Below are 57,671 nucleotides of genomic sequence, written 5' to 3' on the forward strand. Positions count from 1 at the left end.
ATTAAGCCAGGAATGAAAGAATATGAAACAGAAGCTTATTATGAGTTTGAATGCAGAAGAAATGGCGTAAAAGATTATGCTTTTAAAACAATAGCAGCAGCTGGAGTTAATGCAACAACTCTTCATTATGTAGATAATAATGATACATTAAAAGATGGAGATTTAATTCTTTTTGATCTAGGTGCACAATGGAATTACTATAATGGTGATATTTCAAGAACAATTCCTATAAACGGAAAGTTTAGTAAAAGACAAAAAGAAGTTTACGAAGCAGTTTTAAGCGTAAATGAAAGAGTTATAGAAGCTATGAAGCCAGGAGTAAACTTTATTGATTTAAATAATAAAGCAACTGAATGGATAGCAGAAGAATGTATAAAACTTGGTTTAATGGAAGACAAAAAAGATGTAAGAAAATATTATTTCCATAGTATAGGACATAGCTTAGGATTAGATACACATGATATAGACAATCCAAGAAGAAACACTATACTAGAGCCAGGTATGGTTTATACAGTAGAACCAGGAATATATATTCCAGAAGAAGGAATTGGAATAAGAATAGAAGATGATGTATTAATAACTGAAGAAGGTCATGATGTATTAACAAAAGATATGATTAAATCAGTTAAAGATATAGAAAATTTTATGAAAAAATAGTAGGGAGCTATCTTTAAGGTAGCTTCCTTATTTTTCTTTGATAAATTATAAATAAATTATGTATTTTATGTTGCTAAATTGTAAATAATGGTATATACTAATTTTAACTTATAAGAAATATGAGGAGATAGAGGTTGCAAGGCTTAAGAGTATCTTAGTTTTTAAAAGCAAATTGAAGCTAGGAAAAAGGAGGTTTTGCCGAAGAATTTAAGAGATTGCTTTAATCTTAGATTCTGGGTTTATGTAGAATATGCATAAGACTGTCACGAGAAATTGTGTTGAGCTGTCATTTTAGGATTTTACGGATTTAGTAGAGCCTTGAGTGTTATCTCAAGGCTCTTTTTAATTTTAAAAAGAGGTTTAGGGTATGGTTTAATTGTGGTCTATGGATTTGTATTAAAAATTTAATAGGGGGAGAGGAATTATGAGAAAAAGAGGATTTATTTTTTTAACAGTATTATTATTAGTTTGTTCTATTTCGATGCCAGCTTTTGCATCAGAAGTAGACTTAGGAGCAGTGAACGCAGCAAAATTTGAAGTATGGACAATAATACCTCCACTTGTTGCAATTGTTTTGGCATTTGTAACTAAAAATGTTGTTGTATCACTATTTGTAGGAACCTTAGCTGGATGTTTTATGCTTCAGCTTGGAGGGGGAAATATTTTCGGGGGAATGGTACAAGCTTTTTTGGATTTAGTACAAAGAATATTAAATTCATTAGCAGATCCATGGAATGCAGGGATTATTCTTCAAGTTTTAGCTATTGGAGGAGTTATAAGCCTTGTTAGTAAAATGGGTGGTGCAAGAGCTATTGCAGAGGCACTTGCAAAGAGAGCAAAAACTCCAAGAAGTGCACAGCTTACAACATGGTTTTTAGGACTTTTAGTATTTTTTGATGATTATGCTAATGCCTTAATTGTTGGACCTATAATGAGACCAGTTGCAGATAAGCTTAAAATATCAAGAGAAAGATTAGCATTTATAATAGATGCAACAGCAGCACCAATTGCAGGGCTTGCAATAATTTCAACTTGGATAGGGCTTGAAGTTGGACTTATAAAAGATTCATTTACTCAAATAGGAATGGATGTAGATGCATTTGGAGTATTTTTAGAAACAATACCTTTTAGATTTTATAATATATTAATTCTTGCATTTGTAGTTATAACATCAATTATGTTAAGAGATTTTGGACCTATGAGAAAAGCAGAAGTAAATGCAAGAAAAGGCTTAAATAAAGTTGTAGAAAGAGAAATGAAAGAAGAAGAAACTATGGTGAAAAAGGGAGTTAAGTTAAGTGTTTGGAATGCAATAATTCCAATAGGAACTCTTATAGTTTCAGCACTTGCAAGTTTTTATTATAGTGGATATCAAGGAATAATGGGGGGAGAAGAAACTGCTCTTATAGAAATTTTGAATAATTCACCATTTTCATTTGAAGCAATACAACAAACATTTTCAGCAGCTGATGCTTCAACTGCACTTTTCCAATCAGCTATTTTAGCTTCAATTGTGGCTATTGCTATGGCAGTTTGGAAAAAAATAATGACCGTATCAGAAGCTATTGACACATGGATTGATGGAATGAAAGGACTTTTAATTACAGGGGTAATATTACTTTTAGCTTGGTCATTAAGTTCGGTTATAAAGGATTTAGGAACTGCTAGATATTTAGTAACTCTTTTATCAGATGCAATTCCAAGCTTTTTATTACCAAGTATTATTTTTGTTTTAGGGGCAATAATGTCTTTTGCAACAGGAACAGCTTATGGAACTATGGGAATACTAATGCCACTTGCAATTCCTTTAGGATATTCAGTTTCACCTGAAATGGGGTACGTAGTAATTTGTACAAGCGCTGTTTTAACAGGAGCAATTTTTGGAGATCATTGTTCTCCAATATCAGATACAACTATTCTTTCATCAATGGGGGCAGGGTGTGATCATATAGATCATGTTAGAACTCAAATGTGGTATGCATTATTTGTTGGAGCTGTAACTATAATATGTGGGTATATTCCAGCAGGACTTGGCGTTCCGGTGTATATTATATTACCAGTTGGAATTTTAATTTTAATTTTAGCAGTTAGAATTTTTGGAAAGCCAATTTTAGAAGAAAAAGTAGATAGTAAAGTAGAAGAAAATGAAAAAATAACTATATAAATTAGTAGCAAATCTCCTTAGAATTAATATCTTATTTAATAAGAGAAATTCTAGGGAGATTGTTTTATGGATAGGAAAAAAGAAGTGGGACTTATGAAAAATATTTATTTAGATGTTTTAAATGAAAATCTAAATGAAATAGATTTTTGCAATGTATTTAACAATGATTTTAAGAGAACTAATATTGAAATGAACATAAAAAATGAAGAGGACAGATACTTAATAGAAGGTACATTTCCAGGAATGCAAAGGAAGGATATTAAAGTGGATTATAAAGATGAGTGTGTCTATGTAAGAGCACAAAAGAAGCAATTTTTTTCAAATGATGATAGTACTGCAATGATTATTATTAGGGATTCAAGAGATTTTGTTAAGAATTTTCATGTACCAAATAGTGATGCATCAAAAATAAAAGCATCTTTTAAAGATTGTAAATTGATTTTAGAAATTCCTAAAATATATTATGAGTATGAAACAAGATTTGGTGAAATAATTGATGTAGATGTTTATGAGGAAGAATAAAAAGGTTAGTATTAGCTAACCTTTTTTATCTTGTATGTACTTCTTTTTAGAGTTATACCATTTAGGTGGATCAAAATATTTATTTACAAGAATTGCAACAATGATTCCAATTGCAGTATCAATACTTCTGCTTAATGCGTAAGCATAAGATTGTGGTCCATTATAATTAACCATAATAACAAGAAAAACTATACATGATATAGTAACTGAGCCTGGTTTATTAAAAAGGTTACAAGTGTATATGGCAAGAACAATACCTACACCACTAACAAAAGGAATATAATTATCTAATATAGTAATATGAATTAAAATCCATATAAAAATAGTACCAAAAATTGCACCAATTATAGTTCCTATAAGTCTGTCTTTTCCCATTTTAAAACTATTAGGAACATTGTCTTTCATACAGATTACAGCTGCAATACAAGCATAAAAAGGATTTTCATCTCCAATAACTTTGAAAATAATCATACATATAACTACAGCTAAAGCAGTTTTTATATTTCTAAGTCCAATTTTGTGAAAGTTAAGCTTCATTAAATTACCTCCAAATAATGTGTATATATTATAACATATACTAAAAAAAAGATTCTGCGGCAATAATTGATATATATATAAATGCAAATTGTTGACAGAAAAAATTATTTAGAATATTATATAGTTAAAATAAAAATGCTATGAAGAGAAGAGTAGTTTTAATGATTATCTATAAGAGAGTGGGAGAAGGTGAAAGCCCATGATAAAAGTTAAGATGAAGATGGCCTCTGAGCATAAGTTCTGAGCTTTGAAGTTAGGGATTTACGGCTTGCAACCGTTATATTGCAAGGTAAAGTATTTTACTTATCGAGTTTCTTATTGTAAGATAAGAAAAAAATAGAGTGGTAACACGGTAATTCGTCTCTATGCTAATTTTAGCATAGGGCTTTTTTATTGCAAAAGATTAGAAAATTAAAATTAGGAGGGATATTTTATGTGTAAAAAACCGTATTATATTACAACGCCAATATATTATCCATCAACAAAATTGCATATAGGAAATACTTATACAACAGTAGCTGCTGATGCAATATCAAGATTTAAGAGATTAACAGGGTTTGATGTAATGTTCTTAACAGGAACAGATGAGCATGGGCAAAAAATTCAAACTATTGCTGAAGAAAAAGGAATAACTCCAAAGGAGCATGTAGATGAAATAGTTGCAGGAATTAAAAGCCTTTGGGAAATGATGGACATAAGCTATGATAAATTCATAAGAACTACTGATGATTATCATATAAAAGCAGTTCAAGATATATTCAAAAGATTATATGACCAAGGTGATATATATAAAAGTTCATATGAAGGTTCATACTGTACTCCATGTGAATCATTCTGGACAGAAACTCAATTAGTTGATGGAAACTGTCCTGATTGTGGAAGACCAGTACATGAAGCTAAGGAAGAAGCATACTTCTTTAAAATGAGCAAATATGCAGATAGATTAATTAATTATATTGAAGAGCATCCAGAGTTTATACAACCTGAATCAAGAAAAAATGAAATGTTAAATAACTTTCTAAAACCGGGGCTTCAAGATCTTTGTGTTTCAAGAACAAGTTTTAACTGGGGAGTTCCAGTAACTTTTGATATAGACCATGTAGTATATGTTTGGATAGATGCATTATCAAACTATATAACTGCTTTAGGTTATGGAAGTGATAATGATGAATTATTCAAAAAGTTCTGGCCTGCAGACGTACACTTAATAGGAAAAGATATATTAAGATTCCATACAATCTACTGGCCAATTATGTTAATGGCATTAGATTTACCATTACCAAAACAAATATTTGGGCATGGATGGCTACTTGTTGATGGTGGTAAAATGTCAAAATCAAAAGGAAATGTAGTAGATCCAGTAGCTTTAGTTGAAGGGTTCGGAGTAGACGCTGTAAGATATTACTTATTAAAAGAAATTCCTTTTGGTTCAGATGGATTATTTAATAATGAAATATTTATAAAGAAAATAAATTCAGACCTTTGTAATGACCTTGGAAACTTACTTTCAAGAACAGTTGCAATGGTAGAAAAATATTTTGATGGTGTAGTACCAGCTCCACTTGCAGCAGGTGATGTTGATAATGAGTTAATGACTTTAGCTTTAGAAACACCTAAAAAAGTAGAAGTTTTTATTGATGAATTAAGAATACCAGAAGCATTAGAAGCTATATTTGTATTAATAAGAAGAGCTAATAAATATATTGATGAAACAACTCCTTGGATATTAGCTAAGGATGAGGAGCAAAAAGACAGATTAGGAACTGTTTTATACAACCTAGCTGAAACTTTAAGATTCTCATCAGTATTATTATCACCATTTTTACCTACAACAGCAGAGAAGATTAATGAGCAACTTGCAGTAACTGCTAAAGACTGGGCATCTCTTGAAGGATTTGATGGAACGGCACCAGGAACAACAGTTAAAAAAGGTGAGGCATTATTTCCAAGAATAGATGTAGATAAAAAGCTTGCAGAACTTGAAGCTTTAAGAGAAGCTCAATTAGAAGAAGCTAAGAAGAAGGAAGCTTTAGAAAAACCACAAGAAATGAAGCCTATAAAAGAAGAAATAACTATTGAAGATTTTGAAAAAATAGATTTAAGAGTAGTTAAAGTTCTTGCATGTGAGCAGATTAAGAAAGCTAAGAAACTTCTTAAATTAAAGGTTGATTTAGGTGGAGAAGAAAGACAGGTAGTTTCAGGAATAGCTATGCACTACAAGCCAGAAGATTTAGTTGGAAAGTATGTAGTACTTGTAGCAAACTTAAAGCCAGTAACTTTAAGAGGAGAGCTATCACAGGGTATGATACTTGCAGCATCAGATAATGATGATACAATATTAAACTTAGTAAATCCAGGACAATTACCAACAGGTAGTGAAGTAAGATAATTTAAAAATAGAGACTGTATCAAAAGATAACTTTTAAATAGGCTAATTGATACAGTCTATTTTTATACAAAAAGGGGAGTGATATTTTTGAAAGTAGTTATAGGAAATGCATGGCCATACACAAATAGTAAGTTGCATTTAGGAAGAGTAGTAGTTTTTATACCAGGAGATATTTTAGCAAGATATCATAGAAAAAAAGGTGATGAGGTTTTATTTATATCAGGAAGTGATACTCATGGACATCTTATACCTTTAAAAGCAAAAGAAGAAGGAATTACACCATTAGAAGTAATAGATAAATATCATAATGAGTTTATACGAGAATTTAAGGGGTTAGATTTTTCTTTTGATTTATTTTCAAACACTGAAAAAGAAAGCCATAAAGTTTGGGCAAAAAAAAGTATCTTAGAGTTTTATGAAAAGGGATATATTTATGAAAAAGATGGAGACTTGTATTTTAAGCTTTCAGAACTAGAAGAAAAGGTTAAGAATATTTTTGAAAGAGGAAAGCTTAACTGGAGAGAAAATGCAAAGGAAATTACTGAGAAGTATATAAGTGAAGGTCTTAGGGATAGAGCAGTTACTAAAGATATAGATTTTGGTATAGATGTACCATTAGAGGGCTTTGAAGATAAGAAGATATTTGTGTGGATTGAAGCTCTTATGGGATATTTAACAGCTACATCAGAGTGCGTAGGTGAAGATAAATTAAAAGAATATATTAGTGGAAGTGATAGTAGAGTATATTTAGTTCATGGAAAGGATAATATTCCATTCCATACAATAATATTTACAGGATTATTATCAGCACTTGGACATGAAGATATAAATTTAAGAGTATTTTCAAGTAATCATTTAAAGCTTGAAGGTAAAAACTTTTCCACAAATAAGAATTGGGCTTTGTGGATAGATGATATGCTTCAAAGATATTCTGTGGATATAATTAGATATTTCTTGATTTTGAACTCACCTGAAGCTGGAGATACTGATTTTAGATGGAAAAACTTTATAAATATAAATAATAATGACTTAGTAAATGAGTTACAAAGATTTTGTGCTAATACTATAAACTTCTATGGAAGAGGAAAGTGTGAGATTTATAAAAACAAGTATGAAAAGAAAAGGTTAGAAAATTTGTATTTGGAAGTTGGAGAAAAAATAGAATCTGGAAAGTTTAAGGATGCTTTGAAAGAAGTAATTAGTTTCATTGTAGATACAAATAGAGATAGGACATATTCTTTAATAAAGCTTGTGAATGTAATAAATATATTAGAGATATTTATGCCAAGCTTTAGTATAAATATATTAGATACATTAGATATTAAAGAAAATGTGTGGGAATTTATTCATTTAGAAGATGTTCCTAGAGATATAACTTATACTGAGAGTTTTAAGGAGTTAGATAAAAATATATTTTTAGATGAAATAAATAGATTAAAAAGAAAAAAGACAAAATAAAAAACCTAGAATATCTACAATAGGGGGACGAGATATTCTAGGTAACCATTCAATTAAGATGGTTATAAGGGGTAAATAATAATGCTTTAACTACTTTACAAGATTTATTATAAGTCAAAAATATGGCAGTTTCGTGTCAAAAAGTATAAAAAAGAATTACAGAAGCTAAAAATAAAATAATTTATCTTTATTAAGGATGGTAATTGTTTTTCTATCATAGGAAATAATACCATCTTTTTTCATGTTTATAAGTTCTCTTGAAAGAGAAGGACGTCTAACACCAAAGGATTTTGCAAGCTCTTCTTTGGTAGAGTTTAAGTGTATAGTTGAACTTTTTTGTATCTTCATCTCTGATAAAAGATATGAAGATATACGCTCACGTAAAGATTTAGTATTTAATTGTCGTATTTTATTACTTAAGACTAAAGACTTATTTGAAAGATCTTTTAAAAAGTTTATTAGGAAATTTTCGTTTGACATAAGGAGTTTAGTCATCACAGTTATATTTATATGCAAAACAGTAGAATCTGTAAATGAAACTACATCTACAGGATATGTCTTTTTATTAGAGAAAATTATATTTTCAGCAAAAAGATTTTTAGGGAAAAGTTTTGCAATAGTTAGAGTGTTTCCTAATGCATTATTTTGCTCTATATGTACTTCGCCACTTATTATTACACTTACAGAAGTGCATGTATCGCCTTCAAAAAAGATAGTTTCTTCTTTTGAGTAATTTTTAAGAAAAACAGAAGGATTTTTAAGTAAACTTTCTAACTCTTCAGTTGTAAAGTGTGAAAATAAAGGTGTTTCTTTTAATATGTTTAATGTTGAATCCATAAATATATACCTACCTTTCTTTTAAATAATTATAGTAATATTATATAATACTGTATAAGGAAGAATAAAGTAATGAAAGGAAGTAATTAAACAATGGAATATAAAATATTTGATACACATGCCCATTATGATTCAGAAGATTATAATGAGGATAGAAAAGAATTAATAAGTGAGATGAACAATAATGGGGTCATAGGAATATTAAACTGTGCTTCATCATATGATAGTGTAAGAGACGTAGATAATTTAACAAAAGAATATAAGTTAATTTATGGTGCACTTGGAATACATCCAGAAAATGCAGATGAGTTAACATCTGAAAGATTACAAGAAATTAAAGAGTTGATAGGGAAAAACAAAAAAGTTCTTGCAGTAGGAGAAATAGGACTAGATTATTATTGGGAAGAAAACCCTCCAAGAGAGGTACAAAAAAATGCCTTCAGAGAGCAGATGGCTTTAGCTAAAGAGTTTGGGTTACCAGTAGTTATACATGATAGAGATGCACATAAAGACACATTAGATATTATGAAAGAGTTTCCAGAAGTTATAGGAACAGTTCATTGTTTTTCAGGAAGTGTAGAATTTGCAAGAGAGTGTATAAATCTAGGATACTATATTGGATTTACAGGAGTAGTAACTTTTAAAAATGCTAAAAAGTTAGTAGAAGTAGCAAAAGATATCCCATTAGATAGAATGCTTGTAGAGACTGATGCACCTTATATGGCACCAGTTCCTAATAGAGGAAAGAGAAATAGGTCAGATTATATAAAGGAAATTATAGAAAAACTGGCGGAAATTAGAGGAATTAGCCCAAAAGAATTAAATAATAAGGTAAATGAGAATTTTTGTAAGTTGATGGGAATAAGTATATAAAGTAAAATGAAATGGTATTGATTGTATAATAAAAGAAAAAATGGTAAAATTTAAGAGGTAGCTTTACTGTTCGTATGCCATTAGGGATTTTAATAATCCCCAATTGTAGAAAAAACTGAATTAAAAAATGAACCTAAATATGAATAAAAAAATGGTATAAAAGGGGTTCAGAGGCTTACGCGTTCATAAATTTGACAAAAAATTCATATTTTTAGTATAATGAATGTACGCTATTGCCAAAGGAGGGAATTTAATGGTAGAAAAATTTAAAGCTTATAAAGAGAATTTTTCTAACAGTCCTAAGGCTAAAATATCAATATGCTTAGTAGCTGGATTAGTTATTGGGTCTATGATATTTATGAATGCTAGAAAAACTATACAATTAACTATAGATGGTACGGTGGAAACTGTAATAACCTATAGTGGGACTGTTAAGGATGTGTTGTCATCTAAAGGTATTGAGTTAAAAGAAAAAGATAAGGTACAACCATCTTTAGAATCCAAAGTAAATGAGAATGAAGAGATTATAGTTAAAACTGCTGTTCCTATGGAAATTGCAATGGGTGAAAAGAAAGCCACTGTTTATACAGCAGAGGAAAACATAGGACAGGCTTTAGTTGAAAATTTACAAGAATTAAAGTCAAATGGTATTAATTATGATAAGGATTTAGATGAAGTAAATCCAGGTGTAAACACAAATATTGTAGAAGATATGTCTGTAAAAATAGTAGATGTAGAAATCAAGACTGTTAAGGAAGAGAAATCAATACCTTACGAGACAGTTGTTGAAAAGGATTCGAATATTGAAAAAGGCAAAAAGGTAGTTAAAAATGAAGGTACAAATGGAAAGAAACAAGTAACTTATAAGGTAACTTATAAAGATGGAAAAGAGGTTACTAAAAAAGAAGTACAATCAAAGACACTTTCAAAACCAGTAAATGCATTAGTAAAGCAAGGAACTAAAGTGCCACCAAAAGTTGTATCTAAGTCTATTCCAAATAGAGGTGGTTCATCATCTATAAAGTATAAGAAGAAATTGGTGGTAGAATCAACAGCGTATGCTTTACATGGAATAACTGCAACAGGAACTAAACCTGTATACAATCCAGGTGGAATTAGTACAATCGCAGTAGATCCGAGAGTGATACCTCTTGGAAGCTTAGTATATGTAGATGGGTATGGTCTTGCAAAAGCAGCAGATACTGGCGGAGCTATCAAAGGAAATATAATTGATGTATATTTCACGTCAAAAGCAATGTGTACACAATGGGGTAGACGACATGGAGTAAATGCTTATATAGTTGCATATCCAGGCGAATGGTAATAAGAAAGAGGCAAGTTTATACTTGTCTCTTTTTGTGTGAAATAAAAATAGAGTAAGATAACCTAAGTAATTCATTTGACATAAGGTTCATATATATGTAAATTAAATATATGTATAATTGAGAGAATTAAAGAATTACTTAGTAAAATAACTTTGAAAGGAAGTTTTGATTGTGATTAAAGAAGTTATAGTAGTTGAAGGTAGAGATGATATTGATGCTATAAAAAGAGCAGTAGATGCAGAGTGTATAGCTGTTGGAGGATTTGGAATAAATAGAAAAGTTATAGATAGAATAAAGGAAGCTCAAAAGAGAAAAGGTGTTATTGTTTTTACTGACCCTGATTTTGCAGGTGAAAAAATAAGAAGCATTATAAGAAAAAGAGTTCCTGGAATAAAACATGCTTATATTTCACAAGATGAAGGTCTTAAAGATGGAGATATTGGAGTTGAAAATGCAACACCAGAAACAATAATTAAGGCTTTAGAGAATGTTAAGGTAACTGTTGAAGAGAAAAGAGAAGAATATAATATTGAAGATATGCTTTATTTTAAATTAACAGGGGATAAAGATTCTAAAAAGAGAAGAATGCTTTTAGGAAAAATTCTTGGAATCGGGTATGGAAATGGTACTCAGATGATATCGAGATTGAATAATTATGGAATTTCAAAAGAAGAGTTTATAAATGCAATAAAGAAGGTTGAAGAGGAGATAGGTAAATAAGATGGATTTAATAACTAATTATAAAACACAAGATATAGTAAAAAAATATGGATTTAACTTTACAAAGAGTTTAGGTCAAAACTTTTTAGTTGATAAGCAAGTTGTATTAGACATTGTAGATGGCGCAGAAATAGGCCCAGAAGATTTTGTAATAGAGATAGGACCAGGAGTTGGAACTTTAACTGTAGAGATGCTTAAGAGAGCAAAAAAAGTTACTTCAATAGAAATTGATAAAGATTTAATTCCTATTTTAACTGAGGAACTTAAAGATTATGATAATTTTGAACTTATACATAAAGATGCTTTAAAAGCTAATTTTGATGAAATTATTGGAGATGAAAAAAGTGTTAAGGTTGCAGCTAATCTTCCTTACTATGTAACTACGCCTTTAATAGCACAGTTATTAAAAAGTGGAGCAAAATTCCAAAGTATAACTATAATGATACAAAAGGAAGTTGCAGATAGAATGGATGCAAAACCAAACACTAGAGATTATGGTTCACTTTCATTAATGGTTCAGTATTATGCAACTACAAAAGTTATAAGAACTGTAGCTCCAAGCTCATTTATGCCAAGACCAAAGGTTGAATCTATTATTATTAGACTTGATAGATTAGAGGCTCCAAGAGTTAAGGTGCAAAATGAAGAGTTCTTATTTACATTAATAAGAGATGTATTTAATATGAGAAGAAAAACTTTATGGAATGGTGTTAAAAACTTAGGGGTAGGAAAAGAAGATTTAGAAAAAGCTTTTGTGGAAGCAAATGTTGATCCTAAAAGAAGAGGAGAAACTCTGACTATAGAAGAGTTTGCAACACTTGCTGATAAAATTTATGCATATAAAATAAAATAATGTTATCATAAATGCTACCTTTAAGCATATAATATATGGAATAAATATATATGTGGAGGTAACGGAAACTTGGCACATAATAAATTGTATAGAAATTTTATAATATTACAAGAAGATGAAAGTAGTGCATCAACTGGGGATAAAGCTGTATCAGGTTATTCAAAGATTGAGGCTAAAGGAGACAAATGTAAAATCACTTTTTATGCTCAAAATTTAAAGAAGGAAGACAATTATTCTATAGTACTTATTTGTTGTAAAAAAGATGTAAAACAAATAGTTGATATGGGGAAACTAGTTGTAACTGATAATGGTAAGGGTGAGGCCTCTAAAGAGTATTACGCTGAAAATATTGGTGGGATAAGTTTGCCTTATGAAAAAATTTCAGGTGCTGGTATTTGTAAAAGTATAGCTGGAAAGCTTAGCTTTACATTATATGGCTTTATGAATGGAGAAAAGCCAGAAACAGGATGGAAAGATTGTCAGATAGTTAAGAGTGATGAGAAGAATGCTAATATGAAGCCAAAAGCTGAAGAGAAGCATAAAGAGAAGGAAGAAAAACCAAAAACTAAAGCAAAAACTAAAGAAGATTTTGAATGTTATGAAAGAGGAATTGAAGAAAATAATATTGACCCAGATAACTTTAAGCTAAGAGGGGGAGTTGGAAATTTCTTTGAAAATATCGTAAAAGGATTTGAGGAGGTTAAGGGATACTTTAATGACCTTAAATACTGTAAATGGTATAAGGTTCCTGTAAAAACTATAGATGATATGTGTGATACAAGTAATCATGATAAACATTCAGTAGTTTATAATCCAATGATTAATTATTATCCTTATATAGTAAAGAAAAAGCAGTTTATGATTGGATATAAATGCGATATAAAAGGAAATCTAAAGTACATTATTTATGCAATTGCTGGAAAGAAGAATTGTGATGAGCAACCTTATATGGGAAAATCAGGATTTGTAACATGGGTTAAAGGAAAAGAAGATGATGGAGATGGCTTCTGGTTAATGTTCTATGATTATAAAAAGGCAACTGTTGTAGTGCCAACAAAGTAGAATATTAAATAAAAGTTAATTCGTTGATATAAAATCTGTAAAGTATTATAATAATTATAGCTAGGAGAAGCCTAAGGCTTCTCCTAATTATTTGAAAAAAATAAATAGAGAAGGTGATATTTAAGTGAATAAGAAAGTAATCGCAATAATTGTCGTAGTTATAGCAGCAATACTTATATTCTTAGGTTTCGGTCCTGTCAATGCTATATTAGTAAAATTAGGTTTTAGAAATAATGCCTTTAATTATATTAAACAGACAAAAGTTGATAAGATAGTTATTCAAAATAGTAGGGACCCAGGATTTAGATTTATAATCACAGATCCAAAAGCTATTAATCAATTATATGAAACTTTATCTCATGGTAGTGTTAGACCAAAAGGAAACTCATTACAACCAGACTACATATTTGAAGTTTATACTGGAGATCAAATTAAAAAGTATGATTATGTTGTTGGTGTAGACACTAAGGGAGAAGGAAACTTCTGGGATGGAACACAAGCATTTCAAGTACCTAAAAATTTAGAAGATACAATAATTAATAATCTCTCATTCATAAATAAACCGAGAGATTTTAACCAAATTTATTACGGAAGTATATTAAAAGTAATTAATCAAACAAAGCAATATTATGATAAGCCAGGTGCTAAGGTTGGAATAGACTTAATGGGAGATGTTGAATGTGTAAAATATCTTTACTCAAATGATTTACAACAATTTACTCAAGAAGTTCAAAAGACAATACCAGGGGCACAGCTTGTAAATGGAAACTTTGGAGACTTTAATATAATAATAAGTGCTAATAATAGAGGATATAGCACTAATTTATTTAAAACTATAATAACAGTAGATGATAGACAGAATAATGTTTATCAACAATATTATGTAATAGGTAAGTTTGACTTTAATAAATGGGATATAGAAGTTAGTCAGCCAAACCAAGTACCTAAAGATTGGAATACAGTTGGGAGCAATCAATAATGAGTAAATGTGATAGTTGTGCAAGTAAAAATTCTTGCAGTTCAAAAGGATTAGAGATTTGTCCATCAGTTAAGACACCTAATTATGGGAACATAAAAAATGTTATAGGAGTAATTAGTGGTAAAGGTGGAGTTGGAAAATCAACAGTAACAGGAATAATGGCATCAATTCTTAGAAAAAAAGGATATAGTGTGGGAGTTCTTGATGCAGATATAACAGGGCCTTCAATTCCAAGATTTTTTGGAATAAATAAAGAAAGAGCTAAGATGAGACCAGTTGATAAGGAAAATGTTCAATTTATACCAGTAGAAACTAAATCAGGTATAAAGGTTATATCAATGAACCTTTTAACTGAAGTTGAAGAAGATCCTGTTATTTGGAGAGGACCTGTTATAAATGGAGTATTAAATCAAATGTATTTTGATACTGCATGGGGAGAGTTAGATTATCTTTTAATAGATATGCCTCCAGGAACAGGGGATATTGCATTAACAGTAATGCAGGAATTTAACATTAAAGAACTAGTAATAGTATCAACACCACAAGACATGGTATCAATGATAGTTAAGAAAGTTGTTATTATGGCTCAAAAAGTTGGAGTAAACATAAGAGGTGTAGTTGAAAATATGTCATACATCACTTGTGGAAAATGTGATACTAAAATTAGAGTATTTAGTAAAAAATCAGCGGAAGAACATGCTGAATATTTAGGTTTACCACTTATAGGAGAGCTTCCTATAAACTTAGAGCTTACAGAAGCTTTAGAAGAAGGTAAGGCTGAGGAATATGTAATAGAGAATCCTTTATATTCATTAATATTTGAAGGATTATACTAAGAGAAAAGAACCCAAAACTTTGGGTTCTTTTTGTGTGTGAAATGTATTAAGAGAATATTTTAAATTAAGTTGTTAGTAGTATTAATATAGGAATGGCAAGAGGTATTAATAGATGTGGGAATAAAAATATTATCATTTATAGATAAATTTCTTATCTTCGATATAGGAAGCTTGTAGATGCTATCATCCGAGAGAAGTATATAAGCTTCCATATCTGTTAAATCAATAATTTTCCCAAACATACTAAGTCACCTCCATAACTAGTATGGGTCTATAAAATTTTTTTATACTCTAAATTTTATCTTTATAGTATTTAATAGACCAATCCTCAATAAGGTTAATTGCTTTAGATAGTTCAAACCCTTTTTCTGTTAAAGTATATTCAACTTTAGGTGGAACTTGAGGATATACAATCCTATAAATTATCTCATCATCTTCTAATTCTTTTAACTTTTCTGTTAAAACTTTTTGACTAACTCCAGAAGTTAATCTTTGAAGCTCAAGAAACCTAAGAGATTCTTTAGAAAGATGACAGATTATTACACTTTTCCATTTTCCACGAATAATTTCAAAACCTAAATCTAAAAGACAGACATAATTTTTATCTTTAAAGTTAATCATAAAATTTGCTCCTAAAATATTTATTAATATAGATTGTTCTAGACAAGAGGCGATGACCTAAATCTTACCTTAAGGTAAGTAAACTTACTTAAAAGTGCCTACTTGAGAGATATAATATGACTATAGTAATATTATATCAAGAAATAGCGATAGGAGTTAAATATAAAATGAAAAATAGAGATAAGCAATTATTCAAAGAAGGTCTTATAGGAAATATTAAAGTAAAAAATAAATTTATAAGAGGAGCATTATGGACAGAATTAGCAGATGAAAAAGGTCATCTAACAGAAGAGATAAGTGAAGTTTATAAAGAACTTGCACAGGGCGGTGTAGGTACAATAATAACAGGATATGCATTTATAACAAAAAATGAACAACCGAACGCAAGAATGTTAGGAATTTATAGCAATGATTTTATAGAAGAATATAAGCATTTTACAGATATGATACATAGTTATAATACGAACATAATTATGCAAATAGTTTATGGTGGGTTTATGACAGGGTTTGATGTAGGAGAAAGGATTATATTAGGACCATCAGATGCAATAAATGAAGTTACACAAACTAAAGCTAAAGAAATGTCTAAAGAAGATATTAATTGGTTAATAAAAAAATATGCAGATGCAGCACTTAGAGTGAAAAAGTCAGGATTTGATGGGGTAGAAATTCATTGTGGACATGGGTATTTATTAAGTCAATTTATATCACCATATTATAATAAACGAACTGATGAATATGGTGAAAGTGTTGAAAATAGAGGGAGAATAGTTTTTGAAATTTATAAAGCTATGCGAATGGCAGTAGGAGAAGATTATCCAATATGGATAAAGCTTAATTCAGCAGATTATGTAGAAGGTGGATTAACAGAAGAGGATAGTATGTATATTGCTAGAAAATTATCTGAGATGGGAATAGATGCAATAGAAGTTACTGGTGGAAATGAATCTGTAAAATATGTTCAGGAGAATAATCTAGGAGCAGCAAGAACTAAAGTTGTAATGTCAAAAGAAAATGAATCATATTTTAAAAACTATGCAATGAAATTAAGTGAAGAGGTAAAGGCTTCAGTAATTCTAATTGGAGGAAATAGACATCTTGATGTAATGGAAAATATTTATGAAAATAGCCAGATTAAAGGTTTTACATTATCAAGACCTTTAACTTGCCAACCAGATTTAATTAATAAATGGTTGAATGATGAGATTGATAAACCTAAATGTGTATCATGTAATATGTGTTACAATACATACGGAAAAAGATGTATTTTCAATATTAAAAAGTAAAAGAGACTACCGAAAGGTAGTCTCTTTAATAAATATCATTATAAATTAAGTTAAATACTTCTAATGCCTCTTCAATTCTAGGTTTTAAAAGAGCTTTTTTTCTTAAGTAATCAGCGCGACCTTCATCAGTGATTGAATATATTTTTTTAAACTTTTTCTTAGGGTCATCCCATTCACCAACAATAAAACCTTCAGTTTCAAGTTTTTTTAGAATAGGATATATGCCACCAGTACTTGGTTTCCATTTATCAAATGTTCTTTGAGCAATTTTATGGGCAATTTCATTACCATTAGTAGGATTTATATTTAATATATGAAGAACATATATAGGTAATAAACCTTTAGTAAAAACTTGGCCTTTAGAAGGAGACTCTTTAGCCTCCTTCTCTTTTTTTACTTTTTTAAGCTCAGCCATTTTCTTTTTATATTCATCATAAAGACGCTTTTCTTCAGATTTTATATCTTTTAAGCTAGTGTATTCAGAGTGTAAACTCATATTAGTGAATCTCTTGTAAACAGATTCCTACAGTTCCAGGACCAGTATTTACACCTAGAGCTGGACCTATTTTTGAAAATCTAACACTTTTAATTTTATCAAAATCTTTTACTAGCTCATAAAGCTTTTGTGCTAAATCATCAGCACCACCTGAAAGAATTGCAGCATCACAATCACCATATTTATCTAATTCTTCTTCAGTAATTTTTTGTAGTCTTGAAAGAGCTTGCTTTTGTCCTCTAACTTTAGCATAAGTTTCATAAACACCCTCATCAGAAACCCAAATGATAGGTTTTATATTAAGCATAGAACCAACAGTTCCAGCAACTTTTCCAATACGACCACCTTTTTTTAAGTATTCTAACGTATCTATAGTAAAGTATCCATGAGATTGACTTCTAAGAATAGGTAATTTTTCTATAATTTCTTCAAAAGAATGACCTTCTTCAATTAACTTAGCAGTTAATAAAACTAAAGTACCTTGAGGTGCACTTAAAGTTTTTGAGTCAAAAACATGTGTTATTAAGTTTGGATGATCTTCAGCTAGAAGTCTAAATGAGTTTCCAGTTCCAGAAAAATGGCTAGAAATAGAAATCATTATAACATGAGTAAAACCTTCATCTTCTAAACGAGACATTAAATTTTCCATAAGGTCAACACTTGGAAGTGAAGTAGATGGTATTATTTCTTTTAATCTTGCATAAACATCATCTGGTGATATATCTATAATGTCATTATACTCTCCATCAGGATAGATAATCCTAAATGGAACAAGTTCTATATTATTTTCTTTTAATTCTTGTAATGTTAAATCTGAACCACTGTCAGTAACCAAAGCAATTTTTTGCATATAAATTCCTCCTGAGTCTAAAACTCTATCACTATTGATAATCAAAACTATATCACTATTGATATAGTTTTGCAAGTTTCGACAAAGATAGTTTTAAATTTAAAGAACTTTTTGAAGGCAGATTCCTATAGTTCCAGGACCTGTATTAACACCAAGAGCAGGACCAACTTTAGAAAATCTGATGTTTTTTATATTAGGAAAATTCTTAATTAGAGAATGGAGTTTTATAGAAAGTTCATCAGCGCTACCAGAAACAATAGTTACATAGTATTCTCCATCTTTATTTAAAATATTTTCTGCTATTTTTTGAATTTTGGAAAGGGCTTGTTTTTGACCACGAACTTTAGAGAAAGTTTCATAAACACCTTCATCTGTAACATAAATAATGGGTTTTAAATCAAGAATAGAACCTATTGTACCAGCAACTTTACCAATACGACCACCTTTTTGCAAATATTCTAATGTATCTATTGTAAAATAAAGATATGATTCAGTTCTTAAAAGATTAAGTTTACTTATGATATCTTCAAAAGAATGACCATCTTTAATCATACTAGAGGCAATTAACGCCATTGTTCCTTGAGAACCGCTTAAAGTTTTTGAATCATAAACAAAAGTAGTTAGATTTGGAAAGTTTTCTGAAATAAGTCTAAATGAATTTCCGGTACCAGAGAAGGAGCCAGATATAGATATCATTAAAATATGAGTATAGCCTTCTGATTCTAATTTTGATAAAAGCGAATTCATTAAATCTATAGAAGGAAGTGATGTAGATGGAATTACTTCTTTTAAGCGAGAATAAACTTGATCAGAGGTAATATCTAAAACATCATTGTATTCCCCTTCAGGATAAATAATTCTAAATGGAACAAGATTAATATTATTTTCTTTTAATTCATCTAAAGTTAAATCGGATCCGCTGTCTGTTATTAAAGCAATTTTTTGCATATAAAATCCCCCAAAAAAATATTATCAGTAATGATAAGTAAAACTATATCATTACTGATATAGTTTTACAAGAATAAAATACAATAAAAGTTAAAAAAAGGAAATTGAAATACGAATATTAAAATCTTTATTTTAGGTTAAATAATTAATTTTGAATGTCAACAGTAGCGTTAGTATCAATAATATTAATAATTGTATTACCAGGAGAAAGTTCGATTTCTTTTTTTGATTTATCATAGAATTTTGTTTGAGTCGTTTCAGAAGTTTTTTCCCAAGTTATATCAATTTTTTTGCCATTAGAGAAAAGATAGCCTGTGCCAGTTCCAATAATATCAATATCTAAATGGCTTCCATCAGAGTTTAATGCGATATTTGTTTTTTGGACTAATATGTTAGAAAAGGACAAGGGTTCATTAGTATTACTATCAGTAGCTAATTCACCATCCATATATTTTGTATATTTGTTATTACTGAATTTATAAGTTGTATTATAAATGTTATTAGGCGTTATGTGAATTTCAGTTGCTTTATCAGAAATATCTGAAAGGGAATCTGTAGTAAATTTAAAGAAATCTTTAGAAACTTCAGAATATCCTTTAGATTTAATTAAATTTAGCATATGTTCAGATGTAGTGTATAAATTATGAGGAGCTTTTCTATCTGAATCTCTAAAATAACTTGAAGGATTTTTCATTTCATTTAAGCTCATTAGAGAATCTTCGTTATCTATTGTTTTTAATGCATCAGATGAACCACCACAGTGTCCAAAAGCTAATGAATGCTCTTTTGCTAAAGTTAAAAAATATGGTCTAACGCTTCTTACAGGACCAATTTTTTCAGGAGTATTTTTATGAAATAGTGCTAAAAACCTAGGAATTCCACCTTCAGCAGAAGTTTCATAAATTATATCAGCTTGAGATAAACCACTTTGAGGTCTAGAATTAGTTGAATTTTCTACTATAACCATGTAAGGTGTCTTATTTAGATCTTGCTCTGTAATTTTTTCACCAGTATAAGGAGAAAGGTATTCTTTTTTTGCAGGTTCTTCTATATTTCCAGATGTTTGTGTATCACTATTATTTTTTGAATTACACCCCATTAAAGAAAAGCTAAATAATAATGATAATAAAATAATTATTTTTTTCATAATCTCACCTCTTTATTATATTTTTACCAATTAAGGATAATATTAAACTAAAAAAGAATATTAAAATTTATATTATGAATAAAAAGGAAAAAATATACATAATTAAAATTATAGATATAAAAAGATATTAAGAGATAACCTAGAAAATATTAAAAATATGAGATATTTTATAAGTCTATGGCAATTGCATAGCAAAAATATATAACGTATAATTAAATTTGGAAAAATACTATATATTGTGCAAAGGGGGTAGTTTGAATGCTATATATTGTGAAGAGAGATGGGAGAGAAGTAGAATTCAACTCTATAAAAATAGCAAATGCAATTCAAAGAGCCGCAACAGAGGTTGGTGTTAAACTTAGAACAAGTCAAAATTTCGATATTGTCCAAAAAGTAATTAACTATATTGAGATGAGCGGAAAAGATAAAGTATCAGTTGAAGAAGTTCAAAATCTAGTTGAAAAAGCATTAGAAGATACAGGACTTCAAAGTGTAGTTATAGCATATAGAAATTACAGAAGAGAAAGAACAAAAGTTAGAGAAATAAAATCAGATTTAATGAAAGCGATAGGAAAGATTGGTGTTGAAACTGACAGGGATAATGCAAATGTTGGAAATAATTTTAGTTCAAAGTTATTAAGAATAGCATCAGAGTCAAATAAGTGGCACAACTTAGCAAGTATGCCTAAAAAACTATCAAAAGCACATGAAAATGGAGATATTTATATTCATGATTTAGATTCATATAATTTGACTGTAAATTGTTTGCATATACCAACTAAAGAAATTTTAGAAAATGGATTTAATCCAGGGTATGGAACAATAAAAAAGCCAAAGAGAATAGAAACAGCAGCAGAACTTAGTTGTATATTACTTCAGTCAAGTCAGAATGATATGTTCGGTGGACAATCACATCCAGATTTTGATAATGATATGGGAGTTTTTATCCAGCCAACTAGAAATGAAATTAGAGAAGAGTTCAAAGAATTAGGAATTGAAAATGAAAAAATAAATGAAATAGTTGAAAAGAAATTAAAGATGAGAATTCGTCAAGCTATGCAAGGGGTTGTCTACAACCTAAATACGATGCATAGTCGTGCAGGAAGCCAAGTTCCATTCTCATCAATAAATATAGGAATACCAAATTCTAAAGATGCTGCACTTGTGTGTGAAATATTTTTAGAGGAATATGAAAAAGGACTAGGAAAAGGAGAGCAACCAATTTTTCCTAATATTATTTTTAGGGTTAAAGAGGGAGTTAATAGAGAAAAGGAAGATGAATATTACTACCTTTATGAACTTGCATGTAGAGTTGCATCAAAGAGGATGAATCCAACATTTATGAATATAGATGCATTCTTTAATAAAGAATATTATGATAAGGGCTATATGCCAAGTACTATGGGGTGTAGGACTTATTTAATGAAGAATGTCAATGGTGAACCAGGATGTAAAGGGAGAGGAAATATTGCTCCAACTACATTGAATCTACCTCGTATTGGAATATTAGCAGAGGGAAATATTGATAAATTCTTTAAAATTTTAGATGAAAAGATTTTAATTGCAAGAGCATCATTAATCCATAGATACAGTGTTCTTAAGAATTTAAAGGTTAAGGACTTACCTTTTGTTGCAGGGCAAGGATTAATGAAAGGTGCAGAAGGACTATCTTTAGATGATTCTATTGAACCAATTTTAAAGCAAGGAACTTTTGGAATTGGATTTATAGGTCTTGCTGAAACTTTAGTAGCTTTAGTTGGAACACATCACGGTGAGTCAGAGGAAGCTAGAGAGCTTGGAGTAAAAATAATAACTCACTTAAGAGAAGCATGTGATAGATTATGTGATGAAACAAAATTAAATTGGAGTGCATATGCAACTCCAGCAGAAGGACTTTCTGGTAAATTTATAAAACAGGATCAAAAAATGTTTGGATATATAAAAGGTGTTACTGATAAAGAATACTATACAAACAGTTTTCATGTGCCTGTTGGATGTCCAATTTCAATAACTAAGAAAATAGATATTGAAGCACCATATCATAGTTTATGTAATGGTGGACATATAAGTTATTTAGAAGTAGATGATTGTCCAGATGCTGAAACTATAATGGATATATTAAATTATGCTTATAAAAAAACTGATATAAGTTATTTAGGAATTAATTTTCATATAAGATATTGTAAGAACTGTGGAACATATCTTAAAAATGAAGATAAAGTCTGTCCTAAATGCAAGAGTAATGATATTCAAGGAGTATCAAGAGTTACAGGCTATTTAAGTCTTGATGAGCGATTTGGAGCAGGAAAATCCGCTGAAAGAGAAGATAGAGTTACTCATACAAATTCACATATGAATTATTATAGAAATTAATAAAAATAGGCACTATCAAAAAGATAGTGCCTAATTATTTTTTTATTTAGATGCATCAATGTGCATTATTGGATCATACATTTCTGGTCTACGGTCTCTGTAAACACCCCAACCATAACGTTTATCTCTAATTGCATCAAGGTCAAATTCAGCTACTAAAACTGATTCTGAAGTTCTATCAGCTTGAACAACTTTTTCACCAGTTTCATCAGCAATAAATGAGCTACCATAGAAAGTCATTGAAGTTTCATCAGTTTCAGTTCCGATTCTATTTGAAGCTACAAGTGGCATAATGTTAGCTGCAGCATGTCCTTTCATACAGTTTTCCCAATGTGGTTCTGTATCTCTTACTAGAACAGGTTCTGAACCTATTGCTGTTGGGTAGAATAAAATTTCTGCACCAAGAAGTGACATACATCTTGCACTTTCTGGGAACCATTGATCCCAACAAATACCTACACCGATTTTAGCATATCTTGTATTCCAAACCTTGAATCCTGTATCACCAGGTGCAAAGTAGAATTTTTCTTCATATGATTGACCAGTTGGAATATGAGTTTTTCTATATTGTCCTAAAACTTCACCGTCTGCATCAATAATAGCAATTGAGTTAAATGTTGTATTTCCAGCTCTTTCGAAATAACTTATTGGTAAAACAACTTCTAATTCTTTTGCAACTTTTTTAAATCTTTTAATAGCAGCATTGTCTTCTAAGCTTGTTGCTAAATTAAGATATTCATATTTTTCTTGTTGGCAGAAGTATGGTGCTTCAAAAAGCTCTTGTAGAAGTATTATCTGAGCTCCCTTTCCTGCTGCTTCTCTTACTAATCTTTCTGCTTTATCTAATGTTTCCTCTGCATTCCATGAACATGTCATTTGTGTTGCAGCTACTTTTACTTTTCTCATATTGTTACACTCCTTCTTTTGGTTGTTGTTGAGTTATACAGTGAATGTTTCCACCACCTAGTAAGATCTCTCTTGCATATATTTGGATAACTTCTCTGTCTGGATATAACTCTTGTAATTTAGCTTTTGCAATTTTATCATTAGGATCATTGAATCCTGGCATGATAACACCACCATTACAAACATAGTAATTTGCATATGATGCTGCAAGCCTTTCACCAGCCGTTCTTGGTAATGTACCTTCTACGCTATCTACACCCATACTTTCTTCTTCTGTTATATAAATAGGAGATGGTAAAATAAGCTTATGAACTTCTAATTTTCTGCCTTTAGCATCTGTTGAATTACATAAAATATCATAACTACTTTTTGATAATTCATATTGTGGATCATTTTTATCATCTGTCCATGAAATCACAACTACTCCAGGTTTTACAAAAGTAGCTATATTATCAATGTGCTCATTTGTTTCATCTAAGTATATTCCATGTTTTATCCAAATTACTTTGTCAACATTCAAATACTCATTCAATTTATCCTCTACGGCTTGTTTACTCATACCTGGATTACGACCTTTACTTAAAAGACATGCTTCTGTAACTAAAGCTGTTCCGTCTCCATCAACATGAATAGAACCACCTTCTAGTACAAAATCATCTAACTCATAGTAATCTTTCCATTCTAAGTTACATATTTTTTTAGCAACTAAGTCGTCTTTATCCCATGGGAAATATAATCCATCTACAAGTCCACCCCATGCGTTGAATTTCCAATCAATTCCTCTGACTTCACCTTTCGAATTTTTTACGAAAGTTGGACCACAATCACGGGCCCAAGCATCATTGCTTGAAATTTCAACAACACGGATATTTTCTGGAAGCATTTTTTCAGCGTGTGCATATTGATCTTCATTTACACACATTGTAACTTTTTCGAATTTTGAAATAGCTTTAGCAACTTCAGTAAATGCTGCTTGTGCATATTTGCCACCAAAACGCCAGTTATCATTTCGTTCAGGCCAAATCATGAAAGTTCCTTCATGTGGCTCGTACTCACCTGGCATCCTAAAATTATCTTTTTTAGGCGTACTGTTTATTATTTTCATACTTTTTTACCCTCCTTATCTTATTTTTTCGATACCATAGCTTTCATAAATAAATTTATGAAAACTTTAGTAGAAACTTATAATTTAAAAAATATTAAGCTAGCAACTTATTGAAGAAGCAGCTTTGTAATCCAATATAGTACAAAGAATATTTAGTGTCAAAAAGTTAATTTAGATAAAAATGAAATTTAGATGTGTTAAAAGTATATACAAAATAAGTAAAAGGAATTTAAATTATTGATTATGACATTTTAAAGACCGAATAACTCAAAATTGATAATTTATTATCACAATTTATTAGGAAATTATATAAAACAGACCTAAAAACGCTAAAAAGAAGAAGAAATAGTTTTTATTTCCTTAAAATCTATAAAATAGAACAAAGAAAAAAATATGTATAAATAAAGAAAAATAAAAATAAATAATTTTTAAAATATGAATAAACTTAAAACGTATAATAAAAAGAAGAAAAAATAAGTTTTTATTGTAAATAAAAAAAAATAAATTTTAAATAAAAAATAAGTTTAGGAGCAATAAACAAAAATATGAAAATGTATTTATAAAAGAGTAATTCATCATAAAAAATGAAACTAATTAAATTAAACTTGCAAAAAAAGAGGGAAATAAATAGGTTGAAGAAAAAAACAATTACAAAATGAATGAAAATAAAAAAGACTTGCAAAATTAATTGTTTAAGTTTTATAAATATGATAAAATGGAATAAATTTATAAAAATGAAAAATAAGGGTAAAAAGGGAGAGGTGGAAATGGCAATAATAAATCCTGAAAATGGTAAAAAGATATATATAGTAGACACAACTCTTAGAGATGGAGAGCAAACAGCTGGTGTAGTTTTTGCAAATGCTGAAAAAATAGCTATAGCAGAAATGTTAAGTGATTTAGGAGTTGATCAGTTAGAAGTAGGAATTCCAACTATGGGTGGAGATGAGAAAAATGTTATAAAAAATATTGCAAAGAGAAATTTGAAAAGCAGTATTATGGCATGGAATAGAGCAGTAGTATCAGATATTGAAGAGTCTATAGATTGCGGTGTTGATGCAGTTGCTATATCTATTTCAGTTTCTGATATTCATATAAAACATAAATTAAAGACTTCAAGAGAATGGGTTTTAGAAAATATGGTGAAGTCAGTAGAATTTGCAAAGAGAAATGGTCTTTATGTATCTGTTAATGGAGAAGATGCATCAAGAGCAGATAAAGATTTTTTAGTTCAATTTATAGAAACAGCAAAAAAAGCAGGAGCAGATAGATTTAGATATTGTGATACTGTTGGGATTATGGAGCCTTTTAAATTAAGAAATGATATTGAATATATCTATAATAAAACAGGATTCGATATAGAAATGCACACACATAATGATTTTGGAATGGCTACAGCTAATGCACTTGCAGGGACAAAGGCTGGAGCAAATCATATTGGTGTAACAGTAAATGGTTTAGGAGAAAGAGCAGGAAATGCAGCATTGGAAGAAGTAATTATGGCATTTAAAATATTACTTGAGCATGATACACATTTTGATACAAGAATGTTTAGAGAAGTTTCTGAATATGTTTCAAGAGCTGCAGGAAGAGAATTGCCAGTGTGGAAAGCTATAGTTGGAGATAATATGTTTGCTCATGAATCTGGAATTCATGCAGATGGAGCTATAAAGAATCCTAAAAATTATGAGGCTTTTGATCCTAATGTAGTAGGACTTGAAAGACAAATTGTTATAGGAAAACATTCTGGAAAGGCTGCAATAGTTAATAAGTTTAAGGAATATGGAATTATCCTTGAGAAAGATGAAGCAGATATTATTTTAGAGAAGATTAGAGCTATATCAATAAGAATGAAGAGAAGTCTTTTTGATAAAGAACTTGTGGGAATCTATAAGGAGTATAGAGAGAGCATAAAAGAGAAAGAGATACAATTATAAAAGTGAGGGCAGAGGTAATGGGAGATAACTTAGTTTTAAAAATTTTAAAAAGTCACATAGTAGAAGGGAAATTAGAAAAAGGACAGGCGGTAGGTTTGAAAATAGATCAAACTTTAACTCAAGATTCAACAGGAACAATGGCATATCTTCAACTTGAAGCTATGGAAATTGATAGAGTGAAAACTAAAAGGTCTGTAGCTTTTGTAGATCATAATATGCTACAACAAGGATTTGAAAATGCAGATGACCATAAGTTTATAGAAACTGTTGCATCAAAGCATGGAGTTTATTTTTCAAAGCCAGGGAATGGAATATGTCATCAAGTATTTTTAGAGAGATTTTCAAAACCAGGGGAAACTTTAATAGGTTCTGATAGTCATACTCCAACAGGTGGTGGAGTAGGAATGCTTGCTATGGGAGCAGGAGGATTAGATGTTGCTTTAGCAATGGCAGGAGGAGCATATAATATTAATGTTCCAAAGGTTTGCAAGATAAATCTAGAAGGTAAATTAAGTCATATGGTAGCAGCTAAAGATATTATATTAGAAGTTTTAAGAAAATTATCTGTTAAAGGTGGAGTAGGAAAAATATTTGAATATGGCGGGGAAGCTTTAAAAACTTTATCAGTTCCACAAAGAGCAACAATTACTAATATGGGGGCAGAACTTGGAGCAACAACATCGATATTTCCAAGTGATGAAAGAACACTAGAGTTTTTTAAAGCACAAGGAAGAGAAGATGAATGGATAGAGTTTAAGCCTGATGAAGATGCGAGTTATGATGAAGAAGTAACTATTAATTTGGATAATTTAAAGCCTTTAGCAGCTAAGCCTCATTCACCAGATAATGTTTTAGAAGTTTCAGAAATAGGAAAAATAAAAGTTGACCAAGTAGCTATAGGAAGTTGTACAAATTCTTCTTATGAGGATTTAATGAAGGTGGCTAAAATTTTAAAAGGTAAAAAAGTTCACTCAGAAGTAAGTCTTGTTATAGCACCAGGTTCTAGACAGGTAATGGAGATGATGGCTAGAAATGGAGCTTTAGCTGATATTATAAGTGCTGGTGCTAGAATTTTAGAAAATTCTTGTGGACCATGCATTGGAATGGGTCAAGCACCAGGAACAGATGGGGTTTCATTAAGAACTTTTAATAGAAATTTTTATGGAAGAAGTGGAACATTATCGGCAAAGGTTTATCTAGTAAGCCCTGAAACAGCAGTAGTTTCAGCTATTAATGGATATTTAACTGATCCAAGAGAAGTTAATATAGATTTAAATATTGATATGCCAAAAGAATTTATAATAGATGATTCTATGATTTTAGAGCCAGCAAAAAATAATAGTGATGTTGAAGTTAAAAGAGGGCCAAATATAAAACCATTTCCAATAAATAAAGGTTTAGATGAAAATATTTTAGAAAATATTGTGTTAAAGGTTGAAGATAATATAACAACAGACCATATAATGCCTTCAAATTCTAAATTACTTCCATTTAGATCAAATATTCCATATCTTTCAGAGTTTTGTTTTAACACTATCGATGAAGACTTTCCAAAAAGGTGTAAATATAATAATGGTGGAATCATTGTTGCGGGAGATAATTACGGACAAGGTTCAAGCAGAGAACATGCAGCTCTTGCACCATTATATTTAGGAATAAAAATAGTTATAGCAAAATCTTTTGCAAGAATTCATAAGGCAAATCTTATTAATAATGGAATAATTCCAGTTGAATTTAAGAGTAAAGAAGATTATGAAAAAATTGATTTATTAGATGAAATTAGTTGTGAGAATATAAAAAAAGGATTGGAACTTAGAAAAATAGTGTTTAAAAATAAGACCAAAGAAATAGAATTTAATGTTAATGTAGATTTAACAGAAAAGGAAATTGAAGTTTTAAAGTTTGGTGGAAGATTAAACTATGTAAAATTAAAAAAATAATCAAAAGGCTAGAAATTTCTAGCCTTTTAGTATGTTTAAAAGTTAATTAAAAGCTATAACTAAAGCACCAATAAATACTAAGAAAACACCAATTAATATTTTAAAGTTTAGTTTTTCATTTAAAATAAGTGCAGATAAAAGTATTGTAAAGACAATAGATAGTTTATCTATTGGAACTACCTTAGTTACACTTCCATGCTTAAAAGCATAGTTCATAAAAAGCCATGATAAGGCTCCAAAAACACCTGTTAATATAAGAAAGAAAAAATCTTTTTTATATTCAAAAAGTGTTGAAACATTAGAAAAATCACCATTAAAAGATGAGATGGCAATAAAAAATAATGCCATTATAATTGCTTTAACTGTACCAGCTAATGATGGGCTAAGATGAACAACACCTAATTTAGTGAAAATACTCACCATACTAGCAGAGATAGCACCAAGTAAAGCATATATTAGCCATAATTGCATAAAAGTACTCCCTATTATGTTAAAATTTTATTGAAAAATATGTTTTTTATATGTAGCAATAATAAAGGAAGCTATTATCATTGCAATAACAGCAAGTGGGAAAATCAAAAATCCAATATTATAATCTAAAAGAACTCCACCTATAAGATTGCTTATTATTTGTGGAATACATATAAAAACATTATTAAGTCCCATATACTCACCAACACGGCCTTTAGGTGCAATTTCTGGCATTAATGAATAATAAGCAACTTGAAACATTATAAAAGCAACTCCAGATACAAGAGCAAATAACCAAAGTTTTACTATTGAGTTAGCATTCCAGCCTATAATAAATGCAAGAGCATATACTATGCAACAAATTAAGAAAATCTTATCTTTTCGCCATCTATCACACCACATTCCAATAAATATTGATAAAATCATTCCAATTAAAGTAAATGAGGCTAAAGCAAGGCTAATTTGAGTTCCTGTAAAATGATCTGTTGTTTCATAATATGGTATCCAAAATGGAGTAATTAATCCATATGCAAAATAGAAACAAGAACCAGTTAAAAAAACTTTCATAGCAGGCTTATTTTTAAAAAATTCTAAATTGAGCTTGAATTTAGAGGATTCTGTAGGAACCTCCTTTTCTTTTACAACATAACAAGTTACGAGTATTGGTAGAAGTGATGCAATTGCTATAAGTATAAAAGGAAGGTGTTTATTTATATTAAAAAAATATACTGCAAAAAAGTAAAATAAAAGACCACCAAAAGAGTAGAATAATTTACCAAGGCCGTTTACAGAACCAACTTGAGTTACTTCAACACTTTCAGGCATCCAAGCGTAATAGGCACCTTGAAAAAAGTTAAAAGATGACCATGCAATAAAAACACATAGAACTATAGTAATATAGCTATTTGCAAAACCGAGTAAAAGAATAAAAATAGATCCTAATATTCCACCAAATAAAGTCCAAGGTTTACGACGACCCATTTTAAAGTATTTATTTTCACTTAAAACTCCACCAATATAAGGGAAAAATATACCTGTAAAAGAGCATAGTGCAGCTATAATTCCAAGTTTAATATCAGATGGAGTAACGGTTCTAACTAATAATGATAATAATGTACTTTTCATATTCCAAATAAATCCAAGTCCGAAACTTGGAATAGCCATAAGAAGTGGAATAAAAATTTTTTTCTTGTCCATAAAAAACTCCTATAAATTTTTAAAATATTTGTCGGCTATAATTATACACCTGGTGAATAATTAAAAATGATTAAAACTTAATATTAAAAATAAGTTAATATATTATTTTTAATATAAAAAAATAATATATAATTAAAGGGAGAATGAACCATTAAATAAAGGAGTTGAGTAAATTGAGCAAAAAGGTAATAAGATTAGCAGGAATAGCATATGAAAGTCTTGTAAATGGACCTGGAATGAGAAGGGTATTTTTTTCTCAAGGATGCAAACATAATTGTAAAGGTTGTTTTAATCCAGATACTCATAGTTTTTTAGGTGGAGAAGAAATGGAGATGGATGATTTAATAAAAGATGTTTTGGAGAATCCTATTTTAAAGGGAGTAACATTTAGTGGGGGTGATCCAATTGAAAGAGCAGAGGAATTTTCTTATATGGCAAAAAAATTTAAAGAACATGGATTAAGTGTATGGTCTTTTACTGGATATAAAGTGGAGTATTTATTAGAAAATCTGGATGAAATGAAAGGGGTCAGAAGTTTTTTAGAGAATATTGATGTTCTTATAGATGGAAAATTTGAGAAGGATCTAATGGAAGATGGACTTAAATTTAGAGGATCATCTAATCAGAGGATAATAGACATGAAAGAAACATTGAGGCAAAGTAAAGTTATTTTAGAGGAATAATAAATGATATGTTAATTAATAGATGAATTTAATAAATAGCTAAAAATTTTATGTTATAATAATTATTATTAAATAAAAAAGATTCAAAGAGGAGGAAATAGAATGAAAATAAGTGTAAGAAGTAAAAAATGTAGAGAAGCTCAAGGATTAGTACTTGCTCTTTTTGAAGATAAATTAGAAATGAAAAACCCAACAATAAATAAAATGATAGATCACTTAAAGAATAATGAGAAGTTTTTAGGGAAAGAGGGAGAGGTGTATACTTTCACTCGTGAAATAGAAGGCCAAATTCAAGATGTTATTCTTTTAGGATTAGGAAAAGAAGCTGATTTAGAATCAGAAAAAATAAAAATTAATATGGCAAAGGCTTATAAAAAAGTACAAGAACTTAAGATAAGTGATTTAGTAGTTAAAATGTTTGCTACAGAAGCAATGAAGGTTAGTGAAGTAGCTAAAGCAGTTACAGTATCATTAATTTTAACTGATTATAAATTTGATAAATATAAGTCAGATAGAAAAGAAGAGAAGGAAGTTCAAGTTTCATTCTCAGGATGTATTATAAAATCTGAAGGTGATGAAGCGGTTTTAGCAGAAGTTAAAGAAGGAGAAGACATTGCAGAGGGAATTATAATTGCTAGAGATTTAGTTAATGAACCTGCAAATGTTATGTATCCAAAAGTTTTAGCTAAAGAAGTTTCAAACTTAGGAAAAGAGTATGGATTTCAAGTTGAAGTTTTTGAAAAAGATAAAATAGAAGAGTTTGGAATGGAAGCGTTCTTAGCTGTTGCAAAAGGTTCGAAGAAAAAGCCAAGATTAATAGTTATGAGATACTTTGGAGATGTGGACAATAGAGAAAAAACTATTGGATTAGTAGGAAAAGGGTTAACTTTTGATACAGGTGGATATTCATTAAAACCATCAGCTAGTATGGATACAATGAAAAGTGATATGGGTGGTGCAGCAGCAGTTGCAGGTGCTATGGCCTTAATTGCAAAAAGAAAACTTAAAGTTAATGTTATATCAGTAATTGCAGCTTGTGAAAATGCTATTTCAGGAAATGCATATAAGCCAGGAGATATAATAGGAAGCATGAAAGGAACTACAATTGAAGTTCTTAACACAGATGCTGAAGGAAGATTAACTTTAGTAGATGCAGTAACTTATATCCAAGAAAAAGAAAATGTTAAAGAAGTTATTGATTTAGCTACATTAACAGGAGCAGCTTTAGTTGCTTTAGGTGACACAACATCAGCTGTTCTTTCAAATAATGATGAATTCTTTAAAGAACTTGAAGAAGCTTCATTGAAAACTGGAGAAAAATTATGGAGATTACCAGCATTTGATGAATATAGAGAATTAATAAAATCTGATATTGCAGATTTAAAAAACATTGGTGGAAGATATGCAGGAACAATAACTGCAGGATTATTTATAGAGAAGTTTATAAATGAAGGAAATTCATGGATTCATATGGATATTGCAGGAACAGCATGGACAGATGCAACAAAACCATATAAAGCAAAAGGTGGAACAGGAATTCCAGTAAATACTTTATATGAAATGATAAAAGAAAGAAGTTCTAAATAATAAAAAAGAGCCTTATGGCTCTTTTTTATTCTAAATTATCTGAAGCATCTTCTAAATTTTCAGAAACAGGTGCATCAGCATCGATAGGTTTAGTAGTATTATTTTTTTCTTTATGTATCTTGTCAATAAGTGGTATACCATGTTTAGATATTTCTTTAGATATAGCTACAGGAACGTCAGGTTTTCTGTGAGCATATCCAAATTTATGATTACTTTTTGTTACAAATACAATCATTATTTTATTTTTATTAGTATAGATAAGTTCTGCGTGGTCAAGCTCTACTAAAGGAATTGCACATTCTCTAAAATATAACTTATCTTTACTTACAATGATTGAATTTTTAAAAGTTCCCATAAGTAAAAACAACATTAGGGCTGCTGCTAATAAAAAATAATATTGTTTATATATAAATGTTAAAAGTGCCGCTAATATTAATACAACAAAAAATAATATAGTGAATTTTTTTAAGTTAGCATCTTGAAAAATTTTATACTCACCGTTACAAGTACTTAAAAACCTTTTTTGATTTCTAAGTGCGATAGGTATGTTTAAAGCTAGGATAAGTAATAAAACAATTTCTGCAATAAGTACTGCCATAAAATTTCCTCCTTTGTAATATAATATATCTATTATAGCAGACAGGAATAGATATTAAGAATTAATAATTAAGAAATTAAAATTAAATAAAAATATTTTACAGATGATGGAAAATAAATTGAGATTTCTAATTTTTAGAAATCTCAATTTATAAAATATTTATTTAGATTTAATTAGAAATCAGATTGTCCTGTAGTTCTTGGGAATGGTATTACGTCTCTAATATTTGTCATTCCAGTAATATACATGATTAATCTTTCAAATCCTAAACCGAATCCAGCATGTTTAGTCTCACCATATTTTCTAAGTTCTAGATACCACCAGTAGTCTTCTTCATTTAAGTTAAGTTCAGCCATTCTTTCTTTAAGAAGGTCTAATCTTTCTTCTCTTTGACTTCCACCTATTATTTCGCCTATTCCAGGAACTAAAAGATCCATAGCAGCAACAGTTTTGTTGTCTTCATTCATTCTCATGTAGAATGCTTTAATATCTTTTGGATAATCAGTTACAAATACAGGCTTTTTGAAGTGCTCTTCAGTAAGATATCTTTCATGCTCAGTTTGTAAATCAATTCCCCATTCAACAGGGTAATCAAATGTTTTTCCACAGTTTTTAAGAATTTCTACTGCTTCAGTATAAGTAACTTTTCCAAAGTTAGAGTTTGCAACATGGTTTAGTCTTTCAACTAATCCTTTGTCTATGAAGCTGTTAAAGAATTCTATTTCTTCAGGACATTCTTGCATAACATATTTTATAACATAAGTTAGCATATCTTCAGCTAATTTCATATTGTCATTTAAATCTGCAAATGATATTTCAGGCTCAACCATCCAGAATTCAGCTGCATGTCTTGCAGTATTTGAATTTTCGGCTCTAAATGTTGGTCCAAAAGTATAGATGTTTCTAAATGCTAAAGCATAAGTTTCACCATTTAATTGACCTGAAACTGTAAGATTAGTTTCTTTTCCAAAGAAATCTTGTGAGTAGTCAATTGAACCATCTTCATTTATTGGAGCATTGTTTAAATCTAAAGTTGTTACCTTAAACATTTCTCCAGCACCTTCACAGTCACTACCAGTTAAAATTGGAGTGTGAGTGTATACAAAGTTTTGCTCTTGGAAGAACTTATGAATAGCATAAGCTGCAACTGATCTAACTCTAAATACTGCTGAGAAAGCGTTACTTCTTGGTCTTAAGTGAGCTATTGTTCTTAAGTACTCAAAAGTATGTCTTTTCTTTTGTAATGGGTAATCAGAATCTGACATACCTTCAATAACTATTTCAGTAGCTTGAATTTCAAATGGTTGTTTAGCATTTGGTGTTTCTACTAAAGTACCAACTACTTTTAATGATGAGCTAATTGCTAATTTTGAAATTTCCTTAAAGTTATCTAACTTGTTATCAAAAACAACTTGAACATTTTTAAAGAAAGAACCGTCGTTTATTTCAATAAACCCGAAAGCATTTGAAGCTCTTAATGTTCTTATCCATCCTGTTATACTTACTTCTTTACCTAAATGGTCAGAAGTTTCTCTATAAAGAGATCTAACTAATACGTTTTTCATTTAAAAATCCTCCTATTTACTTAAAAAATTGTATAAAAAAAATCCTTCACTTCCCAAATGATAATGGGACGAAAGGATACTCTACGCGGTGCCACCCAAATTGCTTTAAATTAAAGCCAGCTTCTAAGGCACAAAATTTATGCCCTCCAAATTAATAACGGTTTGGAAAACCCGTCTAAGCCTACTAGCAAAAATGTTTTCGGTTAGATGCTCAGAGATGTTCTTCAAAATAGGCTTCGTGCAAGGCTTACACCTTCCCTTGCTCGCTAAGACTACGTCCTAAGTTTACTCTTCTCCTCAACGCAAATTTAAAAAATATTACATTAAGATGATTTTACAACACTTTAGATTGGAAATCAAGGAATTAATTTTACTATATATAGGAACTCTTATTTTCAAAAGCTATATAAATAATTATATAAAGAAGTAAAAAAGGAGACTATGGATATGAAAAGGCTAGATAATTTAATCAAGGCTTTGATAATATTGATAATTATAGGAGTAGTTTTTGGAATTGGATATTTAATTATTGGAGGTGTGAAATTAAGTAATATCGAAGAGGATAGCAAAGAGAAGGTTGAAATAAGTAAAGAAGATGTTGAGAAAGATGATAAGAAAGAAAAAGATGAAAAGAAAAAAGCAGAGCGTAAGAGATTAGAAAATTTAGAGAAAGAGAGAATTGAAAAAGAGAAGATAGAGAGAAAAAAGCGTGAGGATGAACTAAGAAGAAAAGAAGAACAGGAAAAAGAGGAAGAAGAAAAGAAAGCAGACGAGGAAAAGTCAAAAAAAGGAAAAAATTTAATTGATAAGGGAAAAGCATATGCAGTGTCAGCTAAGAAAATAAATGAAATGATAAAAGGTAAAAAAAATGGGCAAAAAGAAGTGTTTTTAACTTTTGATGATGGACCAAGTGAAAATACTAAAAAGATTTTAGAAATTCTTGAGCGATATAATGTTCATGGAACCTTTTTTGTACTAGGTTCAAATTTAAATAGTTCAAATGAAAATTATTTAAAAGAAGTATATAATAGTGGAAATGCAATAGGAAATCATACGTACTCACATAATTATAAAATCATATATCCAAATAATAAAGTTAATATAAATACATTTATGAATGAGGTCAAAAAGACGAATAAACTTCTAAGTAGAATATTAGGAGAAGATTTTAATACATCTATTATAAGAATGCCAGGAGGCTATGTATCAAGAAAGTATCATAAAGATCCAAATTTAAAAGAGTTAAATAAAGTATTTGATAAAGAAAAAGTTACATCAATAGATTGGAATATAGATTCAGCAGATTCAAGTGGATTAAATGTTCCAACAGAAAAAATAGTTAATGCAACAATTAAGGGAATAGGTAATTTAGAAGATGTTATTTTATTAATGCATGATACAGGAAGTAAAGAAACGACTGCACAAGCGTTGCCGAAAATAATTGAGCACTTTCAAAAGAGTGGATATGTATTTAAAGTAATATCAAATTAAATAAAAAGAGATATGGCTAGAGTGGTTCTAGCTATATCTCTTTTCCAAGTTCGTAAGATTGGATTAGCTTATTTGGAAATTTTAACATGGTCATATCTTTAACTATTCTCTTATATTCATATTCAATATGTTTAACTTTAACTTTAACTTCGCCAGTTTCCTCATTTACATCTAATAAACAATATGTTGCATCAGGTTTTCCTATTTTAGGTTTACCAACGCTTCCATCATTTATAAATAATTTATTACCAAACATTTTGCATGATGGAATATGAGTATGTGCACATACTAAAATATCTGCATTTAAATTTGACATAATTTCTTCAGTATTGTTTCCATCTTCAAAAAGATATTCATTTATAGAATTAGGGCTTCCGTGAACAAATAAAATTTCACGTTTTCCAATAGTTAATCTAAGCTCAGTAGGTAAGCTTTCTAAATAATATTTATTTGAAACTCTAAGTTCGTCAACTGTCCATGGTAATGAAAAAGAATTTATTTCATTATCTCTTATAAAAGTAAAATCACCATCACAAACTGAGGCATCATAATTTCCTTTAAGACAAGGAATTTCTCTTCTTTTAATTAATGCAATTACTTCATTAGGATGTGGACCATATCCAACTAAATCACCTAAACAAATTATTTTATCTACTTTATTTTCATCTATATCTTCAAAGACTTTCATTAGAGAATAAATATTCCCATGAATATCTGATATTACTGCAATTTTCATATTAAGGACCTCCTTAAATTACTATAACCTAATATAAATTGTGTATATCTTTATTTTAACATTATATTAAAAGTGATTAAAGGTGCTATAATAGTAATTAAGAATAAAATAATAAAAACAATAGGAGGACAGTTATGAAGAAGAGTAGAATTAATAAAGTAGTTCAAAGAATGAAAGAAGAAGGTTTAAGCCAGATAGTTGTATCATCACCATCATCATTATTTTATTTAACAGGAAAATGGTTTCATCCAGGAAATAGAATGATTGTATTATTAGTTAAAGAAAATGGTGAGCATAAATTAGTAAATAATAAGCTTTTCCCAGTAACAGAAGATTTAGGAGTAGATATAGTTTGGTATGAAGATACTGATAAGCCAGTAGAAGTTTTAGCAGGATATATAGATAAAAATGAAGATTTAGGAATAGATAAAGTGTGGCCATCACACTACTTAATTTCATTAATGGATATGAGTGCTGCAAAAGGATATAAAAACTCATCAATTATAATTGATGAACTTAGAATGGTTAAAGATGAAGAAGAAATTGAATTTATGAAAGAAGCATCTAAAATAAATGATAAAACAATGAAAGAGTTTTGGGGTTACTTAAAAGAAGGAATTACAGAACTTGAATGTGTAAATCTTTTAAAAGAATTATATGAAAAGAATGGTTCAAATAAATTTTCATTTAGTCCAATAGTTGCATTCTGTCCTAATGGAGCAGATCCACATCATGGAACAGATGATACTAAACTTAAAATTGGAGATAGTGTTGTTATAGATATGGGATGTGTCTATAAAAGTTATTGCTCAGATATGACAAGAACTATTTTCTTTGGAAAAGAGCCAAAGGAAAGACATGCATCGATTTATGGAGTAGTAAAAACTGCAAATGAAAAAGCTATTGAAATGGTTAAACCAGGAGTTAAATTTAGTGATATAGATAATGCTGCAAGAGAATATATAACTGAAAATGGATATGGTGAATACTTTACACATAGAACAGGACATTGCATAGGAATTGATTGTCATGACTTTGGAGATGTAAGTGGAGTAAATGAAAAAATACTTGAACCAGGAATGATATTCTCAGTTGAGCCAGGAGTTTATATAAAAGATGACTTTGGAGTGAGAATAGAAGATTTAATTCTTGTAACAAAAGATGGCTATGAAAGATTAAATAAGGTAACAAAAGAATTAACTGTTATAAAGTAGAATAAATTTAAATAAGATAAGCAACTAAAGAAATTTGGTTGTTTATTTTTATTGGATATGATAAAAATAGGTTATTTGAATCAAAGACAAAAAGAAACTTGAAATGACAAGTTTCTTTTTATTTGTCATATTTTTAAATAAAGTGTTTAATAATGTTAATGAAAACCTTTAAATAATTGGAAAAAAATACTATTATTTAAAATGATTAAGAGTTATAATAAATTTGTAATGTATTTTTAATAAATTAATAATGTATAGGGGGTATTGTATGAAATTAAAAAATCTAAAAAAGATAATTTCAACATCAATGGCATTAGCATTAACATTAGCATTGTTTAGTACAGGTAATACTGCTAGTGCAAATCCTACACAAGACAAAACTGAAGCAGAAGTTGCTTCAGAAAAAGAAAATTTAAAAAGGAAAGTGGTGGGGTACTTTCCAGAGTGGGCCTATAAGAGTGAAGCACAGGGATATTTTGATGTAGCCGATCTTCAATGGGATTCTTTAACACATATTCAGTATTCTTTTGCTATGATTAACCCAGAGACTAATAAAATAGCTTTTGGAGACAAGTATGCAGCAATAGAAGAGGATTTTAAAGATTATGAGTTAACTCATAAGGGAAAGAAGATTGAACTTGATAAAACTCTTCCTTATAAAGGACACTTTAACGCAATGCAAGTTATGAAGAAGCAATATCCTGATGTTGATCTTTTAATATCAATTGGTGGATGGGCAGGTTCTAGAGGATTCTATACTATGTTAGATACTGATGCAGGAATAAATACTTTTGCTGATTCATGTGTGAAATTTATTAGAGACTATGGATTTGATGGGGTAGACATAGATTTTGAATATCCATCATCAACAAGTCAATCAGGAAATCCTGATGATTTTGATTTGTCAGAACCAAGAAGAAAAACAATAAATGCAAGATATAATAAAATGATGGAAGTGTTAAGAGAAAAAATTGATAAGGCTTCTAAAGAAGATGGAAAAGATTATCTTTTAACAGCAGCAGTAACTGCATCATCATGGGTACTTGGTGGAGTATCAGACAATAGTTATGCTAAAAACTTAGATTTTTTAAGTGTAATGTCTTATGACTTCCATGGTGGATGGAATGAATATGTTGAAAACTTAGCAAATATTTATCCAGATCCAAAGGATAACGAAACAACAGGAATGTTAATGCCTGTTTTAGGTATGGATTGGGCATATAGATATTATAGGGGAGTTCTTCCACCAGAAAAAATATTAATGGGAATTCCATACTATAGTAGAGGATGGGAAAACGTTCAAGGTGGAGATGGAACTGGTCTTCATGGAAAAAGTAAAACTCCAGCTAGTGGAAAGTATAATATCTGGGGTGATGATTTAAATGGAGATGGTGTTTTAGAACCAGCAGGAGCTAATCCATTATGGCATTTAAAAAACTTAGAAGAGTCAGATCCTAATATGAAAATGCACTGGGATGACACAGGAAAAGTTCCGCATCTTTGGCAAGATAAAGAAAAAGTATTTTTGTCATATGAAAATGAGCAATCAATTGATGAAAGACTTAAATATATAGAAGATAAAAACTTAGGTGGAGCTTTAATTTGGGTAATGAATGGAGATTATGGAGTTAATCCAAATTATGTAGAAGGTTCAACTAATACAAATGAAGGTAAATATACTTTCGGTGATACTTTGACTAAGAGACTTAAATCAGGATTAGATAAAATGGGTGATTGTGTACCAACATTAGATGATACAACAGTTGGTCTTCCTGAAATAGGTGTAGATGTTAACTTTGGTGGTGTTTATGACCATCCGAATTACACATATTCATTAAAAGTTACAAATCATACTGAAACAAAAATTGAAGGTGGATGGACACTTTCATTTGATTTACCAAAATCAGCAGAATTTAAATCACCTTGGGGTGGAACAGTATCTCAAGAAGATAAGGGTGATTTTACAAGAATAACTATAAGTACATCAGGATGGCAAGGAATTGATCCAGGTGCAACTATAGAACTTCAAGGAATGATAGGACTTTGTTTTGGTGGAGTTAAAAATGTAACTTTCAATGGTTGCAAACCAGTTGGAAAAGGTGGAGGAGAAATTCCAAATAACTCAGCACCAGTTTTAGAAGGAGTTGAAGATAAAACTATAGAGTTAAATTCAAACTTTGATAAAATGGCAGGAGTTGAGGCAACTGACAAAGAAGATGGGGATTTAACAAAAGAAATAAAAGTAACAGGTGATGTTGATACAACAAAAACTGGAACTTATAATTTAACTTATGAAGTAGCAGATAAAGAAGGATTAAAAGCTATTGCAAAAAGAGTTATTACAGTTAAAGAAAATGCTCCAGTAGTTGATGAAAAACCAGTTATTACAGGAGTTAAAAATCAAACTATACAGTTAAACTCAATTTTTGATGAGAAAGCTGGAATTAAGGCAACTGATAAAGAAGATGGGGATTTGACAAAATCAATAAAAATTGATGGAAAAGTTGATACAAGTAAGGCAGGAAATTATATATTAACTTATTCTGTTACAGATTCAAAAGGGCAAACTACTACAGAAAGCTGTGTAATTACTGTTGAAGGTGAAAAACCACCAGTACCAGGTGATACTTATGATGCAAATAAAGTGTATAATGCTGGAGATAAAGTAATTTATAAAGGTAAAGAGTATATAGCTAAGTGGTGGGTTAAAGGCGAAGCTCCAGATAAAAGTTCAGCTTGGGAAGTAACACCAGAAGTTGGAGAAGATGGGGTAGAAGTTTATGTACCAGGTAAGGCATACAATGGTGGAGCAATAGTTTCATATAATGTTGCTAAATACAAAGCTAATTGGTGGACAAATACAGCACCAGGAAGCGATGGATCTTGGTCAAAATTATAGAAAAAAGAAAGAACTTGGTGATTTTCACCAAGTTCTTTTATTATTAATAGCTATTTTGTCTTGAGAATAAAACACTTAATTTTTCAAGAAGCTCAGGAGAATCCATTCTATCCATGAAAACTTCCATAAAGATTAATTTATCAGTATTTTCATCTGCCTTTTTAAATGCATTTATTAAATCATTTTCAGTTTTTACTTTTATACTAATGGTTCTATCACCAGTCATATCAAAAACAGAAATTAGTTTAGAGTAATCCCACATATTTATATCATTATATTTTCTATTAGGACCATGAATCAATCTTTCAACTGTATATCCATCATTATTTATAACTAATATAATAGGATGAAGATTTTCTCTTATCATAGTTGAAACTTCTTGCGCTGTTAATTGGAATGAACCATCACCAACTAAAAGAATATTTCTTCTATTTTTATCAGCTAATTGAGTTCCAAGAAGTGAACCAACAGTGTATCCAATTGAACCCCATAGAGGTTGACCAATAAAAGTACAATCTTTTTTAAGATTTATTTCAGAGGCACCAAAGAATGAAGTTCCTTGTTCTGCAATTAAAATATCATTCTCCCTTAAAGAAGATTCAATTGCTTTAAAAAATCTATTTTGTGTTATTTTTTCATCAGTAGGAATAAAGTTACTTAAAGTTCCAATTGAAGGTGTTGTATTATCTGAGAATTTAACATTTAAATTAGTTAAAGCCTCTAAAACATCTTTCATTAAAATATTACTAAATAAAGCTTCTCCAATTCTAGAATATAGAGGGTGAACCTCTACTAGTATTGTAGACTTATTAACATAACTAAATCCAGCTGTTACAGAATCAGTTAACTTAACTCCAAATAAAAATGCTAAATCACACTCTTTAACTAATGAATTTATATGTTCATTACTTAAAGAACCGTTATATGTTCCAATGAAGTTTTTATGAGTCTCATCAATAACACCTTTCCCCATTGAAAGACATGCTACAGGTAAATTAGACTTTTCTACAAATTTTAAAACAGAATCATTAAGGTTTTCTCTATCAACTTGATAGTCAGCTAAGATCATTTGTTTCTTTGATGTTTTCATTAATTCTGAAACTCTAGCTATGAAGCTATCCAAAATAGCTTTATCACTTTCAATATTATATGTAGTTTTCTCAGAAACAAAGATTTCTTTTTTTGGTAAATCTACAGGCAGTCCGATATAGACAGGTTTTTTATGTAAAGAACATTCTCTTAAAACTCTGTCAATTTCTTCTTTTGCATTTATTTCATTTAAAATAGTTTGGGCTATAGTAACCTCTTTAAACATATCATTGAATCTGTAGAATTCTCCATCACCTAAAGTATGGTGAACAAGCTTTCTGTTTTCAACAACATTACTTGAAGGAATACCAACTATTTTTACAACAGGGACACTTTCAGCATAAGAACCAGCAATACCATTAACAGCGCTTAGCTCACCAACTCCAAAAGTAGTTGTAATAGCAGCCATTCCTTTAAGTCTTCCATATCCATCAGCTGCATAAGAAGCATTAAGTTCATTACAGTTTCCTATCCAATCAACTCCATTAAAATCATCAATTTGATCTAGGAAACTAAGATTATAGTCACCAGGAACACCAAACATATGATCAACCCCATAAGATTTAAGGCTACTTATTAAGTAGTCACCAATAGTTATTTTTTTCATTTGTAACATCTCCTTTTTCAAAATAATATAAAGGTTATATTAAATATATTAGCATTATAAAAGGATTAAGTCTTTGAAAAAGATCATAAATTTAGTATATTAACAAAAAAATAATCATCATGAAACTTTTTCATGATGATTATTTGAATTATTATATTTAAACTGAGAATAAAACTCCTGCTATAGTTCCGGTTAAACAAGTTGCAAGTGCACCACCTAAAAGGGCTTTAAAACCTAATTTAGAAATTAAACTTTTCTTTTCAGGTGCTAGAGAACCAATACCACCAATTTGTATAGCAACTGAACTAATATTAGCAAATCCACATAATGCATAAGTTAATATAAGAATAGTTTTAGGTTGAAGTACTTGATATCCAGAGGCATGAGCAATATTCTTTGAAAGTTCAGAATAAGCAACAAATTCATTTAACATAACTTTTTGTCCAAGTAAGCTACCAGCGGTAGCAACATCTGAACTCGGAATACCCATTACATAAGCAAGAGGTGAGAAAACTTGTCCTAAAATCCATTGAAGGCTAAGCCATGGAGCACCAAATAATCCACCAATTGAACTAACTACATAATTAAATAAAGCAATAAGTGCAACGAAAGCAAGCAACATTGCAGCTACGTTTAAAGCTAGTCCTAAACCTTCACTAGCACCGTTTGCAGCAGCTTCAACTACATTTGAAGATGTATTTTCAATTTTGATACCACTAACATCTTTAGTTTTAGGTTCTTCAGTTTCAGGAACTAAAATTTTAGCTAAAATTAACCCAGCAGGGGCAGCCATAATACTAGCAGCTAAAAGATCCCCAGGATCAACTCCCATAGCGACATATCCAGCCATAACTCCACCGGCAACAGTTGCCATTCCGCCAACCATTATTGCCATAAGTTCTGAACGTGTCATCTCTTTAATAAAAGGTTTTATTAAAAGAGGTGCTTCAGTTTGTCCCAAAAATATGTTTCCAACAGCACTTAGAGTTTCAGCACCAGAAGTACCTAGCAATTTACAGAAAAATTTAGCTATTATTTTTACAATAAATTGCATTATACCTAAGTAGTAAAGTATTCCCATTAAAGCTGAAAAGAAAATAATTGTAGGTAAAACTTGAAGTGCAAAAATTGAACCAATAGTGTTAGTATCCATTAAAGGTCCAAATAAGAATTTAGAACCTTCAGCAGTGAAATCGAGAATTTTAGTAATTCCTTGGCTAATAAATGTAAAGAATTTCTCGCCTATAGGAACTTTTAAAATAAAGAAACCAAAAATAACTTGAAGTCCAAGTCCAGTACAAACAAGACGCCAGTTAATTTTTTTTCTATTTTCTGAAAATAGAACAGCAATCCCGATAATAACAATAATACCGAATACACCAATAAATCTGCTCATTGATATTCTCCTTTGTTGTTTTATTTTAGTTTGTGTGAAGCATTTTATATAAGAATTAAGACTATTATAAGAATTGAATGTACAAGATGTAGAAAATTTATATAAAATATTTCAAATATATTAATTAGATTATAAACTAAAATTGAATAAAATTAAACTAAAATTGAATAATTTTAAACAAAATGTAGAAAAAAGATGAACTTATGTTCATTTTATGAGAAATTTGGATAAATAAGTAAAAAGTGCTTTGAATAATAAAAATTCAAAGCACTTTAAAAAAGATTAAATTATAAGTTTAAAAGTTTTTCACCAACGATAACAACATCTCCAGCACCAACAGTTAAAATCATATCACCATTTTTAGCTACTGATTTTAAATAATCTACTGCTTCATCATGTGAATGAACGTTAGTACATTTAAGACCGGTTTTTCTAATAGCTTCTCCAAGTTCATTAGAAGTAACAAGACCAGTATCTTTTTCACGAGCAGCATAGATATCCATTAAAAGAAGTTCATCTACACCATTAAAAGCTGTTGTAAACTCATCAAAAAGAGTTTTAGTTCTTGTGTAAGTGTGTGGTTGGAATACAAGATAAGTTTTTTTATGAGGAATTTTTTTAGCGGTGTTTATTGTTGCCTTAATTTCAACAGGATGATGAGCGTAGTCATCAATTATTGTAATTCCATTAACTTCTCCTTTATATTCAAATCTTTTATGAGCTCCAACACATTCATGAAGACCCTCGGCAATTTTTGCGTAAGGAATATTAAATATTAATCCTACACAAATTGTTGAAAGGGCATTTAAAATGTTGTGTGTTCCAGGCATATTAAGACTTACTTCAAATAAATCTTCACCATTTCTATTTACAGTAAAGGTAGCGCAACCTTTATTGTTGAAAATGATATTTTTAGGAGTCAAATCAGCATTTTCTAATCCATAGCTTAATGTGTGACATTTTACTTCTTTTAAAATTTCACGCACGTTAGGATCTTCATTATATCCGATTAGATATCCATTTTCAGGAATTAGAGCACCAAATTTTTTAAATGTTTCTACAATATGATCTAAATCTCTGTAATAGTCTAAATGATCTGCATCAATATTTAATATGATACCAACGTAAGGATAGAATTTTAAGAATGATTCCTTATATTCACAAGCTTCTGTAACAAAGTAGTCACTGCTTCCAATTCTGTAATTTCCACCAATTACATCAAGTTCTCCACCAACAAGGATAGTTGGATCAAGTTCACCTTTTAGAGATATGTTAGTTATCATAGAAGTACATGTAGTTTTTCCATGAGTTCCAGCAACTGCAACGTTGTATTTATGTCCTTTCATTATTAAACCTAAGAATTCAGCCCTATCCATTAAATGAATATTTTTTTCTTTAGCTTCAATTATTTCAGGATTATCCTGTGGAATTGCAGCAGTATAAACTACTAAATCTACATTTTGAAGATTTTCTTTTTTATGACCAATGTAAATTTCAGCTCCTTTAGATTCTAAGCTTTCAGTTATTTTTGATTCTTTTGAGTCTGAACCAGAAACTTTAAAACCGTTATTTAAAAGTACAGCAGCAAGACCGCTCATACTAATACCACCAATTCCAATAAAGTGGACTTTTTTTTCTTTATCTTTTATAAAATCAAATGACATTTAATCACCTCTTCTAGTTAATTCATTTATAATTATATACATTTTTTGTGAATTGAACACAATAAAACGAATATTATTTTAAAAAAGTTCTTTAAAATCGATATTTTTTTAAAATAATGCTTAAAAATTCTTAAAAGTGAGTAAAATTTAAAAAATAAGAGAGGAGAACTTGATAAAAAATATGATATAGAATAAAATATGAATATTAAATATAAAAAATATAAAAATAATTCGTATAAATATAAAATAGTGAAGGTGATTTTTTTATGGAGAAATTAAGTAGAAATAGCAGAGTGGTAGCAATTACAAAGATACTAACTGAGAATCCTAATAAGATTATAGGACTTAATAGATTTTCGGAGTTATTAAATGCTGCTAAATCAACTATAAGTGAGGATATTGTTATAGTAAGAGAGATTTTAGGAAAACTTGAAATGGGGCGTGTTGAAACTATTTCAGGAGCATCTGGAGGAATAAAATATGTTCCAAGTGTAGGATTAAGTATGGCAAAAGAGTTTGCGGAAAATTTATGCAGTATTTTAAAAGATGAAAATAGAGTTATTCCAGGAAATAGAATATATATGACAGATCTTATGTATAATCCGGAAATAATAAGTAAGGCAGGAACTATTATTTCAGCATGGTTTGATGATAAAAATGTAGATTATATTATAACTGTTGAAACAAAAGGAATTCCACTTGCATATGAAGTGGCTAGAAACTTAGGTGTTCAATTAGTTATAGCTAGAAGAGATAGTTTAGTAACTGAAGGGCCAACTATGACTATTAATTATGTTTCAGGAACAAGTAAGAGATTACAACAAATGTCTCTTTCTAAAAAAGCAATGAAGAAAGATTCAAGATGTGTATTTATTGATGATTTTATGAAAGGTGGAGGAACAGCACTTGGAATAAAAGATTTATTAAAAGAGTTTGATAGTGAACTTATAGGAATAGGGGTTTTAGTTGATAGCAAAGAGGGAAATAAAAAATTAGTTGATGAGTATATTTCAATTGTAGAACTTCATTCAGTTGAAGAATCAATTATATCAGATATAAGACCTTCAAAAGTTTTTGAATAAACTTGGAATGGGATTTAATGAAAATAGTATTTAAAGATATTATGAGAGGAGATTGCCTTCAAAGTTAGATAGATATAAAATAAAAATAAAGGGGATTTCTCCTTTATTTTTATTTTAGGGGAAAAGTTAATGATTTCAAAGGTTGAAAAGAGATTTTCTATGAAATATAATAAAGTAGATATAAAACTAACTATTTATTAAGTGTTAGTTTATCTCGGAAAAATTGCAAATAGAGGTGGTAAAATGTATAAGTGTGCGTTAATACTAGCAGCAGGTCAAGGAACAAGAATAAAATCAAATATACCAAAGGTTCTACATAAAGTGTGTGGAAAGGAAATGGTTAATCATGTAATTGATAACATGAGAAAAGCTAGTATAGAAGATATCAATGTAATCATTGGAAAAGGCGCAGATCTAGTAAAGAAAGAAACAGAAAGTAGAAATGTTTCATATTCTATGCAGGAAGAACAATTAGGGACAGGGCATGCAGTTAAATGTGCAGTAGATTTTTTAAAAGGAAAGAAAGGAACTGTACTTGTTTTTGCAGGAGATGCTCCATTAACTAAAGAAACCACTATAAATGAATTAATAGAGTACCATGAAGGAAATGGGAATAAAGCAACTTTATTAAGTGCATTAGTAGAAGATCCAACAGGATACGGAAGAATAATAAGAGATGAAAATAATGATGTTTTAAAGATCGTTGAGCATAAAGATTGTAACGAAGAAGAATTAAATGTAAATGAAATGAATGCAGCTATGTATTGTTTTGATATAGAAGCTTTATTAGATGCATTAGATAAAATATCAAATGATAATGTTCAAGGTGAATATTATTTAACAGATGCTATAGAAATAATAAAAGAAAATGGAGATAGAGTTGGAGCTGTAATTACAGATTATGAAGATACAATCGGTGTAAATTCAAGAGCACAACTTGCTGAAGCAGAAGAAATATTAAGAGATAGAATTAATCTTGTGCACTTAACTAATGGTGTAACTTTAATAGATCCAAAATCAACTTATATTGGTGCAGATGTAGTTATAGGGAAAGATACTATACTTTATCCAAATACAATATTAGAAGGAAATACTGTTATAGGTGAAAAATGTACTATATTCCAAAATTCAAGAATTAAAAATAGTACAATAGAGAATAATACAACAGTAGAGTCTTCGGTCATACTAGATAGTAAAATTGGAGAAAATACAAGTGTTGGACCATTTGCATATATTAGACCAGAAAGTACTATAGGAGATGATGTTAAGATTGGAGACTTTGTTGAAGTTAAAAAATCTACTATAGGAAATGGAACTAAAGTTTCGCATTTGACTTATATTGGTGATGCAGAAGTTGGATCAAAATGTAATTTTGGTTGTGGAACAGTTGTAGTAAACTATGATGGAAAAGAAAAGCATAAAACTATTATAGGAGATAATAGTTTTATAGGATGTAATACAAATTTAGTCTCACCAGTAAAGGTTGGTGATAATACTTATATTGCTGCAGGTTCAACTATAACAAATGAAGTTTCAGAAGGTGATTTAGCAGTAGCTAGAGCAAGACAAAGGAATATAAAAGGTTGGGCTTTAAAAAGAGGATTAAAGAAATAAAATAGCCAAATATTAGGAGGTCTGTAAAATGGTAACTCATGGGAATAACATAAAAATATTTACAGGAAACTCACATCCAGAACTAGCAAATGAAATAGCAAGAATGTTAGAAATAGATTTAGGAAAGTCAAAAGTTGGAACATTTAGTGATGGAGAGATATCAGTTGATATAAATGAAACTGTTAGAGGTTCGGATGTATTTCTAGTACAATCAACATCTTCACCAGTAAATAATAATTTAATGGAATTATTAATAATGATTGATGCTTTTAAGAGAGCATCAGCAGGAAGAATAACAGCTGTTATTCCATATTATGGATATGCAAGACAAGATAGAAAGGCTAAATCAAGAGATCCAATTACAGCAAAACTTGTAGCAGATCTTTTAACTACAGCAGGTGCTAATAGAGTATTAACTATGGATTTGCATGCACCTCAAATTCAAGGATATTTTAATATCCCAGTAGATCATTTAGAGGGAGCACCAATCTTAGCTAAATATTTTATTGAAAAAGGAATGGCAGATATGGATGATGTGGTAATTGTATCACCAGATTTAGGAAGTGTTACAAGAGCTAGAAAATTTGCTGATAGACTACATGCTCCAATAGCGATAATAGATAAAAGAAGACCAAAAGCAAATGTATCAGAAATAATGAATATAATTGGTGATATAAAAGGAAAAAAATGTATCCTTTTAGATGATATGATTGATACTGCAGGAACAATAACAAATGCTGCAAATGCATTAAAAGATTTAGGGGCTGAAAATGTATATGCATGTTGTACACATGGTGTATTATCAGGACCAGCTTTTGAAAGAATTGAAAGTTCAGCAATTGAAGAATTAGTTATGTTAGACACAATAAAGCTTCCTAAGGATATGGATACAAATAAATTTAAATCTTTATCAATAGCACCAATTTTTGCAGAAGCAATTAAAAGGATTTATGATGATAAACCTATAAGCAAATTATTTGAAGAATAGAAGATATATAATGAAGAAGCTATTAAAAAGTTTATAATAGCTTCTTTTTTTTCTTATGAATAAGAAAGCAAATTAGGTAAAATAATAAGAATGTAAAAAAACTTTTAAATTTAGATGAAAAATATATTTCAAAAAAGAGGGTTTTTTTATAAAAAAATTATTTCTATCATATAAATACTCGAAAAAAAGATAAAAAATTCAATATAGGTTAATAATTTGTAACTTATTAGAAAAGACTATATTAATAAAGGAAAAAAAGTGATAAATTTATAATTGATAGTTAATAATTTGAATTTATTATTAATAGCAAAAATAAAAAATAGCAAAAATAAAAAAAACATGGAGGTACCAAAATGGATGGTGTATTAGGAAAAGTTCTAATCGTAGACGATGATGAAAATATATGCGAAGTTATAAATATGTACGTTAAGAGTGCAGGATATGATACTAAAGTTGCAAACAATGGTAAAGAAGCAGAGGAAATATTTTTAGAGTATAAGCCTGATATTGTTCTTTTAGACGTTATGATACCTAGCATAGATGGAATTGATGTTTTAAAATGGATAAGAAAAGAAGGAACGACACCAGTAATAATGCTAACTGCTAAAGGTGATACTTTTGATAAAGTTCTAGCTTTAGAGTTAGGAGCAGATGATTACATAGTTAAACCTTTTGAGCCAAAAGAATTATTAGCAAGAGTTAAAGCTGTTATGAGAAGATATACAGCAGATAATACTAATAAAGAAGTTATTCAATATAATGATTTAACAATAGATGCTAATTCATATAGAGTTATATACAAAAATAGTGAAATAAAGATGCCACCTAAAGAATTTGAACTATTATATTACTTAGCTTGTAATAAAAATAGAGTATTCACAAGAGAGCAATTATTATGTGAAGTATGGGGATATGATTATCCAGGAGATTCAAGAACAGTTGATGTTCATGTAAAAAGATTAAGAGAAAAACTTCACTCAGGAGATACATGGCAGATAGAGACTGTTTGGGGGGTAGGTTATAAATTCGAGGTGAAATAATTATGAAGAAAAATAGCTTAGTTTATAAGCTTATCATAACATTTACTTTGATTTTAGCTGCTACTACTATTTTAGTAGCAGGAACCTTATCTATTTGGTTTAAAGGATATTATTTTAACCAGAAAAAAGAGCAGTTTAATAGCCAAAGTGCAATTATAGAAAATGCGGCTGTGACCTACTTAAGTTTGGACAACAGATCAAATTTAGCTACCCTTAGAAATGTAATGGATTTTGTTAGTAAATCAGTAAATGCAGATATATTAATAGCAGATAGAAATGGATATACTTATGCTGTATCTAGCGTAAGCCATGAGGAATATAAATTTACAAATTTAAATATTCCAACAAAAGAAATGGATATATTAAAATCAGGTAAATCTATAGTCTGTAATAATATAAAAGGTGCAACTCAAAATGAGTATGTATACTTAAAGCCGATTTTTAAAGGCGCGTATTTTAGTGGAATCGTTGTAATGATAACTCCTCTAGGTAGTATAAGCGCATCTTTAATGAAAGCAAATGAAGTAATTTGGTTTACAGCAATAATAGGAATAATCATTGGGGCAATAATTGTATACTTTTATGGTAAAAAAATACTTATAAAACCAATTGATAGAATAAATGTTGCAGCAAGAAGACTCGCAAGAGGTGAAGTTAATGAAAAGATTGAAATAACTTCTAATGATGAAATTGGAGAACTTGCAGATTCATTTAATGTTATGGCAGAATCATTAAAAACGGTAGATGAAAATAGAAAAGCATTTATATCAAATGTTTCTCATGAATTAAGGTCACCTATAACATCGATTAAAGGATTTATATCGGGAATTTTAGATGGTATTATTCCAAGAGATAAAGAAGGATATTATCTTAAGATAGTTTATGATGAATCTGATAGGTTATCAAGATTAATAAATGACTTACTAGATATATCGGCTATGGAAACAGGAAAACTTAAGCTAAATATGCAAGAACTTGATATAAGTAGTATGATAAAGCAATGTGTAGCAAAATTTGAAAGTAAGATAAGAGAAAATGGAATAAATGTCGATGTTACATTAGAAATGGCGCATCAATATGTTTATGGAGATAATGATAAAATTATACAAGTTTTAACTAACTTAGTAGATAATGCATTAAAATATGGTTACGAAGATGGTTATGTCAAAATAGATACAAAATCAAAAGGTGATAGAGTCTATGTTAGTATTTATAATGATGGACCAACTCTTACAAAAGAGCAGATAGTTAAAATTTGGGATAGATTTTATAAGGCAGATATATCACGTACTAACAAAGTTAGTACTGGCTTAGGATTACCAATAGTAAGATTAATATTGGCAGAACATGGTGAAGATATTTGGGTTGAAAACTATAAAGATAAAGGTGTTGTATTTACGTTCACTTTAAAGAAAGTATAAATGTTTGGTGATAAAAATGAGTAAAAATAATGAAAAAAGAGAGGGCTCAATTAATATAAAAAATAAGACTCCTCTATTTACAAGAAATAATTTATATATTTTTATAATAATTATTGTAACTGCGATAATTACAGGAGCAATAACAACAAAATATGTAACAGATAAGTTTGATGGCACAATAAAAAATGCAGTAAATTCTGTTGAAAGTAATACTATAACAGAAAATATAATAAAAGAAGTTGGTCCATCATTAGTAACAATAGGTTCATCTCCAGAAAATTTAGAGCAAATAGAAGTGAATGATACTAATGCAACTGGAGTTATAATTAATAAAGATGGATTGATTATAACCGATTATGATCTTATAAGAGGTATGAAGAATATTTATGTAAGGTTACAAGCTAAAGGAATTGAGCCAAAAAAAGCAATATTTTTAGGGTATGACAAGGAAACAGGAATAGCAGTTCTAAAAATAAACGAAAAAAACTTAACACCAATACAATATACAACTAGTTTAAACGCAAAGGCTGGAGATACTGTTTTAGCAATAGGAAATGCAACAAATTCTAATTATGTTGGAATGGTTACTCCGGGAATTCTTACATCTACAAATTACTCAATAACTGTAGATGGTGAAAAGAATAGATTACTTCAAACCAATGCTATAATGAGTTCACAAAATTACGGTGGAGTAATTTGTAATTCAAAAGGTCAAATGATAGGATTTAATAGTGAATATTTAACTAAAAAATATAATTTGAATGGATTATATTTTGCTATAGGAATGGATACTGTTCAAGAGAGTATTCAAAATGTATTAGATAAGACTAACGTTCTAGGAATAGATGGTGCTGAGCTTGAGAATGGAAAAGGATTTTATGTTACTGATGTAAGATCTGGAACTCCAGCTAGTAAAGCAGGAATTGGAACAACTGATATAATTGAATCTATTAATGGTAATAAAATAGAAGATTTAAATGACTTTTATAATGAGGTAAAATCATTTAAAGAAGGAGCTACCATAAAACTACAAGTTTTAAAAGATGGAAACTCAAGAGAAATAAATATAACTATTTAAGATAAAGGGACTTTTTTTAAAAGTCTCTTTATTATTGTTAAAAATTAGTATAAGATTATAGAGGGATTTGAATTAAAGTAGAATTACATAGGAAAAAAATAAGGAGATTTTAATATGTTTTTAATTGTTGGATTAGGAAATATAGGTAAAGAATATAATAATACTAGACACAATATAGGATTTGATGCAATAGATGCTATTGCAGATATGTATAATATTAGTATAAACAGGAAAAAATTCAAAGGTGAGTATGGAGAAGGAATTATAGGGGGAGAAAAAACTATAATAATAAAACCATCAACATTTATGAATTTAAGTGGAGAATGTTTAAGAGAAGTAATGGACTTTTATAAACTAAGTAATGAAGATGTTTTAGTTATTTATGATGATATAAGTCTTGATGTAGGAAAAATAAGAATTAGAGAAAAAGGAAGTGCAGGAGGACATAATGGTATAAAAAGTATAATAAGCCATTTAGGAACAGATGTATTTCCAAGAATAAAAATAGGAGTAGGTGCACCAAAAGATGATTTGATAAAGTATGTTTTAGGTAATTTTTCAAAAGAAGAAAGAAAAGTTTTAAACGAAACATTAGAAGCAGTAGCAAAAGCATCAGAAGTATTAATAAAAGAAGATGCTAAAATAGCAATGAATGAATTTAATGGGTTTAAACCAGAAGAAATAGTATAGAGGTGATATAAAGATGAGATTAAGAGGGCTTATGGAACCCTTAATGTCTAGCAATGAATTTTTAAGTATATTAGAAAATATTAAAGAAAAAAAATTTCCACAAGCAATTTATGGTTTATCAGACTCAGGAAAAAGCTATTTTATAAATAGTTTATATGAAGAGGAAGATAAGCCTTTAGTTGTCGTTGCACATAGTGATATAGAAGCTAAGAATATATATGAAGATTTAAGTTTTTATAATTTAGATGTATATTATTTTCCAGTGAAAGAAGTTGTTTTTTATAATATTGATGCGATATCTGGAGATTTAAGATGGGCAAGACTTAAGGTAATAAAAGAAGTATTAAATAAAAAGAAAAAGATAATAGTAACTTCAATAGAAGCTTTCGCAGCAAACTATACTCCAAGAAGCTATTATAAAAGCCATACAATAAAATTAAAAGTATCAGAAGAAGTTGATTTTAAAGTTATTAGTAAAACTTTAGTTGAGGCTGGGTATGAAAGAGTTGAAATGGTTGAAGGTAAAGGAGAATTTGCTTTAAGAGGTGGAATACTTGATGTATTCCCTATAACGGAAGAATATCCTTATAGAATAGAGTTATTTGGAGATGAAGTAGATTCTATTAGAAGGTTTAATGTTGATTCTCAAAGAAGTATAGATAAAGTGAAGAAGGTAGAAATTTTTCCAGCTAAAGAAGTTATAGTAGATGATGAAATTATAAAAGAAGCTAGTGAAAAAATAAGAGAAGAGTTAAAGCAAGGGGTAGAAAAAATAAAAGATTTAGATATTAAATCTAAATTGTCTCAAACTATGAATAGTAATTTAGAAAGTCTAGAAAATACTATGAGTTTTGAAACTATAGATTCGTACCTACCATTCTTTTACTCGAAGCTTGAAACCTTTTTTGATTATATAGGAAGTAGTCTTATAGTATTAGATGATACAGAAAGATGTCTAGGTAAGCTTGAATCAATGTATATAGAGTTTAGAGAAAGCTTTACTATGTTCTTAGAAAAAGGAAATATACTCCCATCTCATGCAAAATTATTATTAAATGAGGGAAAAGTAATAGACACTTTAGAGGAGAGAAATATAGTAACTATAGATATATTTCCTAAAGTAAGAGAGTTCTTAAAACCACATTCGTTAATGAATTTAAAACAAATAACATTACATCGCTATCAGGGACAGTTAGATTTATTAATAGAAGATATAAGAGCTAAAAAAGAAGCTGGTTATAAGACGTTGATTTTATCAGGAACTAGAACTAGAGGAGAGAGGTTAGTTTCAGTTTTAAGAGATAGAGAGATAGAAAGTGTCTATAAGGACGATGTAGATCAAATTCAGTTTGGAGAAGTTGTTATAACTTTTGGAAATTTATCAAATGGTTTTGATTACCCAGAACAAAAGATATGTGTTATATCTGATAAAGATGTTTTTGGAGAAGCAAAAAGAAAATCAAAGAAGAAAACCAAAAATAAAAAAGGTGTATCTAAGATAACATCATTTACAGAACTTAAAATTGGAGATTTTGTTGTACATGTAAACCATGGAATAGGGGTTTATAAAGGAATAAAGCAAATTGATGTAAATGGAATCAAGAGAGATTATTTAGATATTGTATATCAAAAGGGAGATAAATTATATATTCCTGTTGATCAACTTGATTTAATTCAAAAATATATTGGTGGTGAAGGAAACACACCTAAAGTAAATAAGCTTGGTGGAGCAGAATGGCAAAAAGCTAAATTAAAGGCTAAAAAATCAATAGATGATATAGCACAAGATTTAGTTAAACTTTACGCGGAGAGGTCAGCAATAAAAGGACATAAATTTAGTAAAGATACTGAATGGCAAAAGCAATTTGAGGATGAATTTCCTTATGAAGAAACACCAGATCAACTTACATCTTTAGTAGAAATAAAAGAAGATATGGAATCAGTAAAGGTTATGGATAGACTTTTATGTGGAGATGTTGGATATGGAAAAACAGAAGTAGCTATAAGAGCAGCATTTAAAGCTATTATGGATAATAAACAAGTAGCATTCTTAGTACCAACGACTATTTTAGCAGAGCAACATTATAAGAATTTATTAAAAAGATTTTCAGATTTTCCGGTGAAAATTGATATGATTAGTAGGTTTAGAACTGCAAAACAACAAAAGTTAACGATGCAAGCAGCTAAAGAAGGAAACTTAGATATTTTAATAGGAACACATAAATTAGTCACTAAAGATATTCAATTTAAAGATTTGGGACTTCTTATAGTGGATGAAGAGCAAAGATTTGGAGTTAAGCAAAAAGAGAAAATAAAAGGTTTAAAGAAGAATGTAGATGTACTTACATTAAGTGCAACACCAATTCCAAGAACTCTTCATATGTCGCTTACAGGTGCTAGAGATATATCTGTTATTGAAACACCTCCAGAAGAAAGGTATCCAATTCAAACTTATGTTGTAGAACAAAATGATCAGCTTGTGAGAGATGCTATTATAAGAGAAATGAATAGAGGAGGGCAAGTATTTTTTGTTTACAATAGAGTTGAGAATATTGAAAAGATAGCAGCCTATATAAAAGAACTTGTTCCAGAAGCTAATGTAAGTTTTGCACATGGAAGAATGACGGAAAGACAACTTGAGAATGAAATGGTTAGATTCATGGATAAGGAGTTTGATGTTCTTGTATGTACAACTATTATAGAGACAGGAATTGATATGCCAAATGTTAATACAATAATAGTTTGGGATTCAGATAAGATGGGATTATCACAACTTTACCAATTAAGGGGAAGAGTAGGTAGAAGTAATAAAATAGCCTATGCATATCTTTTATATACTAAGGATAGAGTATTAACTGAAATTGCAGAGAAAAGATTAAAAGCATTGAAAGATTTTACAGAACTTGGGTCAGGATTTAAAATTGCAATGAGAGATTTAGAAATTAGAGGTGCTGGTAATATGATGGGTTCATCACAACATGGTCATATGGCTAGTATAGGATATGATTTATATTGTAGAATGCTTGAAGATACAATAAAATTAATTAAAGGTGAAATATCAAAAGAGCCAGTAGAAACAACAGTTGATTTAAAAGTTAATGCATTTATACCAAGTAGATATATTGAAGATGAAAATTTAAAAATAGAAGTATATAAAAAGATTGCATCTATAGAAAATAAAGATGACTATATGGAAATAAAAGATGAACTTGAAGACAGATATTCTGGTATTCCAGAAAGTGTTTATAATTTAATGGATATAGCTTATATAAAAAGTAAAGCTAAATCTTTAGGTATTGAAGAAATAAAAGAAACACCTAAAGGAATAATCTTTAGATTTACTGCAAATGATAAGGATTATATAAAAGTGTTTGATGCAGTAACAGATAGATATAAGAAGAAATTTATACTAAAATTTGGTGAAAATCCAGAGTTGATATTTAGGCAAACATCTGTAAAGAAAGAAGAGATATTAGCATTTTTTAAAGAAATGCTTCAAAATATTATAAAAGTCATAAATATGTAAATTTCCATAATTGAATTAAGTGTATAATATTGATATACTAAGAAGAACGTTAAAATAAGGAAAATTTTCAGTAAAGTGAGGTAATGACGTGGGTAAAGTTAAAAGTTTAATAGCGATAGGGATAGTTGCAGTTGTAGCTGTATCTATTGTGGGCTGTAAAATGATACAAAAGACGCCAGAAGCTATACAAAAAGAAGTTTTAGCTAAGGTTGGG

47 protein-coding genes, 1 pseudogene, 1 riboswitch and 2 other annotated features (1 of these 51 running past the window's edge) are annotated in these 57,671 nt (G+C 29.5%); of the genes and pseudogenes, 31 read left to right on the forward strand and 17 right to left on the reverse strand.

The window, feature by feature from the left end; genetic code table 11:
- From ACRDDY_RS05600 to ACRDDY_RS05610, 3 genes are all read left to right on the forward strand, one after another.
- Window positions 1-657: M24B family metallopeptidase (locus ACRDDY_RS05600; protein ID WP_438563990.1), on the forward strand; the 657-nt coding region annotated here is incomplete at its 5' end.
- A gap of 120 nt (window positions 658-777) precedes the next feature.
- Window positions 778-951, forward strand: a riboswitch (Lysine riboswitch).
- A 130-nt stretch (window positions 952-1,081) separates the two neighbouring features.
- Window positions 1,082-2,821, forward strand: a complete 1,740-nt coding sequence (locus ACRDDY_RS05605; protein WP_438563991.1) for a Na+/H+ antiporter NhaC family protein — start codon at window positions 1,082-1,084, stop codon at window positions 2,819-2,821.
- Window positions 2,822-2,887: 66 nt separating this feature from the next.
- Window positions 2,888-3,343: an Hsp20 family protein gene (locus tag ACRDDY_RS05610; protein WP_438563992.1), complete on the forward strand. Its 456-nt coding sequence runs from the start codon at window positions 2,888-2,890 to the stop codon at window positions 3,341-3,343.
- Window positions 3,344-3,358: 15 nt separating this feature from the next.
- Here the strand turns inward: ACRDDY_RS05610 and ACRDDY_RS05615 are convergent, their stop codons facing one another.
- Window positions 3,359-3,880 (reverse strand): FUSC family protein, encoded by a 522-nt coding sequence (locus tag ACRDDY_RS05615; protein ID WP_438563993.1) that lies wholly within the window; start codon window positions 3,878-3,880, stop codon window positions 3,359-3,361.
- 131 nt (window positions 3,881-4,011) lie between these two features.
- Window positions 4,012-4,248, forward strand: a binding site (T-box leader).
- A gap of 65 nt (window positions 4,249-4,313) precedes the next feature.
- On the opposite strand from ACRDDY_RS05615, the gene metG reads away from it, so the two are divergent.
- A complete protein-coding gene (gene metG / locus ACRDDY_RS05620) occupies window positions 4,314-6,269 on the forward strand; it encodes a methionine--tRNA ligase (protein WP_438563994.1) in 1,956 nt (651 codons plus the stop codon).
- An 87-nt stretch (window positions 6,270-6,356) separates the two neighbouring features.
- A complete protein-coding gene (locus ACRDDY_RS05625) occupies window positions 6,357-7,727 on the forward strand; it encodes a methionine--tRNA ligase (RefSeq protein ID WP_438563995.1) in 1,371 nt (456 codons plus the stop codon).
- 165 nt (window positions 7,728-7,892) lie between these two features.
- On the opposite strand, the gene ACRDDY_RS05630 is transcribed toward ACRDDY_RS05625, so the two are convergent.
- Window positions 7,893-8,564 (reverse strand): Crp/Fnr family transcriptional regulator, encoded by a 672-nt coding sequence (locus ACRDDY_RS05630; RefSeq protein ID WP_438563996.1) that lies wholly within the window; start codon window positions 8,562-8,564, stop codon window positions 7,893-7,895.
- Between the two features lie 93 nt (window positions 8,565-8,657).
- Here ACRDDY_RS05630 and ACRDDY_RS05635 point away from each other — a divergent pair, with 93 nt between their 5' ends.
- The 7 genes from ACRDDY_RS05635 (at window position 8,658) to ACRDDY_RS05665 (ending at window position 15,212) form a co-directional block, all read left to right on the forward strand.
- On the forward strand, window positions 8,658-9,437 hold the full coding sequence (locus ACRDDY_RS05635; RefSeq protein ID WP_438563997.1) for a TatD family hydrolase: 780 nt from the start codon (window positions 8,658-8,660) through the stop codon (window positions 9,435-9,437).
- 253 nt (window positions 9,438-9,690) lie between these two features.
- Complete coding sequence (locus ACRDDY_RS05640; RefSeq protein ID WP_438563998.1) at window positions 9,691-10,761, forward strand: G5 domain-containing protein; 1,071 nt, start codon at window positions 9,691-9,693, stop codon at window positions 10,759-10,761.
- Window positions 10,762-10,933: 172 nt separating this feature from the next.
- Entirely contained in the window at window positions 10,934-11,482 is a 549-nt protein-coding gene (rnmV, locus tag ACRDDY_RS05645) for a ribonuclease M5 (RefSeq protein ID WP_438563999.1), read from the forward strand.
- A 1-nt stretch (window position 11,483) separates the two neighbouring features.
- Window positions 11,484-12,335, forward strand: a complete 852-nt coding sequence (gene rsmA, locus ACRDDY_RS05650; protein WP_438564000.1) for a 16S rRNA (adenine(1518)-N(6)/adenine(1519)-N(6))-dimethyltransferase RsmA — start codon at window positions 11,484-11,486, stop codon at window positions 12,333-12,335.
- Window positions 12,336-12,404: 69 nt separating this feature from the next.
- Window positions 12,405-13,397 carry a hypothetical protein gene (locus ACRDDY_RS05655; protein WP_438564001.1) on the forward strand — a complete coding sequence of 331 codons (993 nt, stop codon included), beginning with the start codon at window positions 12,405-12,407 and terminating at the stop codon, window positions 13,395-13,397.
- A 124-nt stretch (window positions 13,398-13,521) separates the two neighbouring features.
- On the forward strand, window positions 13,522-14,376 hold the full coding sequence (locus tag ACRDDY_RS05660) for a hypothetical protein (protein ID WP_438564002.1): 855 nt from the start codon (window positions 13,522-13,524) through the stop codon (window positions 14,374-14,376).
- Window positions 14,376-15,212: an Mrp/NBP35 family ATP-binding protein gene (locus ACRDDY_RS05665; RefSeq protein ID WP_438564003.1), complete on the forward strand. Its 837-nt coding sequence runs from the start codon at window positions 14,376-14,378 to the stop codon at window positions 15,210-15,212. The genes ACRDDY_RS05660 and ACRDDY_RS05665 overlap by 1 nt, the downstream gene beginning before the upstream one ends.
- Before the next feature lie 291 nt (window positions 15,213-15,503).
- Here the strand turns inward: ACRDDY_RS05665 and ACRDDY_RS05670 are convergent, their stop codons facing one another.
- Window positions 15,504-15,833 carry a winged helix-turn-helix transcriptional regulator gene (locus ACRDDY_RS05670; RefSeq protein WP_438564004.1) on the reverse strand — a complete coding sequence of 110 codons (330 nt, stop codon included), beginning with the start codon at window positions 15,831-15,833 and terminating at the stop codon, window positions 15,504-15,506.
- 116 nt (window positions 15,834-15,949) lie between these two features.
- Between ACRDDY_RS05670 and ACRDDY_RS05675 the strand changes: the two genes are divergently transcribed.
- Complete coding sequence (locus tag ACRDDY_RS05675; protein WP_438564005.1) at window positions 15,950-17,119, forward strand: NADH:flavin oxidoreductase; 1,170 nt, start codon at window positions 15,950-15,952, stop codon at window positions 17,117-17,119.
- A gap of 25 nt (window positions 17,120-17,144) precedes the next feature.
- Here ACRDDY_RS05675 and ACRDDY_RS05680 read toward each other — a convergent pair whose 3' ends face one another.
- The 4 genes from ACRDDY_RS05680 to ACRDDY_RS05695 form a co-directional block, all read right to left on the reverse strand.
- Window positions 17,145-17,615 (reverse strand): PadR family transcriptional regulator, encoded by a 471-nt coding sequence (locus tag ACRDDY_RS05680; protein ID WP_438564006.1) that lies wholly within the window; start codon window positions 17,613-17,615, stop codon window positions 17,145-17,147.
- 1 nt (window position 17,616) lies between these two features.
- Complete coding sequence (locus ACRDDY_RS05685) at window positions 17,617-18,465, reverse strand: DegV family protein (RefSeq protein WP_438564007.1); 849 nt, start codon at window positions 18,463-18,465, stop codon at window positions 17,617-17,619.
- A gap of 99 nt (window positions 18,466-18,564) precedes the next feature.
- A complete protein-coding gene (locus ACRDDY_RS05690) occupies window positions 18,565-19,413 on the reverse strand; it encodes a DegV family protein (protein ID WP_438564008.1) in 849 nt (282 codons plus the stop codon).
- A gap of 145 nt (window positions 19,414-19,558) precedes the next feature.
- Window positions 19,559-20,560 (reverse strand): DUF3048 domain-containing protein, encoded by a 1,002-nt coding sequence (locus ACRDDY_RS05695; protein ID WP_438564009.1) that lies wholly within the window; start codon window positions 20,558-20,560, stop codon window positions 19,559-19,561.
- A 258-nt stretch (window positions 20,561-20,818) separates the two neighbouring features.
- On the opposite strand from ACRDDY_RS05695, the gene nrdD reads away from it, so the two are divergent.
- A complete protein-coding gene (gene nrdD / locus ACRDDY_RS05700; protein WP_438564010.1) occupies window positions 20,819-22,933 on the forward strand; it encodes an anaerobic ribonucleoside-triphosphate reductase in 2,115 nt (704 codons plus the stop codon).
- A 42-nt stretch (window positions 22,934-22,975) separates the two neighbouring features.
- On the opposite strand, the gene aguB is transcribed toward nrdD, so the two are convergent.
- On the reverse strand, window positions 22,976-23,839 hold the full coding sequence (aguB, locus tag ACRDDY_RS05705; protein WP_438564011.1) for an N-carbamoylputrescine amidase: 864 nt from the start codon (window positions 23,837-23,839) through the stop codon (window positions 22,976-22,978).
- A gap of 4 nt (window positions 23,840-23,843) precedes the next feature.
- Entirely contained in the window at window positions 23,844-24,944 is a 1,101-nt protein-coding gene (aguA, locus tag ACRDDY_RS05710; protein WP_438564012.1) for an agmatine deiminase, read from the reverse strand.
- Window positions 24,945-25,711: 767 nt separating this feature from the next.
- On the opposite strand from aguA, the gene nifV reads away from it, so the two are divergent.
- Window positions 25,712-26,881 (forward strand): homocitrate synthase, encoded by a 1,170-nt coding sequence (nifV, locus tag ACRDDY_RS05715; RefSeq protein WP_438564013.1) that lies wholly within the window; start codon window positions 25,712-25,714, stop codon window positions 26,879-26,881.
- A 17-nt stretch (window positions 26,882-26,898) separates the two neighbouring features.
- Window positions 26,899-28,821 carry an aconitate hydratase gene (locus ACRDDY_RS05720; protein ID WP_438564014.1) on the forward strand — a complete coding sequence of 641 codons (1,923 nt, stop codon included), beginning with the start codon at window positions 26,899-26,901 and terminating at the stop codon, window positions 28,819-28,821.
- Window positions 28,822-28,863: 42 nt separating this feature from the next.
- On the opposite strand, the gene ACRDDY_RS05725 is transcribed toward ACRDDY_RS05720, so the two are convergent.
- Both ACRDDY_RS05725 and ACRDDY_RS05730 read right to left on the reverse strand, forming a co-directional pair.
- Window positions 28,864-29,292 carry an EamA family transporter gene (locus ACRDDY_RS05725; RefSeq protein WP_438564015.1) on the reverse strand — a complete coding sequence of 143 codons (429 nt, stop codon included), beginning with the start codon at window positions 29,290-29,292 and terminating at the stop codon, window positions 28,864-28,866.
- 27 nt (window positions 29,293-29,319) lie between these two features.
- Window positions 29,320-30,489 (reverse strand): MFS transporter, encoded by a 1,170-nt coding sequence (locus tag ACRDDY_RS05730; protein WP_438564016.1) that lies wholly within the window; start codon window positions 30,487-30,489, stop codon window positions 29,320-29,322.
- A 173-nt stretch (window positions 30,490-30,662) separates the two neighbouring features.
- On the opposite strand from ACRDDY_RS05730, the gene nrdG reads away from it, so the two are divergent.
- Complete coding sequence (gene nrdG, locus ACRDDY_RS05735; protein WP_438564017.1) at window positions 30,663-31,172, forward strand: anaerobic ribonucleoside-triphosphate reductase activating protein; 510 nt, start codon at window positions 30,663-30,665, stop codon at window positions 31,170-31,172.
- A 102-nt stretch (window positions 31,173-31,274) separates the two neighbouring features.
- Complete coding sequence (locus tag ACRDDY_RS05740) at window positions 31,275-32,759, forward strand: leucyl aminopeptidase (protein ID WP_438564018.1); 1,485 nt, start codon at window positions 31,275-31,277, stop codon at window positions 32,757-32,759.
- A gap of 25 nt (window positions 32,760-32,784) precedes the next feature.
- On the opposite strand, the gene ACRDDY_RS05745 is transcribed toward ACRDDY_RS05740, so the two are convergent.
- A complete protein-coding gene (locus ACRDDY_RS05745) occupies window positions 32,785-33,357 on the reverse strand; it encodes a hypothetical protein (protein ID WP_438564019.1) in 573 nt (190 codons plus the stop codon).
- A gap of 173 nt (window positions 33,358-33,530) precedes the next feature.
- Window positions 33,531-34,922 carry an asparagine--tRNA ligase gene (asnS, locus tag ACRDDY_RS05750; RefSeq protein ID WP_438564020.1) on the reverse strand — a complete coding sequence of 464 codons (1,392 nt, stop codon included), beginning with the start codon at window positions 34,920-34,922 and terminating at the stop codon, window positions 33,531-33,533.
- A 61-nt stretch (window positions 34,923-34,983) separates the two neighbouring features.
- Window positions 34,984-35,232, reverse strand: a binding site (T-box leader).
- A 137-nt stretch (window positions 35,233-35,369) separates the two neighbouring features.
- Here asnS and ACRDDY_RS05755 point away from each other — a divergent pair.
- Window positions 35,370-36,413 (forward strand): polysaccharide deacetylase family protein, encoded by a 1,044-nt coding sequence (locus ACRDDY_RS05755; protein ID WP_438564021.1) that lies wholly within the window; start codon window positions 35,370-35,372, stop codon window positions 36,411-36,413.
- 31 nt (window positions 36,414-36,444) lie between these two features.
- Here the strand turns inward: ACRDDY_RS05755 and ACRDDY_RS05760 are convergent, their stop codons facing one another.
- The gene (locus ACRDDY_RS05760) at window positions 36,445-37,149 is read right to left on the reverse strand and encodes a metallophosphoesterase family protein (RefSeq protein WP_438564022.1); all 705 of its coding nucleotides are present in this window, start codon (window positions 37,147-37,149) and stop codon (window positions 36,445-36,447) included.
- Window positions 37,150-37,283: 134 nt separating this feature from the next.
- On the opposite strand from ACRDDY_RS05760, the gene ACRDDY_RS05765 reads away from it, so the two are divergent.
- The 3 genes and pseudogenes from ACRDDY_RS05765 to ACRDDY_RS05775 all read left to right on the forward strand — a co-directional run bounded on the left by ACRDDY_RS05765 (window position 37,284) and on the right by ACRDDY_RS05775 (window position 41,262).
- A complete protein-coding gene (locus tag ACRDDY_RS05765; protein ID WP_438564023.1) occupies window positions 37,284-38,363 on the forward strand; it encodes a M24 family metallopeptidase in 1,080 nt (359 codons plus the stop codon).
- A 412-nt stretch (window positions 38,364-38,775) separates the two neighbouring features.
- Window positions 38,776-40,458: pseudogene (locus ACRDDY_RS05770) on the forward strand (glycosyl hydrolase family 18 protein); the annotation flags it as partial.
- A gap of 15 nt (window positions 40,459-40,473) precedes the next feature.
- Window positions 40,474-41,262, forward strand: coding sequence for an immunoglobulin-like domain-containing protein (locus ACRDDY_RS05775; RefSeq protein WP_438564043.1), 789 nt, complete (start codon window positions 40,474-40,476; stop codon window positions 41,260-41,262).
- A 43-nt stretch (window positions 41,263-41,305) separates the two neighbouring features.
- Here ACRDDY_RS05775 and ACRDDY_RS05780 read toward each other — a convergent pair whose 3' ends face one another.
- From ACRDDY_RS05780 to murC, 3 genes are all read right to left on the reverse strand, one after another.
- A complete protein-coding gene (locus ACRDDY_RS05780) occupies window positions 41,306-42,958 on the reverse strand; it encodes an alpha-keto acid decarboxylase family protein (RefSeq protein WP_438564024.1) in 1,653 nt (550 codons plus the stop codon).
- Between the two features lie 157 nt (window positions 42,959-43,115).
- Window positions 43,116-44,354 carry a NupC/NupG family nucleoside CNT transporter gene (locus tag ACRDDY_RS05785; protein WP_438564025.1) on the reverse strand — a complete coding sequence of 413 codons (1,239 nt, stop codon included), beginning with the start codon at window positions 44,352-44,354 and terminating at the stop codon, window positions 43,116-43,118.
- A gap of 287 nt (window positions 44,355-44,641) precedes the next feature.
- Entirely contained in the window at window positions 44,642-46,018 is a 1,377-nt protein-coding gene (murC, locus tag ACRDDY_RS05790) for a UDP-N-acetylmuramate--L-alanine ligase (protein ID WP_438564026.1), read from the reverse strand.
- A 266-nt stretch (window positions 46,019-46,284) separates the two neighbouring features.
- Here murC and purR point away from each other — a divergent pair, with 266 nt between their 5' ends.
- The 9 genes from purR to ACRDDY_RS05835 form a co-directional block, all read left to right on the forward strand.
- Window positions 46,285-47,100, forward strand: coding sequence for a pur operon repressor (purR, locus tag ACRDDY_RS05795; protein WP_438564027.1), 816 nt, complete (start codon window positions 46,285-46,287; stop codon window positions 47,098-47,100).
- A 243-nt stretch (window positions 47,101-47,343) separates the two neighbouring features.
- Entirely contained in the window at window positions 47,344-48,714 is a 1,371-nt protein-coding gene (glmU, locus tag ACRDDY_RS05800) for a bifunctional UDP-N-acetylglucosamine diphosphorylase/glucosamine-1-phosphate N-acetyltransferase GlmU (RefSeq protein ID WP_438564028.1), read from the forward strand.
- A 28-nt stretch (window positions 48,715-48,742) separates the two neighbouring features.
- Window positions 48,743-49,702 carry a ribose-phosphate diphosphokinase gene (locus tag ACRDDY_RS05805; protein ID WP_438564029.1) on the forward strand — a complete coding sequence of 320 codons (960 nt, stop codon included), beginning with the start codon at window positions 48,743-48,745 and terminating at the stop codon, window positions 49,700-49,702.
- Between the two features lie 353 nt (window positions 49,703-50,055).
- Window positions 50,056-50,742 (forward strand): response regulator transcription factor, encoded by a 687-nt coding sequence (locus ACRDDY_RS05810; protein ID WP_002598984.1) that lies wholly within the window; start codon window positions 50,056-50,058, stop codon window positions 50,740-50,742.
- 2 nt (window positions 50,743-50,744) lie between these two features.
- On the forward strand, window positions 50,745-52,163 hold the full coding sequence (locus ACRDDY_RS05815) for a HAMP domain-containing sensor histidine kinase (RefSeq protein WP_438564030.1): 1,419 nt from the start codon (window positions 50,745-50,747) through the stop codon (window positions 52,161-52,163).
- A gap of 16 nt (window positions 52,164-52,179) precedes the next feature.
- Complete coding sequence (locus ACRDDY_RS05820) at window positions 52,180-53,241, forward strand: S1C family serine protease (RefSeq protein WP_438564031.1); 1,062 nt, start codon at window positions 52,180-52,182, stop codon at window positions 53,239-53,241.
- Between the two features lie 114 nt (window positions 53,242-53,355).
- On the forward strand, window positions 53,356-53,931 hold the full coding sequence (gene pth / locus ACRDDY_RS05825) for an aminoacyl-tRNA hydrolase (RefSeq protein WP_438564032.1): 576 nt from the start codon (window positions 53,356-53,358) through the stop codon (window positions 53,929-53,931).
- 13 nt (window positions 53,932-53,944) lie between these two features.
- On the forward strand, window positions 53,945-57,457 hold the full coding sequence (gene mfd, locus ACRDDY_RS05830; RefSeq protein ID WP_438564033.1) for a transcription-repair coupling factor: 3,513 nt from the start codon (window positions 53,945-53,947) through the stop codon (window positions 57,455-57,457).
- A gap of 88 nt (window positions 57,458-57,545) precedes the next feature.
- A protein-coding gene (locus ACRDDY_RS05835) for a peptidylprolyl isomerase (RefSeq protein ID WP_438564034.1) crosses the window boundary here: on the forward strand, window positions 57,546-57,671 show its 5' end (the start). The gene runs 894 nt beyond the window's last position; 126 of the gene's 1,020 nt are visible here — the first part of the coding sequence; its start codon is at window positions 57,546-57,548; its stop codon lies off the right edge, out of view.

The organism is Clostridium sp., assembly GCF_051656525.1.
Taxonomy (GTDB): Bacteria; Bacillota; Clostridia; order Clostridiales; family Clostridiaceae; genus Clostridium.

What these genes read in the sequence shown, in the direction of transcription:
- ACRDDY_RS05605 (WP_438563991.1), top strand. Translation starts at nt 1,082, where the DNA reads ATGAGAAAAAGAGGATTTATTTTTTTAACAGTATTATTATTAGTTTGT.
- ACRDDY_RS05610 (WP_438563992.1), top strand. Translation starts at nt 2,888, where the DNA reads ATGGATAGGAAAAAAGAAGTGGGACTTATGAAAAATATTTATTTAGAT.
- ACRDDY_RS05615 (WP_438563993.1), bottom strand. Translation starts at nt 3,880, where the DNA reads ATGAAGCTTAACTTTCACAAAATTGGACTTAGAAATATAAAAACTGCT.
- metG (WP_438563994.1), top strand. Translation starts at nt 4,314, where the DNA reads ATGTGTAAAAAACCGTATTATATTACAACGCCAATATATTATCCATCA.
- ACRDDY_RS05630 (WP_438563996.1), bottom strand. Translation starts at nt 8,564, where the DNA reads ATGGATTCAACATTAAACATATTAAAAGAAACACCTTTATTTTCACAC.
- ACRDDY_RS05635 (WP_438563997.1), top strand. Translation starts at nt 8,658, where the DNA reads ATGGAATATAAAATATTTGATACACATGCCCATTATGATTCAGAAGAT.
- ACRDDY_RS05640 (WP_438563998.1), top strand. Translation starts at nt 9,691, where the DNA reads ATGGTAGAAAAATTTAAAGCTTATAAAGAGAATTTTTCTAACAGTCCT.
- rsmA (WP_438564000.1), top strand. Translation starts at nt 11,484, where the DNA reads ATGGATTTAATAACTAATTATAAAACACAAGATATAGTAAAAAAATAT.
- ACRDDY_RS05665 (WP_438564003.1), top strand. Translation starts at nt 14,376, where the DNA reads ATGAGTAAATGTGATAGTTGTGCAAGTAAAAATTCTTGCAGTTCAAAA.
- ACRDDY_RS05670 (WP_438564004.1), bottom strand. Translation starts at nt 15,833, where the DNA reads ATGATTAACTTTAAAGATAAAAATTATGTCTGTCTTTTAGATTTAGGT.
- ACRDDY_RS05675 (WP_438564005.1), top strand. Translation starts at nt 15,950, where the DNA reads ATGACTATAGTAATATTATATCAAGAAATAGCGATAGGAGTTAAATAT.
- ACRDDY_RS05680 (WP_438564006.1), bottom strand. Translation starts at nt 17,615, where the DNA reads ATGAGTTTACACTCTGAATACACTAGCTTAAAAGATATAAAATCTGAA.
- ACRDDY_RS05685 (WP_438564007.1), bottom strand. Translation starts at nt 18,465, where the DNA reads ATGCAAAAAATTGCTTTGGTTACTGACAGTGGTTCAGATTTAACATTA.
- ACRDDY_RS05690 (WP_438564008.1), bottom strand. Translation starts at nt 19,413, where the DNA reads ATGCAAAAAATTGCTTTAATAACAGACAGCGGATCCGATTTAACTTTA.
- ACRDDY_RS05695 (WP_438564009.1), bottom strand. Translation starts at nt 20,560, where the DNA reads ATGAAAAAAATAATTATTTTATTATCATTATTATTTAGCTTTTCTTTA.
- nrdD (WP_438564010.1), top strand. Translation starts at nt 20,819, where the DNA reads ATGCTATATATTGTGAAGAGAGATGGGAGAGAAGTAGAATTCAACTCT.
- aguB (WP_438564011.1), bottom strand. Translation starts at nt 23,839, where the DNA reads ATGAGAAAAGTAAAAGTAGCTGCAACACAAATGACATGTTCATGGAAT.
- aguA (WP_438564012.1), bottom strand. Translation starts at nt 24,944, where the DNA reads ATGAAAATAATAAACAGTACGCCTAAAAAAGATAATTTTAGGATGCCA.
- nifV (WP_438564013.1), top strand. Translation starts at nt 25,712, where the DNA reads ATGGCAATAATAAATCCTGAAAATGGTAAAAAGATATATATAGTAGAC.
- ACRDDY_RS05720 (WP_438564014.1), top strand. Translation starts at nt 26,899, where the DNA reads ATGGGAGATAACTTAGTTTTAAAAATTTTAAAAAGTCACATAGTAGAA.
- ACRDDY_RS05725 (WP_438564015.1), bottom strand. Translation starts at nt 29,292, where the DNA reads ATGCAATTATGGCTAATATATGCTTTACTTGGTGCTATCTCTGCTAGT.
- ACRDDY_RS05730 (WP_438564016.1), bottom strand. Translation starts at nt 30,489, where the DNA reads ATGGACAAGAAAAAAATTTTTATTCCACTTCTTATGGCTATTCCAAGT.
- ACRDDY_RS05740 (WP_438564018.1), top strand. Translation starts at nt 31,275, where the DNA reads ATGAAAATAAGTGTAAGAAGTAAAAAATGTAGAGAAGCTCAAGGATTA.
- ACRDDY_RS05745 (WP_438564019.1), bottom strand. Translation starts at nt 33,357, where the DNA reads ATGGCAGTACTTATTGCAGAAATTGTTTTATTACTTATCCTAGCTTTA.
- asnS (WP_438564020.1), bottom strand. Translation starts at nt 34,922, where the DNA reads ATGAAAAACGTATTAGTTAGATCTCTTTATAGAGAAACTTCTGACCAT.
- ACRDDY_RS05755 (WP_438564021.1), top strand. Translation starts at nt 35,370, where the DNA reads ATGAAAAGGCTAGATAATTTAATCAAGGCTTTGATAATATTGATAATT.
- ACRDDY_RS05760 (WP_438564022.1), bottom strand. Translation starts at nt 37,149, where the DNA reads ATGAAAATTGCAGTAATATCAGATATTCATGGGAATATTTATTCTCTA.
- ACRDDY_RS05765 (WP_438564023.1), top strand. Translation starts at nt 37,284, where the DNA reads ATGAAGAAGAGTAGAATTAATAAAGTAGTTCAAAGAATGAAAGAAGAA.
- ACRDDY_RS05780 (WP_438564024.1), bottom strand. Translation starts at nt 42,958, where the DNA reads ATGAAAAAAATAACTATTGGTGACTACTTAATAAGTAGCCTTAAATCT.
- ACRDDY_RS05785 (WP_438564025.1), bottom strand. Translation starts at nt 44,354, where the DNA reads ATGAGCAGATTTATTGGTGTATTCGGTATTATTGTTATTATCGGGATT.
- murC (WP_438564026.1), bottom strand. Translation starts at nt 46,018, where the DNA reads ATGTCATTTGATTTTATAAAAGATAAAGAAAAAAAAGTCCACTTTATT.
- purR (WP_438564027.1), top strand. Translation starts at nt 46,285, where the DNA reads ATGGAGAAATTAAGTAGAAATAGCAGAGTGGTAGCAATTACAAAGATA.
- glmU (WP_438564028.1), top strand. Translation starts at nt 47,344, where the DNA reads ATGTATAAGTGTGCGTTAATACTAGCAGCAGGTCAAGGAACAAGAATA.
- ACRDDY_RS05805 (WP_438564029.1), top strand. Translation starts at nt 48,743, where the DNA reads ATGGTAACTCATGGGAATAACATAAAAATATTTACAGGAAACTCACAT.
- ACRDDY_RS05810 (WP_002598984.1), top strand. Translation starts at nt 50,056, where the DNA reads ATGGATGGTGTATTAGGAAAAGTTCTAATCGTAGACGATGATGAAAAT.
- ACRDDY_RS05815 (WP_438564030.1), top strand. Translation starts at nt 50,745, where the DNA reads ATGAAGAAAAATAGCTTAGTTTATAAGCTTATCATAACATTTACTTTG.
- ACRDDY_RS05820 (WP_438564031.1), top strand. Translation starts at nt 52,180, where the DNA reads ATGAGTAAAAATAATGAAAAAAGAGAGGGCTCAATTAATATAAAAAAT.
- pth (WP_438564032.1), top strand. Translation starts at nt 53,356, where the DNA reads ATGTTTTTAATTGTTGGATTAGGAAATATAGGTAAAGAATATAATAAT.
- mfd (WP_438564033.1), top strand. Translation starts at nt 53,945, where the DNA reads ATGAGATTAAGAGGGCTTATGGAACCCTTAATGTCTAGCAATGAATTT.